This is a genomic window from Photobacterium sp. Hal280 (genome assembly GCF_037162255.1).
Taxonomy (GTDB): Bacteria; Pseudomonadota; Gammaproteobacteria; order Enterobacterales; family Vibrionaceae; genus Photobacterium.
The window spans coordinates 1,382,581-1,440,251 of record NZ_JARLUO010000001.1; the positions used below are offsets into that span (position 1 = coordinate 1,382,581).

Sequence of the window (57,671 nt, forward strand, 5' to 3'; positions counted from 1 at the left end):
ATATTTATTGATGCTTCTGTGGTCATTGAGAACATATGCAGATAATTTATTCAGCTTTGAGTGCCAAATCGACTATACGCAAGACATTGTGAGTGAGCAAGGTCAATATATTAGACTTGCACCTTATCAAACCAATTATGATTTTCAAGAGCTAGGTATTACGGTCGCACCTAAAAATCACCCAGAATATCCAGAAAACTATTTAATTATCAATGAACCTTTGGTTAGAAATTATCATGTCGAAGTTGAAGGTGATAATTTTATTCTGAAAAGCAATGATAAAGTACTCATAAATACGAGTCTTAAAAAGCCTTCAGAGGGTATTGTGATCAATGCAATTGTTCAGCATTTTTCAGAGTCTTACGTGTTAATTAACTTTTCATTTTATAACCCAGATAGCATGTTAAGACAGCTTGATTGGGAAATCATTTTTGATAATTATGATGATAAAATTAACACTAACAATGTCACTAGGGGGATGGATTTTGAACATTCATATAGTATTTACAAATGTATGAATGACCTGGAAGAAACAAATTTTGAAGCCTATCAGAAGTATTGGGGGACACTACTAGAAGCAATACTTCAAAAGAAAATTGAAATAACCCCAGAAAATCCTTATTGATATTTACGTGTAGCCAAATAAATGGGTTCCAGTGTGTGTTTTAGAAAAGCCACTGGAATTCAATTGATAAGCGACCGAAGGTCGATGGATGATAATAAAGTTGAGGTTTAAAGATATAAAATCATGAAAACGAAATTTATTCCAATTTTGTTATTCATCGGATTTTCTGTTGAGGCTTATGCAGATGATATCAATCAATATCGTTATTACCAAATATGGCAAGGGCGACCAAGCGGTGCGGATAAAGGGAGTGTATATATCAAAAAAGATGACCCTTGTATCACTGTTTATAACAAGAAAAATCAGAGTCGAAAGCGATATTGTCAGATGGGAGACAGTCAACTGAATTTAGAGAAAAACTATCCAGCGATTTACCCTATAAGGTTAAGTTTTGATGGTGCTAATCTTTCTTTCCTTGTTGCCGCGCATTGGGCAGAGCAAAAATGTAGAATTCATTTAGACCGTGAAGAGATCCAATGTACGCCAACAGGAAAATAGTCATCTACGCAGGTTAACCAAAAAATGGATTTTATATTGCATTGAATCGATAGCTTGCATGCATCTAAAATCGATTGAAAATAATCCAGAAACATGAATGCCATTAAAAGTTGGCGATAAAGTTACTAAAGATCAGATTATAGCGAAATCAGGTGTTTCTGGTACTAAATCAAAAGGCACATGTGCACCTCATTTACATTTTGAGGTTTCTACAGCACATCAATACAAAAATTCGTATACAAAAATAAATCCTGGTTATTTTGTTGATTATAAATATCATACGCAGCAATCAGACTCAGAAAAGAAATGGCAGTTAGATGTTAGTAAAACTAAGCATAAAGGGCATATTGGAGATCGTAAATTTTATTGGGATGGTCCAGAAGGTTAAATCTATGGGAAGGTTTTTTTATATATTATTAATGGTTTTTTCAATTGATGCCATATCTGAAGTGGATACTAATTCTTTTGAATATAAAGTAGTTTGCAAAGATTTAGAGCAAGGAAGAATGATTGAAGATAGTGATATCGGAGTTTATCCAGAATACGAAATGGACGATGGATATAGTGGGGAGATTGAATTTAATCTTCTGGACGGTAAAATAACTATTATCCACCAAGGATTGTTCATTGCTTCTAAAAGCTTAACTTCAAATGCAGTCAAAATTGATGGTGAACAGATTACTGTGACAATTTCGCCATATAGTTATTATAATTTCCTTTTTGTGACTAAACTTACAAGTATACAATATGTTAATATTGAAAATGAAGGAAATGAAGAAGAAATGTTCACTTGCAATAACCCTAATTCATCAGAAAAAACAAAAGAAATGATGAGGTATGTTAAAGAGATAAAAAGTAAAATATAAAAAATATGATGTGGATGATTTTTTAAATTATAAACTCTGAGAGTAAGTTGATTACACTAGATTATTCTTTGTGTTCCTGAATTAAGATTTGATAGGAAGGTGCGTGAGTTCTGTGAAAAGTATATTTGTATCAGTTTTGCTGCTCTTCAGCATGAAGTCATTTGGTGAACCTGAATCTGGTTGTCTTGAGGACGATCTGAGTATCATCCATCAATATCAACAGGGAAACGATGCTGAATTCAGAGGCAATATAGAATCGATTCAGTGTAAAACACATCCGCAGCATGAAGATATCGTGTTTGCTTCATATATCAAGAGTGAGCATAAAACTGAGCAACATCAGAATTATTTGTGGCGTGTGTTATTGGTTGACCGGAGGACCAAGCGATCAATCGCTAGCTACAAAAATGTCATCGTTGAAGGAGGTGATACACGCATCGATGAGAATAGTATAGTGCTGGATACAGCAAGATATTATTTGAACGATGAAGTCCGTGCATTAGGTGTGCGTTTACATACAGGAGATAAACCGCGATGCGCAGGTTTTCTGGAGAATGATTTCTTGACTTTGTTTGTCCGGAAAGGAGAGAAACTCGTTCCTGTACTCAAAAACATGCCAACCTATTCTTGGAAATTAATCAAAGGTGATCATTGCAATGGCTATGAAGGTGTTATTCAAGAGAAAACCGTTCACACCATTTTGCATTTACTGAATACGAAAACGAATGGGTACAGAGACATTCGGCTCTCAGATAAAGTAGAGGATTATACGTTTGATCCAAAAAGAGGGTCAGAAGAAAGAATGAAACGCGTCAATCAAGTGATTAAGTTCAACGGTGAAGCATATGAAACGCCGTCTGGGCTATTTTTATTGAATGATGTTTCAGAGAGCCAATCTGGTTCAACCCTTTTGGATGAAGTGAACGAAGAATCAGCCGGTGAATATCAACCGCGTGTTAACATTGATGCCTATGGTCTCTATCTTGATCAGATCATGATGAATGAAAATATCATCAAAGCCAGTACATATGCATATCGGGTTGTAGAAGAGAAAGCAGATGGACATCTGAAAGTTGTAAGATTTACTTTTCTTTCCAGTACCAATCAGGAATGTCTCTTCAATATGAACATCGTGAATCACAGTATTCTGTTGAATGATGTCATTTGTATGAATTCATTGTACGACAGAGAAAAAGAACAATTTAATCACTATCTGTATCAGTACGAATATAATGGACTGAATCTGAAAAAATTTGATGAACTGCCGTCAGAAGAAATGTTTTCTTCAATGTTTAACCGTCTGGATCAGTCATTTTCGAATGTGCCTGTCATGGATCAACATGGAAGCTACAAAAGCATGACTAAAAAATGCAAAATAAAAACTGAAGTCAGGAAAAGTGGTTTTGATTCTTTTGATATCAGCAGTGTTTACTGTGATATTGAATCAAAGTTGTGACTTTTATCTTCAATGAGTGCTCTGTGTGTCAAACGGCAAATGGGAAACTGATCTCAATTTGTGGTCCTAACTAGCAGTTGATGTATCAATCTGGTCGCCCTGGTCATGTTGAGCTGGCCTTGACACCCATGATTCATTGTACTCAGAGTTCAATCGGGATGGTGCCGGATGATCGTGAAACGGAAGCACTGTTGTCACAGTATCGAAACCTTGTATCGACTCAATTTGATTTTGAAACCTGCGTGAATAAAGACCAAGATGTGGATGAGTATAGAGAATAATGCAATGAGTAGATTGATCTTTTCAGCAATGCTGCTGTTTTCTCATGTCGCTCAAGCCAGCAGTAGTGACAGTCTGTTTGAGTTTGAATTGAGTTGTGATGATTTGCACAGAGGCGAATATATTACCAACGAGTACGGGACCTATCCAGTCTATGAGATGGAAGATGGTTATAGCGGGAAAGTGGAAATAATTGTCTCCGGTGAGGATGTCTCGATTTACAGAAATGATCTATTGGCCGTCGAAAAGAAGGTGACTTCCGAATCAGTCACCATGGATCCCTTAGGTTTTCTGAAAATAGCAACTGCAGAATATAACTATTATACATTCAGCTTTATCGATGATGAGGCGCTTTTGGTGAATCACGTGTTTACAGAAGGTGATACCGTGAAGGATGCATTTCTGGAGTGCGAGTATGTGCCGGATACCAAGCGGGTGACTGCGCTCTACCAGCATATTCAATCTTTGAAGGTAAATGAATCATGAAACGATTGAAATTGATGGTGTCTGCCCCCTCTTTCTTTCGGTGTGGGCGGGGTCGGCACAGGCCGCGCAAACCCAGTTATGCAGTAATGCCATGATGTCGGTATTGAAGTCTGATGCCCGCAATCAGAATGTTTCTGAATGGAATGAGGATAATTTCAGCTCGGTTGCGTGTAAGCGCTTACCGGGAGAGCCAGACATCATGTTGGGGTCATATTTTCAGCGCCGTTTTATGGATCCGCTCGATGACTCATCTGAGTACCTCTGGCGCGTTGTCTTGGTTGATACAACAACGCATCAGGTGGTTTCTGCTTATACCGGATCAGTTGGCGATGAAGGGGGAATTCGGATTGATAATGATCAGATCTGGCTGGATACCGCGCGTTATTACCTGAACGATGACACCAGAGCCTTCGGGGTCCGGTTAGATATTGGCCATGCTTCCCGGTTTGCAGAGGGTGGCGCGTCTGGCTATATGACGCTCTTTGTGCGCGAGCAGGAAAAGTTACAGCCTGTACTGAAAAGTTTGCCGATGAATTACTGGACGAATCAGGAAGGCCATTTTTCAGTGACCGGTGAGCCTGTCCCGATTCATCAGGCCAAAGTCTATATCAATATCGGAAATAAAATCTCCCATGGATACCGTGATTTAAAACTGACGACCAAAGTCAAAGATAAGATGAGCGATCAATATTTTTCAGATGTTTATCAAAAGGCCTGGAGTTTTGATCAGACGCTGAAATTTGACGGAAAAGCCTATCAGGGATTTAAAGCATGGCCGTGATTTGCGGGACAGAAGGCGAACAGGATTACCTGTTGCCTGTCTTGTTTGATGCCTGTGAATTCGGGGACGAAGGATGATCTTACGTATCTTCTGGCTGGTCATTGTGTTGTTGTCAGGACCGGCGGCAGCCCTTGACGTACACACAGAGAACCGCCGCGACAATGGCGAACCCTATTGTGCGATACAACTCAGTTCACAAGGACAAGTGCTCGAAACGCAATTATGGGGAACCTGGTGTGGCGGTGTTCAAACAGAAGCGGTGTATCGTGACAGTGAGGAACTGCAACAGCTGACCGTGATAGATGACCGGGGCAAGCATTCAACCCGCTATTACATCAATACGGCCGGTCCGCTTGCTATTGCTGCACAAGTGTCTTTCACCCGGCATCCATTCCTGCCAGATTTCCGAATGCATGAACAGCAGGTCTGGCAACCTCTGGCTGTGGAGCTGGACCGGATTCGTTCCTCAGTGGATGTGAATCTTTTATCCACGCTGTACAACTTGCCTCTGGATATCAGCCGCTATTCTCCGGCCCAACTCTTTGACGAGCAAAATTTTTCTTTATTGAATCGTATTGGGCATGTCACCAACGCAGGTTGTCTTGATGGGGAAACTTATGTCTATCTGTGTGAGATCGGGCGTGAGCGTGTGGCCAGTGTTTGTTTCCGCGAGCAAGAAGATCAGGCGTTGATTTACAGGTTTTCTAAAACGGGCACGCAGGAACTCACATTGGCAAAGACGTTGACCAGTCTCGGTGCTATCGACTTATCTTTCCAGCACGGTCATTACAAGTACCAGATTGATTCGCAGGCGCACCAGCTTCGGGTCAGTCTGCAATCACAATTGCTTTTCGAAGCGACATGCAGGTAGTTCACCATGAACCAAATGAAGTCTTTACTTACTGTGCTGAGCTTGATGCTCAGTGCTTCTGTCTGGTCTGAAACCACAGCCGGGGAAAATCCGGTGGCTTTGGTGAGGTCGGTCGAGATTGGTGATCATGCGGTCAGCGTTCAGTTTGCTGATGGGCGAATGCAATCCATCCCGGTGCCCCACGAAATTGAGTCTCTGGATTACAGTGCCCGCTTTTTGGATATCAACTTTGACGGGCATCCTGATTTGGTGATTGACGATAACCTGGGAGAAAATCAGTTATCTGAAGTGTTTTTATATCATCCGAAAGCGCGGTTGTTTTCTCAGGAAGCGGACTGGAAAATGAATGGATTACACTTGAACCCGCGGCGAAAACTGGTGTGCGGTCTGCACCGTATCAGCAATACTCAGTATGAAATTCAGATTCTGACGAAAAATGGCAGCTTCCAACATGTGACATTTGATTACGAGCGAAATGCAGGTACTTCCGAGATGACCCGGCAAAGTTTAAGTCGGGAATTTTTTGAAGCGCTTGAACAGCGTTGCCTGAACTGAGCAGTGAACAATGTATTGCATTACTTGATGAAATCCTAAGTGTCTGCATGCTTGTTTTTTACTCCGAATTCTCTACAAAGCATATGTGTTGATATTCAAGAACGAAAGTGATTGAAGGTTAGTGTTTATGTTTGTGAGATGTATTAAAAATAAGTGTTCTGTCGGATATATATTCATCGTGGTAGTTGATGTTTTATTGCTGTAAGGAAAACTATGTTTTTAATAGTAGTTGTTATGAAATAAATTTTTTCCGCCTATCTTCCCAATAATTTTATCTGTCATCATGTATTAAACAAACCAAAGCTGCCTGCTGATTTATCAAGTAATCCCTTAAATATCATCAACGAAATGTCGCCTTTAGGGTTGAAATCAACGGAAGGTAATAATAATGATGTTTCAACGTTCTTGGCTAAAAGTGTCATGTTTTACAGCTTGTATCGGCTTCATCTCTTCAGTGGCAACTGCTGGGGAAGTACAGGTACTCAGCGCCGTCGTGAAAGGTCAGTCAATCCAGGACGCCGACGTGACCTGGCAGCGTGCCGGTGAAAACTCTGTCAGAGTGAAAACCAACGCACAGGGCAAAGCGGATACCGCTCAGCTGGTTGATGACCTGAATACGACCATGCTGATTGAAAAAGAAGGCTATTCAACGCTGGTTGTAAAATGCCCTTGTGAAGGATTTACCTATGCGTTATCCCCAGAGATGCCAAATCTGGATGGTTTACGTGTTGTCTTAACCTGGGGTAGTTCGCCATCGGATCTGGATTCTCACCTGGTTTTTCCGGGCAACCATGTGTATTTCTCCCAAAAGCAAGGTGATCAGACTCATCTGGATGTTGATGACACCTCATCTTACGGTCCTGAAACCATCACTGTGGTGAAAAAGAAACAGGGCGAGCGATATGTCTATATGGTGCGCGACTTCTCAAATGGCGGCCGCAATGATTCGACGGCTTTGTCTGCCAGTAACGCGCGTGTCGATGTGTATATCGGTAAGACGCATATCAGAAATTACAAAGTGCGTCATGATGTCCGCGCCAATAGCTGGGTCGTCTTCGGCATCGATGGAGAGGGCGCTTTTCACGACATCAATCAGTACCTGTCTTTAGTTAACAACAAAGACATCAACAGCCATCTGGCTGGTGTACTGGCTGCCGACTCCTTTGAATCACACAGTTTGGTGACAGCGGCCATGATCGCTCAGGCAAAACGCCTGAACACGTCTGGCGAAAAAGCCTACCAGGAAAAAGATTATCTGGCTGCCATGTATTACTTCCAGGATGCCATCAACCTCTATCCAGATTTCAGCCAGGCATACAGTAATCTGGGGGTGACCTATCCTAAATTAGACAGACGTGCTGAAGCATTATGGGCCAACCGGAAAGCCATTGAACTGGCTTCCGGTAACCGTGCTGATCGCATTAAAGCCGGGTCTTACTACAATATTGGCCGCATCTATGAAGCTTCTTCTGAGTGGCAAAGTGCTTTGGATAATTTCGAATCGGCATCACGGCTTCGTGAGCATTCTGCTTACCAGAGCGGTATGGAGCGGATGAAAGAGAAACTACACATTCAATAAGTATCTTGCCTGAAAACGCCTGCTGTGCCGGGCGTTTTTCTCATTTTGGATGACGTCATGAAATTTACGTATTTTGTTCTTGTCCTCAGCTTGTGGTCTGGCTGGGCACAGGCTGCCGGGCCGCATAAGATTGCCACAACAGACAGAAACTTATGGCCTGAAGCAATCCACTCACAAGCAGCTTTTGATCGGGCTTCTGCCGCAGAAATACTGCAGTTTGTTCATGTGATGGCGAAAGTACCGCTGGCAAATGAAGAGGATATCTCTCGTTTTACTGGTGTGAAGCAGGTGAGTGTTGACTCTGTTGTGACATGGCGTAGCAAAACGCAGCAGCGAATGCTGGAAGGGTATCGTTTGGCTTCTCACAATCAGTCTGTGAAGCATTGGGACGATCTGGTCAGGATCGCGCGTGAACGCCTGCCTGCTTTTGACAGCCAATGGCGTGAATCCAGTGAACAGTTTTACCACTATTACTTGTTTGAGCAGGTCCGTTTAGCGGCGCTGTTTCCCCGCATCAGCAGTGAGATTCTGACTTTTAACGACACTGAGGTGACAGGGGAGCGCTTTGAAGACGGCGAGTTTTTGCTGACCTACGATGACGGCCCGCACCCCACGCGCACTCAGACACTGATTCATCAACTGAATTACAGAGGCATCCAGGCATACTTTTTTGTGCTGGGGAGTAAGCTGGTTCCGGCTGAACATAAGCACTGGTATCAGTCTCAGTGTCTTGGCTCCCACGGATGGCGACACCATGCACACAAGGTGCTCGATAAATCGAAAGACTCCATTCACAGTACCGATCAGGCAATGGCGCAACTGGCTGCCCTGCCGTCAGATGCCGTCTTCCGCCCGCCTTATGGTATGCGAAGCCCGGCGCTGTCACAGTGGTTACAACGTCAGGGCAAACCTGTTTATCTGTGGACGATTGACAGCCAGGACTGGAATGCCCGTTTGTCATCCCGCCAGGTTGCGGATCGTGTCATGACATTAATGTTGCTCTGGCGAAAGGGGATCGTGCTTTTCCATGACATTCACCCTCACGCAACGGTTGTGCTGAATGATCTTGATGACCTGGTCCATCAGGCTGGGCTGAAATGGCGGTCGTGTTCATAAACAGTGAAAGACGTTGGTCGCAGTACCAGCGTTTTTTCGATCGTCATGACTGAGTTCTGATGACCGGCTTTGTATTTGCGGGCTAGTGGTCGTTTTTATGATAAATCGCAGCATTGTTGATTCAGCTCGGGATAGAATAACGCGCATAGCGAACATAAAAGCAATATTTTACGACTCACCTTGGTAAGGACAGAATAATATTTTATGGCTAGATCAATTCATTTGACGCAATGGCGGCAATGTCTGCTGCTCTTGTGTCTGTCGCTGTTTTCGTTATTCAGTTTTGCGGAAGCGGATAACGAAACATCACAGCAAACACCGGACGTGTTATTTATCGGCAGCGGACCGCTGGTTCCACAGTCCAGCCAGCAATCAATTCCTGTTAACTTTATCAATCTTGATTATGTGGATATCGAGATATTACAGGTGACTGAACCGGGACAATTGCTGAACCGGCATTATCTTCAGGACCAATTATCCAGTTATGATCTGGACAATATCAAGCATGCTTATCAAAGTGTGTTTTCAGATCGCTATACATTGCCGCCCAGCGAGAAAGACGTCCAGACCCCGGCCCGACTGCCGATCCCGCATTCCCTGGATGCAGGTTGGTACATCGTGGTGATTAAAGCACCTGGTACGTTTTACCGCGTGAAAGCCAAGCATATGTTGCTGACCGATGTTGGTATTCAGGCCAGACTCAATACCCGCCAGGCCGCCTTTAGCCTGGCCAGGCTCTCAACGGGCGACGCGCTGACACAAGGTGTGGTCGAGATTTACCGCAACAACGCCTTACTCGACAGTCAGCCTGTTGACCTGCACGGGGTTGCCCGCTTTGATATCCAGACTCAGCGGCAAGATATTGTGATCGCCCGGGTGACAACCCCCAATGAGAGCGGTGTCGCTAAAGAAGAAATGGCGATTCTGCCATTGCGTGAAGCGCCGCTGGATTTGGCAGACAGTGCTGTTGGCGGACGAAAATATCAGGCGACAGAAGCCTATATCTACAGTAACCGTGATTTGGTGAAACCCGGCGAGCGCCTGCCGGTAAACATTCTGCTGCGTGATCAAGACGGCAAGGCCTTATCTCAGCGACCGGTTTCCCTGTCTGTGGTGAATCCATGGAATGAGGAAATATTAAAGGAGCAATTACAGCCTCAGGCCGAGGGGTATTATTTCCGTCAGCTTGAAACAGAGGCAAATTGGAAAACCGGGCGTTACCGCCTCGAAGTCCGTTTAGATCCAACCTCGCCTGAACCCATCAGTGAATACGCATTTCAGCTCGAAGAATTTGTACCTGAGCGGATGGATCTGACATTCCAAAACGCCGCGTCATTTGTTGTCGCGGGTCAGATAAATAAAGTCGAACTGAAGGGGCGCTATCTTTTTGGCAGCCCGGCGGCTGGCAATACAGTGAAATCGGCCGTGACCTATGCGCCCGTTAATCATATTCCGGGCAAGTTTGAAAATTATGTGGTGGGCGTGCCTTTTACGCTGGATGCCAATTATCAGGAACTGAAAGAAGTCGCCCTGTCGGACGAAGGACGTTTCATCGTGAATCTCCCGACGCCTGATCCGAAACAGATCAAAAGTCCGGTCAAAACCGTGGCCAATTTCAGTTTGCTGGAGTCGGGCGGCGCAGCGGTACAGCGTAAGTTCAGTTACGTGACCTGGAAAAATCAGCCGGTTCCCGGCATTAAACCTGAATTTGTCTCTGTGCCATACAATACTGATGCCTTGTTCAAGCTTGCATTGCTCAGTGCTGATGGACAGTCTCTCACCAGCGGTGAACTGGAAGTCACCATGGATTATGACCAGGGGCCCTATTACTGGGTTTACGAAGAAGGTATTGGCTGGGAACGTAAAAAACAGGAACGCTGGAAGCGTGTATCAAGCCAGAAAATCAAGGTCGGCCAGCAGCCGGAAAGTGTGGCGTTTGCCACCAAGTGGGGCGACTATCTGCTGACCGTGACTGATGTGTCGACCGGTGTGTCGTCCAGCTACAGCTTTTATGCCGGTTGGTATGAGGGCAATGAACAGCTGAAAGCCAAACCGGATCATCTGGTGATCCAAACGGATAAACCCGCTTATGCCGCCGGTGAGCAAGCCGCAGTTACAGTGACTGCACCGCTGTCCGGAAGCCTGCTGGTGACACTGGAAGCGGATCAGCTTGTCTGGTCAGAGAGCTATCCGGTTCAGGCCGGTAAGATGACGGTGACTGTCCCTGTTCCGGCATCGCTGGCCCGCCACGATGTGTTCCTGACCACCACACTGACAGGAAAAGACGGACAGACACCCAAGCGCTACTTCGGTATCACACCGCTCAAGTTGGATCGCAGCAGCAGAAAACTGAATGTTGCGCTGGATCTGCCCGATTTGATTCAACCCTCAGAAACGCTTTCTGTCCCTGTGACTGTCGATAACATTGATGCCCAGCAGGGCGGGGAGACCTGGGTCACCCTGTCGATGGTCGATAAAGGGATCATCAACCTGAGCCGTTTCAAGCCGGTGAATCCGCATGATTACTTCTTTGGTCAGCGCCGATACAGTGCGGATGTCATCGACATGTATTCGCGCCTGTATGATCTGCGGCCCGATCCGTTTGCTCAGTCGCGGTTTGGTAGTGATGCTAACGAAGACACCGATAACAAAAATGACGGCCTGGTTGAAAGCAAGTCCATCATTCTGATGACCAAACCGATCAAACTGATAGACGGCAAAGCTGTGGTCGACATGGCCATCCCGGACTACAACGGCGAGGCGCAGATTGTGGCGACTGTCTTTAACGGTTCGCAAGTCGGGCAAGCTGTGCTGGATAAACCCATCAGTGCTCCTGTGGTGGCTGAATTGAGTGTGCCGCGCTTTCTGGTGCCTGGCGACCAATCAAGTGTGACCGTCGATCTTCACAATGTGAGTGGTCACTCTCAGACACTGTCGCTGGCGATTGCAGGCTCAGAAACACTGAACTTCAACCCGCAGCCGGCGACTGAACTGGTGCTGAAAGATGGCGAACACTGGAGCCAGAGTTATCGTTTTGGTGTGTCAGATACCACAATCACCGACCGCGCTTCGCTGACCCTGAGTGTGAACAACCAGGAGATATCGATTGAGCGCGCCTGGGGGATCCCGGTTCGTCCGGTCATGCCCTGGGTGACACAGGCGCAGTCGGTGCTGCTGGATTCGAAAGAGACCTACAATGTCAGCGAGCAGCTGTGGTCTGGCCTGGATGTGGTGCGTGGCAGCATGGGGCACGCTTATTTCAGCCGGACACCGGTACTCAATACCGAGGAGCATGCTCGCGGGCTGTTCCGGTATCCGTATGGTTGTGCCGAACAAACCACCAGTAAAGCCTGGCCATTTCTGTTGGATGAGCCGGAACTGCAGCGATTCAAAGTGCAGGCCCATCAGACGCCTCATGGCAGCGATGATGACGGAGACGATGCGGCATCGACAGACAGGCTGCTGATCGAAAAAGCCGTGCTGCGGCTGAAAACCATGCAGAAAAATAGTGGCGGTTTCTCATTATGGGACAGCAGCGGGCGGGAAAATCCCTGGCTCAGCGGCTATGTGACCGATTTTCTGCTCGCGGCTGACAAACGTTTCCCGGAGGTGGTTCCGGCTTCCATGCTGAGTAAAGCTTCAAATCGCCTCATGGTGTATGTGCGCAATGAATCTGTAACCCGTAATCTGGCCTATGACACGGAATCTGCCAAAGTGGCGCGCGCTTACGCTGCCTATCTGATGAGCAAGCAGGGCAAGCTGAAGTGGAGTGATCTCGACAGCATGAAACTGACGAGCCTGCCGACCCAGCTCAGTTATCTGCATATGGCGGCCAGCTATGCCAACGTCGGTGCCAGTGATGAGGCGGAAGACATGCTCGATGACATCCGGGATTACAACCGCAGGCACAGATACTTCGGCGATTACGGGTCGAACCTGCGTGATGTTGCGAAATCAGTCACGGTAATGCAGGAAATGGCCAGTGATCACTCACTCAAAGGCATCGCACAGGAACTGCAGACCAAGTATCTGGAGCAGTTGATTGATCTGGCAAACACACCCTGGATGAGTACTCAGGAACGTGCGGCTCTGGTGCAGGCATCCGCCCTGACCAACGCAGCAAACCGCGATCAGATTTTCAATCTGTCTGTCAGCGGTCATGCGGTGAGCCAGACAGGGATGTTTAGTCAGCCACTCGCGAATGATATGACCATTCAGAACCTGGATGACCAGCCTGTGTATGTCAAAGTGCTGGCGCAAGGTTATCAGACGTTAAATCGTGGGATCGCCAATGACGCGAACCGCTTTAATACCCTGGATGCCGAACAGGTAGAGCGTAAACTCTACACCATGAAGGGTGAGCCGCTGGCATCGAACCGTGTGAAAGTGGGGGATCGGGTTGTTGTGGTACTCACTGTCACATTGAACGAGCGCGTGAATGACGCCTTGCTGGTTGATAAGATTCCGGCCGGTTTTGTGCTGGAAAACCCGGCACTGAACCAAGGTTTGCCGATTGAACGGGTCCTGCCGGCAGGGATTGAGCTCAAGACTGCGGATCATCAGGAATACCGCAACGATCGCTTTGTGCTGTCTGATGAAATGCGCAAAGGCCAGCAATCCCGCTATGGCTATATTCTGCGTGCCGAAGTACCGGGCACTTTCGCCGTGCCGCCTGTCTTTATCGAGTCAATGTACCGTCCGGAAAAACATCTGGCGTACTGGCAGACGCCGCAAACGATGACGGTGGAAAAGTAACTGTGATGACTCAGGATAATCATTTCTGATGAAACGATTATTGCCCGACCTGCGAGCCACTCTGCCCGTGAAAATGGCAGGGTGGTTTGTTTTCTTTTGGCTGGCAGTCTGTGTACTGAACAAAGTGTGGCCTTTGCCGACGCTGTACCCGGACGGCCCCGCGACAGTGGTTGTCAGCAAGGATGGCGAGATACTGCGCTCATTCGGGGATCGGCAGGGTGTTCATCGTTACAACGTCACACTGGGTGATGTTGATCCTTTCTATATCCAGGCACTGCTCAATTATGAAGATCGCTGGTTTTACTGGCATCCGGGTTTTAACCCTGTGTCTGTGATCCGGGCCGCCTGGCAATGGGCCAGCAATGGCCATGTTGTGTCTGGCGGCTCTACGCTGACCATGCAAGTGGCCAGACTGATTGATCCGCATGCGCGTTCGATTGCCGGTAAGTTGAAACAGCTCTGGCGGGCTTTGCAGCTTGAATGGTATTACAGCAAAGACGAGATACTGACTTTTTATCTGAATCTGGCGCCTTTTGGCGGCAATATCGCCGGAGTTGAAGCTGCCTCCAGGCGGTATTTCAATACCTCAGCCGGCCACCTGACGAAGAACGAGGCCGCTTTGCTGGTGGTTTTGCCGCAAAAACCGTCGCTGTACCGCCCTGACCGATATCCGCACACAGCACAAGCGATGCGCAATAAAGTGTTGGATCGCCTGAACAACAGCGGGTTGCTGGGTGATCAGGCCACAGCCTATCTCAAGCAGGAAGCGGTTGAGCTGAAGCGGTCGGACAACAAGACGCTGGCTCCTTTGCTCAGTCGCATGCTCAGAGAACAGTATCCGGACAGACATGTGATTCAGACAACGCTGGACGGCGTGATTCAGCAGCGGGTCGCCCGCTTACTGACTAAAGTGAAACGCCAGCTGCCTGTGCATTCCTCTGCGGCGGTATTGGTCGTGGATAATCCGACGGGCAATGTGCTCGCGTATCAGGGCTCGGTGGATTTTCAGGATAACAGCCGCTTTGCCCATGTTGATATGATTCAGGCAGTCCGCTCGCCAGGCTCGACACTCAAACCCTTTATCTATGGCATGGCGATCGATCGCGGCATTATTCATACCGAAAGTCTGCTGAGTGATATCCCGACCCGTTTTTCTGATTACAAGCCGCAGAATTTGAATGCGCGGTTTCAGGGCGCCGTCAGTGCGAGCGATGCGCTGAAGCAATCGCTGAATGTGCCTTTGATTCAGGTGTTTCATGCACTGACACCTGAGGTGTTTGACCAGGGCTTACGTCAGGCAGGGGTGCAGCTGCAACACCAGCAGGCCAATCTGACCGTTGGATTAGGCGGGACGGGAACCAATCTGCTGACGCTGGCTGCAATGTACCGCTCGCTCGTCTCTGAGGGGAAATACAGCGCGCTGAATATGGTAAGCGATCATCAGACAGCGCCAGCGTCTGAGAAAAGGCTCCTGAGTGCTGAAAGCGGCTGGATGGTATTTCACACGCTCAGTGCGATCAGTGCGCCGGACCGGGTGGTGCCGCGGGTGCGTCGTGAAGTCGCCTGGAAAACTGGCACCAGTTATGGATACCGCGATTTCTGGTCGGTTGGTGTCAGCGCCAATTACACAGTGGCAGTTTGGGTCGGCCGACCGGATTCATCACCGGTTGTCGGCTATCTGGGGGCCACACAGGCCGCGCCCATCATGTTTGATGTGTTTGATCAGTTACCCGAAGACAACCGTCGGGTCAATCAACCGGCAACAGTGAAACGTCGGCTGATCTGCTGGCCCGGCGGCAGGGCCAAATCAGTCACAGAGGAGGCCAGCTGTGCGTACCAGAAATATGCCTTTACCCGCAATGGCCTGACGCCGCCGACGCTGGAAAGTCATGGTGATTTTGTGGTATCGGATCGCTGGCCCGAAGCGCTGCGTGTCTGGCAGCAACACAAGGGCAGGGTGACCCCTGAACTTTCTGATCAAGCGCCATCTGATCAGAAGCAGCCTGAAACGGGCATCAGGATCATGTCGGTGAACAATGGTCAGCATTATTACCTGTCACAAATAGACGCGATCATACTGAAAAGTAACAAAAAATCGGCAGAAGTATTCTGGTATGTCAATCACCAGCCGTTTCATGACCGTCAGCTCAATCTGACGCACTATCAGGGAGAGCTGACTCTGACCGCGTGTCAGGGGCTGCAATGCGACAAGAAAGTTATTGTGGTTCACCGCTGAAGCTTGGTGGTTACAGAGCGGTTCAGAAGCTGGTCGTCGGTAAGATCGCCAACCGGCGGCTAGCTGAGCGACTTGCTGGTATTCTCTGAGTCCGGATGTAACCGCATTTTTTGCCTGTCGATCCTCCATTTGGAAATCAGGTCAAAAATCAGATGACTGCTTCGCCAGCGCACCTGATGCAGGGATGCAGACGTACCATGAATGGCGACAGCCGGCATGGCGGAAATCCCTTGCTGTTTGAGATCGCTGACAATACTGAGCTGCTGAAAATAGCGCAGCGAGTAGCGAACCCGGCGTCTGAAATAGAGCTTGTAGTCCTGCCAGCGTAACAAGCTGAGGTGAGCGTAAATGAATACAGCTTTCACGCAAACGCCAATGCGCTGTTTGGGTAAATCCGTACCGCTGCAAAGATTGGTTGCTGAGAGAAATCCCAGCATGCTGTCGTCACCGATTAATCCGACGGGCAATTTCACGTGATGGCTGGTCAATGTCTGAATAAATAAAGGTGAAAGCAGGTATAAACCACCGGCCAGATCATGATTCTGCTGCATTCTGTGTTGCATCTGCTTACTGCTTCTTCCCTGATCACAAGGAAAACCTGAAATGGCATTGTAGTGCGGTTGGGCAAGGTGGCAGTCAACAATATGTTGAAAGGCATTCTGGCCAAATGTCAGATCGCCATCAGCAAAAACGGCCACTGAATGGCCGTCATAATACTGATAGATAAAGGTATTCCAGGCGTTTGATTTGTCACCGATTTCAATTAAAACCGGGTGAATACTGGGACGGGTATCAGCAAGACGAGACACAATATCATAAGTCTGATCGGTACAGCCGTTGATCATGACAAACACTTCATACGGATAACTGCCGCAGTTTTCCATCACGCTTCCAATACAGCTGGCAATGCTTTCCTCCAGGTTGTATGCAAACAGGCAAATCTGAACCTTGATCATCTCACCATTCCCGGCAACCGCTATCCCTTATTGGAATAACTATATACGGGTTTTTGAACACAGCCCAAATTCAAAATAAGCGCGTGAAGGTTGCACTGTTATTCACCGCGCGGAATATTCTGCAAATGGAGAATAAAATCTTCCGCAGCCATTGTTTCGTCATTAAAGAAGCGAAAAATTTCACTGGATGTGGCGCGCTGGGCTATTGGACTGACGGCCATAGAATCAACAATGCTGGGAATTAACTGCCCAGATTTTGACGCTTTCTCCATGTCGGCTTTGGCATTGACTGAGCAGCTGTTGTAGCCCTTCAGGGGGATATCGTTTCGTGCCGGAATGGCACCTTTCAAGGCATTAAACGATTGCTGAAAGTCTGGCGAAGATAATGTTTTGCTGACGATTTGAGCTGTGTCCGCATTGGTGCGCGGGCTGTCGAACAGTGCGAAGCTGTCCATATTATAAATAAAGCCTGTCTGTTTGGATGGGGTCGGGTAGCAGCCAATGGCGGAAGGCACTGCGATGTTATTGGCGAGCAGATCTCCCAGAACCCAGTCACCAGAGATCTGGAATGCCCGCTCGCCCTCTATCAGTAATTGCGTCCCCTCATCCCAGCGCATGTGAGACATGCCGGGTTTGACCAGTTGGCTGATCGCGCGGAAACGCTCAAGGATGTCGTACGTGGTCTGGCTGTTGAGTGCCTGCGGCTCCATATTGATAAAGGCGCGCCGGTAGTAATCCGCTCCGCCATAGCCAAAGGCAAGATTTTCAAACAAGAGTGCCACCTGCCAGGGGTCTTTACCCAGTGCCAGTGGCTCTACACCGTTTTGTTTTAACCGGGTAAATACGTCGATCAAGGCATCCCAGCTGGTAGGCACGGCTAAACCGTACCGGCGCAGGACGCTACGATTGATCCACATCCAGTTCAACCGGTGGACCGTGATGGGGATCGCCACATAGTGGCCCTGATACTGGTTGGTGTCCTGTGCGATCGGCAGCAGATTTTGCTGCCAGTTTTGTTCAGCCGCCACCTGGTCCAGTTTATGAAGAAACCCCAGGGCGGCCCAGGACTGAATTGACGGGCCTTCCAGTTGTACGATATCGGGTGGCGTGCCTGCAATCGCGCGGGCCTGGAGGATCGACATAGCTGTGTCGCCCCCTCCGCCTTGTACGGGCAGATCCAGAATCGACACGCCGGCATCCTGCAGGGCTTTTGTTGCCAGATTGAAAGCGGCAACTTCACCTTTGGCGGTCCACCAATGCAGAAATTCCACTTCCTGAAAGGCAGTGGCGGGTGGTGTCTGGGCGTTTGCTTTTGATCCGGTACCGGAGACAGTGAATACCAGCAGGCTCATGAAAAAGAAAAACTTCATTCGTCTCTCATCAATTGAATATAAACAATCAGTCCCTGTTCAGGGTGGTTTTGCAGGGTGAGATCGCCGCCGTGGCTGCGAGCAATACTGCGGGATATGGTGAGGCCAAGACCGGAACCCAGCTCATCTTGCGGGTTCACCCGGAAATAGGGCTCGAACACTTTTTCTGTCCACTTTTTATCCAGACCCGGGCCGTAATCTCTGAACGTCAGCAGAATACTGTCAGCTGTTGATTTCAGTTTGATATCGACTTTTTCGCCGTATTTCACGGCATTGTCCACGATGTTATACAGGCAACGTTTCACGGCCAGCGGTTTGCCCAGGTAATGCACCGGTTCACCGGGACTGAGCTGAACCTTGTCAGTATTCCGGTTGTAGTAACTGGCACACTGTTCAACCATCTGGGTCACATCGATCCACTCAGGCTCTTCGTGAATGTCTGTGTCCCGAATACATTGCAAGGCACCTTTCAACATCAAATCAAATTCATCGAGTATTTTTTCGAATCTGGCTTTTGCTTGTTCATCATCAAGCATTTCAGTGCGTAATTTCAGACAAGCCAGAGGCGTTTTCAAATCGTGGGAGATTGCGCCAAACAGCATTTCTCTGTCCCGGATATAGGCGCGGACCCGACGATTCATTTTGTTGAATGCGCGAACCGCAGCCCGGGTTTCCTTACTGCCTTCTTCTTCGACTTCCTGTACATAGAGTTGCCCGCTCATCAGCGTCGCCGCTTTTGCCAGCCGGCGAATCGGGCGAATTTCCAGGCGCAATAACCACACGGTACACAGCACCAGTAACAGAGAGGAAATGCCGAGGAACATCAACTGCTTTTGATCGATAAACTGCGGTGACAATGCTGAGAAGGGGACAGGTAATGTCGCAGCCAGATAGAACCATTCCTGTTCCGACATCTGGATTTGCATCACGACAATCGGCAAATCCATATCGCCCAGTGCCAGGCTGTACCCCGCCCATATTTCCGGCAGAGCATCCAGTTTAATGCCTGAGTTAAAAACCCGCAGATCCTGACGGCGACTCAGAGATACACTGGCCTGCTCGGCATGAGGTATTTTTTTGCTCAGGACGTCATGTGCCGCGGACAGCAGAATATCAGTGCGTGAATTATTGGCAGGAGGCACAACAGGTAATTGGTGTTGATTGATCGATATGAAGAAACGGGTGCCGCCCATTTCACGGATCTGGTTCAGAATAAGGTAGCGATAATTGACTGGCAGCGCATGAAAATAATTATACGTGTCGGCCGCATTCGACATCAGGCTGACCATGGTCTTTTGCAGGTTCTCGACTTCCTTTTTGGCGCTGGACTGATACCAGATCAGCCCGGCAATCAGCTCGGCAATCATAATGATGATCAGCAAGGTCGCCCCAATCCGAAACGTAATGGATGAACACAGCGATTGCAGGGTTGTTAGTTTTAGCAAAGGCGGCGTATTCATACACTATGAACATCGCTGGCCAGCATATAGCCTTTGTTTCTGACCGTCAGAATCAGCGAGCGCTCTTCGTCGTGAAGGTGTTTTCTCAGGCGGCTGATTTGTACATCGATACCACGCTCAAAAGGGTCTGCATCCCGGCCCCAGATACAACGTGCGATATCGTCCCGGCTCAGCAACTGGTGGGGTTTTTCCAGCATCAGGCTGATCAGGTTAAAGTCTGCGCCTGAAAGCGCTACCACTTCGCCACTCGGGCTGATGAGTCGTCGTTTGATCAGATCGCACGTCCAGCCCGAAAACTGCAACTGATGCGTCGCTGTTTCACCCTGCGCCGGTTGCGTTCGCCGCAACAAAGCTTTAATGCGGGCGAGCAGTTCCCTGGGGCTAAAGGTTTTGGTGATGTAATCATCCGCCCCGATTTCAAGACCTGCAATGCGATCAATTTCGTCGGTGACGGCGGTGAGCATGATGATAGGCACGTTCGAGCGCTGGCGAATTTGCCGGCATAAGGTGAGTCCATCATCGCCAGGCATCATGATATCGAGGATGATCAGATTTGGTTCGGCACGGTGGAAATGCTCCCACATTTCGTCACCGTCACCGGCGGTCAGCACATGGAATTCTGATCGCCCAAGATATTCTGTGAGTGCATCTCGGAGTTCCTGATTATCGTCAACGACGAGTATGGTTTTCATTTCCCTGAGGTTTTTCATACCTGACCAAGTTGCATAGTTCGATACTGTATCTGATACATCATTTCTTATGGCAAGGCTACCTGTATAGCGCAAATTTCACGCACTGTGCAATCTGGGTATGTAACAGGCTACTTACAAACTCATAGGTTTTTGTAACCTTCAGCACGCTGCTTTTCATTACCTTATGACTGTACCCCTACCAATACATGAAGGATCGAAAAATGATTAGTAGCACCTTTGGGTTATTACAACGGATAGGCAGGTCGCTGATGCTGCCTGTTGCTGTCCTGCCTGTCGCGGGTTTACTGCTGGGGATAGGTTCAGCGAACTTCTCCTGGATGCCGGGCCTGGTCTCAGACATCATGGCGATGTCGGGCGATGCCGTGTTCAGTAATCTGGCACTGATCTTTGCGATTGGCGTGGCGCTGGGCCTGTCAGACAATGACGGCGCTGCAGGTCTGGCAGCGACTGTGGGTTTCGCGACTATGACAGCGACCATGGGCGTGATGGCAAAACTCCATGGCATTGAACCGGCCACCATTATCGGGATCCCAAGCCTGAACACCGGGGTTTTTGGCGGGATCATGATAGGGGCTGTAGCGGCTTCTCTGTTTAATCGTTTTCACAATATCAGACTCCCTGAATACCTGGGTTTTTTTGCCGGCAAACGTTCTGTACCCATTATCACCGGTATCACAGCCATCTTCCTGGGCATCTTCCTGAGCTATGTCTGGCCACCCATCGGGAATGCGATTGACAGTTTCTCGCACTGGGCGGCCTACCAAAGTCCGACGACTGCATTTGGTCTTTATGGCCTGGTGGAGCGCTCGCTGATCCCATTCGGATTGCATCATATCTGGAATGTGCCTTTCTTCTTCGAAGTGGGTGAGTATGTCGATCCTGAAACCGGTAAAGTCATTAAGGGCGAAATCCAGCGTTATCTGGCTGGCGACCCGACTGCGGGCAATCTGGCCGGGGGATATCTGTACTCCATGTGGGCACTGCCTGCGGTTGGTCTGGCGATTTACCACTCGGCACGTCCTGAAAAGCGTGCGCTGGTTGGCGGTATCATGGCATCAGCAGCATTAACCTCCTGGCTGACGGGTATCACTGAGCCGATGGAATTCGCATTTCTGTTCGCCGCGCCGGTACTGTATGTGATTCACTGTATTCTGACCGGCCTGGGTTTTGCGCTGATCACCAGTCTGGATATTCACCACAGTGTGACTTTTGCCCATGGTGCAATCGACTTCCTGATTTACTACCCGCTGTCGCAGAATGCGTGGCTGTTTATTCTTATTGGCCCTGTGTGGGCGCTGATGTACTACACCATTTTCCGTGTGCTGATCGCCAAGCTGAATTTGATGACTCCCGGCCGGGAAAGTGATGAGTCTGAGGTCAGTCATCTGTCTGAAATCGGTAATGAGCTGGCGCATACGCTGGTTCAGGCACTGGGCGGCAAGGACAACATCAAAAATGTAGATGCCTGTATCACCCGGCTGCGTGTCAGCGTGCGCGATATCAGTCGTGCGGATATTCCGAAAATTAAACAACTGGGCGCACGTGAAGTGCTGGTGGTCGGCGATAATCTGCAGGCCATCTTTGGAACCCAGTCAGATAACATTAAAACTGAGATTAATGCCGTTCTCGTTGCTTCAAACTGATACAACTCAGGGCGGTTGATTCCGCCCTTTTTATTTTTGTTCGTTGAAGAAAAGGAATAGAAAATGCGTTTTAAAACTACTTCACTGGTGGCTGGATTACTGGCAACAGCAAGCTGCATGACTCCGGTTGCTCAGGCGGCGCCATTGGATGTCAATCAGGATAATCTGTATTTTCTCAGTCCGCATCCGGATGATATTTTGCTCACTTTTGGCGGTTTGATTAATAAATTGTCAAAAGAAGGGACGCTGGCACAAAAAACAAATGTTACCGAGGTGTACTTTTCACTGTCTAACTACACGACCAACCATTTAAATGAGCTGACGAATAAGCGCGTCTTTGATGTGTCGACCATGCGTTACAAAGAAGATTTTGAAGCGCATATCAAGATGTTCTCCAAATGGGATCATTTCCGCTATAAGACCGCTGGTTTTTATGATGCACCATTGCGCAAATATGAAGGTTCTCCAACTGCTGGAGGCGGCCCTGCCGGTACTTTTTCCGATTTTCGTCAGGATGAAATCGGGATTTATGAACGTATCGCCGCAGACGTGACACCCATTCTGAAACAGGAGAACTGCGCCGCGTTTGTGCTGCTGGCCAATGGCAGCCATATCGACCATTTCATCGTTCGTGAAGCGGTCATGAAAGCGGCGCATGATCTGGGGGCAGAGGCGAAGTGTCAGATTTATTTTGGTGAAGATCAGCCATACACAGGCTCGAATCCAGACAATGCCATGGATGAGGTGAACAGCATTCAGGCGCGTCTGCCGGCGAACGCAATCACGCCAATGACATTCTGGATTGATAAACAACAAAAAATTGATTCGTTTAAAGAGTTTTATCTGAGTCAGTATGATCTGGGTTACATCCCGCCTCTGGAAAGCACCGACTACGAAACCATTTATAAGTGGGATAAAACCACATACAGCGCATTGCAGCCGCATGCACATTGTCAGTCGACCTATTGTAATTTGCAGTAACGGACATGTTCAGTTCCCCCTGACATATCCGCGTGGCAACAAACCGGGCCGATGTTATGTGCCCGGTGTATTGATGACTGATCCGGCGCTTTGATGCTATGCAAGGGGCGCGGTTCAGGATCAGTAGGGTGATAAATCGATACGCTCTTCATCAATTCGGCTGGGTGAGAGAACAATGGGAATCGCCTTGGAGATCGGGGTATCACTCAGATCACCGACACTGTCTAATGCCACCAATGGATTGGTTTCCGGAAAATAGGCGGCAATATTGCCGGCGGGAATGTCATAACTCACCAGTTTAAAACCATAAACCGTGCGCTTGACGCCATCGGCGGACAGGGACGTGACATCAACCCTTTCACCCGGCGCCATGCCGAGCGCTTCAATATCAGTGGGGTTGACCATCAGGACTTTGCGCTCGCCGGAGATCCCGCGGTATCTGTCTTCAAATCCATAAATGGTGGTGTTGTACTGATCGTGCGAGCGGACAGTCTGCAGCACAAAAACAGGATCGTCGCTCAGTTCACGCAGATTGGCCGGCAGTAAGTGAGTCGGCAGCGGATGCGCTTGAAAGGCGGCTTTTTGCGAGTCGGTATGCCAGATTCGCTCTGCCGCACTGTTACCCAGATAAAATCCGCCCGGCTGTTTCAGCTTCTGGTTCATGTCGGTAAAGCCAGGGATCGTTTTGGCGATAAGATCGCGAATCCTGTCATAGTCTTCGATCAGCCAGTCCCAGTTAACCGGATGATTGCCCAGCGTCGCTTTGGCGATACCGGCAATAATTGCTGGTTCTGACCGCATTTCTCCTGTGTCGCTTTCCACTACGCCGCCTGAGGCATGCACCATGCTGAATGAGTCTTCGACGGTCACCGATTGCGGGCCGGAGAGTTGCCGATCGACATCTGTGCGGCCAAAACACGGCAGGATCACACTGTCTTTCCCTGTGATCAAATGGCTGCGGTTCAGCTTGGTCGCGATGTTGACGGTGAGATCGCAGCTCGCTAATGCCTGCTGGGTCAGCCGGGTATCTGGGGTGGCAGAAGCAAAGTTGCCACCCAGCCCGATAAAGACTTTGCTCTCGCCTGCCAGCATGGCCCTGATCGCCTGAACCGTGTTATGGCCGTGCGCCGCCGGTGGCGTGAAACCAAAGGTGTTTTCTATCGTCTGGTTAAACGCAGGAGTGGGCTTTTCATTGATGCCCATGGTCCGGTCACCCTGCACATTGCTGTGGCCGCGCACAGGGCAAAGACCGGCGCCGGGCTTGCCGAGTTGTCCGAACAGAAGCTGTAAATTGGTTATTTCCTGAATGGTATTCACTGAGTGTTTGTGCTGTGTGATCCCCATCGCCCAGGTGATGATCACGCGCTCAGAATGCCGGTACAGGCTTGCTGCGTATTCCAGATCGGGTTGCGTCAGTCCAGATTGTTCAGTGATCACAGACCAGTCCGTCGCGTCCACTTCCGCCAGATACGCCTCTAGCCCCTGGGTGTGAGCCTGAATGAAGTCGTGATCAAAAATGGAGCCCTTGCCCTGTTCAATAGAACTGTGATCCATAGCGATCAGTGCTTTCACCATGCCGCGTATCACCGCCATATCACCACCCAGTTTTGGCGTGAAGTAATGGCTGCTGATTGTCGTGGCACCGCCGGTCAGCATTTCTGCCGGCGACTGCGGGTTGGTAAAGCGCTCTAAGCCGCGTTCTTTCAGGGTATTGAAAGTGACAATAGCGGCGCCGCGTCTGGCGGCTTTTCGCAAGGTATCAAGCATGCGGGGGTGGTTGGTGCCCGGGTTTTGTCCGAACACAAATATCGCATCGGCTTTTTCGAAATCATCAATCCGCACTGTGCCTTTGCCGATCCCGATTGATTGCTTGAGCGCGACCCCGCTTGCTTCGTGACACATGTTGGAGCAATCCGGGAAGTTGTTGGTGCCAAAAGCCCGGACAAATAGCTGATACAGAAAAGCCGCTTCGTTGCTGGCACGGCCAGAGGTGTAGAACTCGGCCTGATTCGGGCTGTCCAGCCCTTTCAGATGCTTCGCAATCAGTGAAAAAGCCTCGTCCCAGCTGATGGGCTCATAATGATCCGTTTGCGGGTTATAACGCACCGGATGGCTGAGGCGGCCTTGATATTCAAGAAAATAATCGCTTTGCTGACGTAACCAGCCAACAGGATATTGGGCAAAGAAATCCGGTGTCACCCGCCGGCTGGTTGCCTCCCAGTTCACGGCTTTGGCCCCGTTCTCACAGAAGCGGAAATGCCCTGGCTCTTCGGTTTCGCCCCAGGCACAGCCCGGGCAGTCGAACCCCTGATCCTGATTGGTTTTCAGCAGATTACGTATGTTGCGGGTGATATTTTCACTTTTCACCAGGTGACGGGTGGTGCTTGCGAGCGCTCCCCAGCCACCGGCTGAGCCTTTATATTTTTTCACTGTCATGGTGATTGACTTCCTGCATGGCCTGGGCGATGGAATAAAACAGAGCAGACCCATAAAGATACTGGTTTCTATAGTATGACGACAGGCCAGACAAAAATGTAACCTTATCCACAAAATATGTATGGGTAGCCTGTTGTTTTATGAATTTTCAGCCATTTACGTCAGAGGGGCATATTCCGTTGGTACAACGCACTGTGATGAGTCGGTCATCCCGATGACTGTTACTTTAGCGTTACATTGAACCCCAAGCGTTTTGGGCCGGAGTCTGGTATCTTACATTTTTGAGTCGTATATGTGCAAAGATGCTGCCTTTATCTGTCATGCGTACCTGTTTACCATGCCGGAAATGGCCGCAGTGAGGAAATCAGAATGGTTGCGGACAAGTCAGTACTGGTCGTGGATGATGATCAGGAGATTCGTGAACTGTTGGGCGAATATTTGGGTAAGCAGGGCTTCCGCGTTGTGACGGCAGAAGACGGTGTGGCCATGAAGCGGGAGCTGACTATCAGTGAGCCGGATTTGATCTTGCTGGATATTATGTTGCCCGGCGAAGATGGGTTCACGTTGTGCCAGCATGTCAGAAAAACGTCTGCGGTTCCGATTATTATGCTGACCGCCGTATCAGACGAGATGGATCAGATTGTCGGGCTGGAGCTCGGCGCGGATGACTATATTGCCAAGCCATTCAGCCCCCGTCAGTTAATGGCGCGAATTAAAGCGCTGCTGCGAAGAGTGCAGCCTACAGCGTCGAACCAGCCGGTAAACCCGACGTTGCCAAAAGCCTTTTTATTCGATCACTGGCGTCTGGATACGGCTGCTCAGTCCCTGCAGGATACCCAGACGCAGCGCACCTATGAAATGACCAACAGTGACTACGCGTTGCTTTTATTGTTTCTCAGCCGTCCCAATGAAGTGCTCGACCGGGATACGATTTTCTTCGCAACCCGCGGGCGTGATGCCCAGCCGTCTGAGCGTGCGGTCGATGTCCAGCTGAGCCGGTTACGCCAGCGTCTGGGTGACAAAGGGCGCCAGCAGCGGTTAATTAAAACCGTGCGGGGAAACGGCTATCTGTTTAATGCCGACGTCACATACGAAACGGATAACTGACCGGAAAGCTGAGCCGATGATCAACTGGAAAAAATGGTGGCCTAAATCACTGATGGCCCGGACCTTGTGGTTTACCTTGCTGGCTGTGTTTCTGGCTCAAATGATTGCCACTTTGATCTGGTACGGGCAATCCAAGCGCCGGGATCTGGCCGGACTGGAATCGGCAGCCACCAGTATGGCCACCATGTTTGCTTCCACGGTCACTTTTTTGAATCTCTGCCATTGCAGTACCGGCACATCGTTTTGGATCAGATCCGGAACATGGGGGGCACCCGTTTTTTTGTGTCATTCAATGAAGAAGAAATACGGATCGACCCGATTCCCGGTTCCAGTATGAAAAACACCGCGGTCAGAGCGATAGAGGAAGTCTTGCATGACAAGCTACCGCGTCTGGACGTGATTCGGGTGGAGTTCTCCCGCCCCGAAACCCTGCATGTCCTGAAAAATGACATTCTGCTAAGCGATTTACCCCGGTCCTGGGCGCATTACACACTGAGCCTGGAACCGCTGAATCCGCCGATTCTGGTGGTGCAGCTGGAACTGGCGGACAATGAGTGGCTGTATATCGCCGCTTTGCTGCCTGCACCATACTCCACGCTGGAAGATGAGATTATCACCAAACAGCAAGTGCTGTTTCTGCTGTTCATCACCGCCTTGCTGCTGTTCTTCACCTATACGATGATCCGGCGTCAGACAAAACCGCTTAAACAGTTAGCGGATGCGGCGAATGCCCTGAGCATGGATATTTATCAGCCACAACTCAAGGAAGAAGGGGCCAGTGAACTGGTTACCGCCACCCGGGCATTTAACCGGATGCAGCAGCGGCTGCGCCGTTATATTGATGACAGGGAACATTTGTTTTCCGCCATTTCCCATGATTTAAAAACTCCGATCACCCGCCTGCGGCTGCGTGCTGAACTGTTGGAAGATGACACGAAAATCGACAAATTTAATAAAGATCTCGATGAACTGGAAATGATGGTCAAAGGCGCGCTGCAGACTGTACGCGATACCGATTTGCATGAAAACCTGGCCCAGGTAGACGTGGCGGAAGTGATGCGCAGCATTGCCGAAGGACATAACAGAAACAGTACGAAAGTGCATCTGCCTGACTCTGTCATTGCACCGCTGATGGGGAAGCCATTGGCCCTGAAACGCTGTTTAAGCAACATCATTGATAACGGGGTCAAATACGGGCACGAAGTCTGGGTACTGGCCGAAGATACCACAGAGAATCTTGTGATTCGGGTGCAGGACAGGGGGCCGGGGATTCCTGAGGATAAAATGGACAGTGTTTATGAACCTTATGTCAGATTGGCGACCGATGACGAAGGTCATGGCCTCGGCATGGGGATAACACGCAACATTTTACATGCCCACGGCGGTGAAATGTCTATCCGCAATCGGGAACAAGGCGGGCTGGAAGTAACAATGATTCTGCCTCGTCTGATGGACTGATAATATTTGCATCTGCTTAGAGCGGGTGCGGCGTAAAGTAAGAGAATTTAAATGAACATGAGTTTTTCAGCGGGACGGTGTCGGGCGCTGTCGCTGGCAGCAGTGTTAATGACTGCCTCTGTATCGGCATTCCTGTCTGCGCCGGTCAGGAGTGCATCTGATGCGGGTCAGCAACCAGAGCAAGAGGTGGAAGTGTTGCACTGGTGGACAGCAAAAGGTGAAATGAAAGCTGCTGAAGTGTTACAGGACAGCCTGGAGCAGCAGCATATTGGCTGGAAGAATTTTGCCATTGCTGGTGGCGGTGGCGAAAGTGCCATGACAGTGCTGAAAAGTCGCGCCGTGTCCGGAAATCCCCCTTCAGCGGCACAGCTGAAAGGCTATGACTTGCAGGAGTGGGGGATGCTGGGGTTTCTGACCCGTCTGGATGAAGTGGCAGATGCTCAGCGCTGGGATCAGCTTTTGCCGCCAGTGATCAGCCAGATCATGAAATATCAGGGCCATTATGTGGCTGTGCCGGTGAACATTCACCGGGTGAACTGGTTGTGGATTAACCCCGACATGCTGGAAAAAGCAGGTGCGGCGGTGCCGGATTCGCTCGAGTCGTTTTTTGCGGCGGCAGAGAAACTCAAGCAGGCTAATATTGTGCCTGTGGCCTTGGGCAGTGACCCCTGGCAGGAAGTAACCTTGTTTGAATCTGTGGCGCTGGCAGTGCTGGGCCCTCAGGGTTATCGTCGTGCCTTTGTCGACTTAGATTCAGACATGCTGGCCGGTGAGCAGATGGTGGACGTTTTCCGTCAGTTTGAGCATATGCGCCAATACATTGATGTGAAAACCAAGGCAATGGAATGGAGCGATGCCAGTGCCATGCTGGTGGAAGGGAAAGCCGCGATGCAGTTCATGGGGGACTGGGCGAAGGGGGAGTTTTCTGCATTGGGTAAAACACCGGGTCAAGACATTCTGTGTGTGCCTGCGCCGGGTACCCAGGGTTTATTTACCTATAACATCGACAGTTTTGCTTTTTTAAGCACAACGATGATCAGAGTATCCAGGCGCAGGAAACGATGGCGCATACGATTTTGACCCCCGCTTTCCAGCGACAATTTAATTTAGCGAAAGGCTCGATACCTGTGCGTACCGATGTGGATATGACAGGTTTTGACAGCTGTTCGCTAGCCTCAGCCGCCGCATTTCAATTAAACCAGCAGAACAATACGTTAGTCCCCAGTATTTCTCAGGGGCTGGCCAGCACCAGCTATGTGCAGGCGGCGATTTTTGATGTGGTGACTGACTTTTTCCACAGCAAGCAGGCTGATCCGGAAAAAGCCGCGAATCAGCTGGCCCGGGCCGTTAAATCAGCACGCTAAAGTGCTTTCCCAAGCCTGTGTTGCGCTAGGATTAGTACAAACAGGATTGGTGCAAAAGACTAACGGGGAGTTTGCGGCTATGAAATTGCTATATATTGTTCGTCATGCCAAGTCATCCTGGGATGACCCGGAATTGGATGATCATGATCGCCCGCTCAATGAACGGGGTCTGAAAAATGCCGCTGAGATGGCAGGCCGGTTTGCCGCCTGGCAGGCACTGCCTCAGCGAATTTTATGCAGTACTGCTGAGCGGGCATTCCAAACCGCACAATTTTTTGAACAGGCGCTGCATCCGCATCCGACTGAGCTGGCCACCACTGTGGGCTTGTATACCGATTCAGCCCATGAAGTCGTCAGTATCATTCAGTCGGTGCCCGACGAGGTCGAACGGCTGATGGTGGTTTGCCATAATCCCGCTATCAATGAGCTGGTGGTCCGGCTTGGATTAAAGACAGACAATGTCCCGACCTGCGGCCTGGTGGTGTTTGCGATTGAGGCAGAAAAATGGGAAGCGTTCGGACCGGAAAATAGCCAGTTGCTGTATTTTGATTTTCCGAAACGTTTGGCTCATTAAGGCGCTGCGCTAACAGGGATTGGCTTTTTGTCACAGAGAATGTCTCTTGAGCATCGAAAGATGCTCAAGAGACAGGTTATCGGCGAGCAGGCGTTAACTGACTTCCGACATTTTTTGCACGGCCATAACAACATCGTTAATACTGTCTTCAATGTCTTGAATGGATGTACTCGCTTCTTTGACTTTTTCCATACTGCTTTCTGCGCGAGCAATAATCTCCGTCATTGACGATACAGCCTGAGTCGTAAATTGGCTGTTTTGTTTAACCACATTATCAATTTTTACTGTCGACTCATTGGTGCGCGAAGCTAACTGGCGAACTTCATCGGCAACAACGGCGAAGCCGCGACCCTGATCGCCTGCTCTGGCTGCTTCAATGGCGGCATTGAGCGCCAGCAGATTGGTTTGATCAGCAATCGCGGAAATGGTGTCTACCATGCTAGTGATGGTTTTGGACTGTTCTTCCAGTTGGGATATTACATTTGAGGTTGAATTTAACGCCTCAACCATTTGCGTCATCTGATCGATAGCCTGATTACCCGAACTGCTTCCCTCGGCGGATAACTGCCGGGTTTTGACTGATAAATCATAAGCCAGTTGACTGTTTTCCTGGCCGAGAATGACGGCCTGCGTAATGTCTGTGGCAAATTTAATGACTTTATATAATTTACCATTGGTATCAAAAATGGGGTTATAGGTGGCTTCCAGCCACAAAGGCTGGCCAGCTTTGTTCACACGCTCAAACTTACCGCCCATAAATTGCCCCTGATTCAGCTGGTACCAAAAGTGCTGATATTCAGTGGATTGAGCATAGGCGGGCGTGACGAACAGCCGATGGTGCTTGCCTTTGATTTCTTCAAAAGTGTATCCGACCGTCGCTAAAAAGTTGTCATTGGCGTGCAGGATATTTCCATTGAGATCAAACTCAATCACTGCCATAGAGCGGGAAACCGCCTGTGTCTGGCTGGCGAGTTCATGGTGGTCAGCGACTCTGGCTGAGGTGTCAGAAGCCATTTTAATGACTTTGTAAACGCTCCCTTCATCGTCGAAAACCGGACAATAACTGGCTTCCAGCCAAATCTCTTTCCCGTTCTTAGTCATGCGCTGGAACAGACCTTTAATCTGCTTGCCCTGGCCAAGTTGAGACCAGAATTCTTGGTATTCCTGGCTTTTTTTGGTTTCATCGGTACAAAACATCCGGTGATGCTTACCCTGAATCTCATTCAGGCTATATCCCATGGTATTGAGAAAATGCTGGTTGGCAGTGATGATTTCCCCGGACGGTGTAAATTCAACCGATGCAAAAGCATCACTGATGGCTGCTAAAGTATGTTTGGCTTCCTGTAGTTGTTGTTGAAGTGTGTTGTACGCATCTTGAGTTACGTTATTCTTGTTAGATAACCCGAACATGTCACAGTCCTTGTCGATATATGCCCTCTAGCTGAATATAGAACAGAGAAATATGTTTAAAAGAGATATTTTTCGAGCCTTTGAAAAATCAGTAAAAGCTAAATAGTGCACCTATTATTCTGTAAATCTGTAACTTCAATGACTTATCTGCTATTAACAAGTTCATTTATTATAAAAAATGTCGTCTGAATTGAAATCAGCAAGGAAAAATGGCTAATTTATTGTCTGAAATGAAGTGTGACAGCCTCTGATATTTTCAATTCTTGTGATCCCACTTCAATTAATATCATTCATTATTGTTTTCTGATTTCTCTGAGTAATTAGGGTGTTGAATGTATAGGTTGTTTTTTAGTCACAATTCACTTTTTCATTCAGGCTGGCGATAAATAAAAGGTTGGGTTACACGAGGTTAGTCTTGCCGATTCCGCTGTAATGCTCGGGTAGGGTATTTTCAGCCGGGAAAGAATGACGGCTCTCCTGTAATGGCCGGAACTCAGGCTGTCACAGTTCCGGCAAGTTTTTGAGTGAAATGGCAAATTGGCTCAGAAGTAATATTCCAGTGCCAGCTCGATGAAGTCGTCTTTACGGACAAAATACAGTGGACTGTCAAGCTGGCTGGCGCTGAACCACCAGGCGTTCGCCCGCCATTTCCAGTTGTTGTTGATCCGCGCGGAGGCTTCAATTCTGCCGGTAGACTCCTGACTGCTGTCCAGATCCTGATTAATCCCGAATAAAATTTCTGTGCCGTCTATGTCATTGAGCGCAAATCGTGTGCCCAGAAACAGGTCATTCTGATTCAGACTCAGTGAGCGGGAATCGTACTGGTACTCGGCAATCAGGCCAAGATCCCAATAGGTATCGAAGACACCGACCAGGGTGTATTCAAATCCGGTCACGACAGCGGAGTGATTTTCCAAGCTGTCACGGTAAAGTGCTTCAAGTTTTAATAGCCAGCTGCCGAAAATGCCCTGAATATCCACGCTGGTCTGGTCCATCTGGGCGTAGAATGGCGTCAGGCTGGTACGCCCCGGCAGAAAGTAGGGATCTCTGTTGGTGCCCTGAAAAAAGCTGGCGCCGACATCCCAGTCGCCAAAATAGTGGCTGTAGCGTAATGACCAGTCGAGATGTTCCTGTTCAGCTGAAGATTCATACAATGCATCGTCATTCACCGGCAGTGGCGGCCGCAGGCGCCCGTCTTTACCGGCGAACGTACGTTCACGGAAGTAGGGGAGGATAAATGCATTCACTGTGCCCCAGTCTTTGACGGCGGCAACATTGATCATCGGCTGCCCGAGTTTTTGTTCGCCGTCGACAGATTCGACGTTATCGGTCTGGTTGATCACATCCACCAGGTGAATGGACTCTGTCACGCCCCAGAAAACTTTCCCGACGCCTATTCTGAGCTCATAGTCATCGATCAACTGCAGATACATGAATTCGCGAAGATCGAAATGGGTCCGTTCATCGTCCATGCTGTCCCAGCGGTAGAATGGCTGAATGGTCAGTCTGGCGTCACCGTCCTGCCACTCTGTGTACCATTCGGGTTCTATCACCAAAGAGGTCTGGCTTTTGTCCTGGCCTTCAAGACCAGGGTGCAGAAACTGACGTTGTTCAAGGTTTATCTGGCCACTGATACCAGCTGCCTCTACCGAGGCAGCCAGAAGCAAGGGCAATGCAGAAAATCGGTATATCATGCTTGCACCTGCCTGAGATTATTTGACGCGTTTGAGGCTGGACTTATTGAAATCGCTCTCATCAAGGCCATTGTTAAACGTCAGTTCATGGGTAGTCAGAACCGTTGTCTTGCCGGTCTGGCTGTTATTCATCGTCATCTTATGTGCGCGCCAGTATTTACCCAGGTACTGCTTGTAATCGTTAAAGGTCAGTGTCTTCAACAGGCTGTATTTACGGTCATAAAACTCTACCTTCAAAGGACGGTAATGGTCTTTATCCAACCAGACCAGCTGTTTGGTATATCCGGAGTACTCATCGGTCGGTATTTGCTGAACTTTGAAAACGGCTTGGTCTTGCATGGTTTCATCACCCAGGTAGGTGAAGTCGTATTTCTCCAGCTCAAAAGAACTTAAATCTTCATAGGCGAACTCGCTGCCCATGAAAGGGCCCGATTTATTGCGCGAGGCAATCCGTTTTACCCGTTTCAATGCTGGCAGATACAGCCATTGATCGTCAGGCTTGGTGGTGTGGGCGAAATTCAGAAAGGCTGTGCCTTGTACATCACGGGGCTGATCGAAAATCGTCAGGCCTTTATCGCCATCGTCAGCCACTTCCAGCGTCTTGATACGCATTTTTCGGGTACTGCTTTCACCTTGTGCGTTGGATAGCAGCATGGTCATTTCTGCAACGCTGTCTCCCCAACCGGTATCACGCAGTTTTCGCTCCTTGGCTATCTCTAACCCTTGTTCGTTACCTGCATGGCATACCGCCGGTATGATAGCCATACCCAGTGCGGTAATCATGCCGATAGATGCCAGCCATTGTGTGATCCGGGCCGTTTTATCTGTCATGAGCTTTCTCCTTCATCTTTGGCTAAAAGGTTATTGGGCCAATGGTTTTGGGTTCATCGGGTTCTTGGTATCCAGTCTGGCGGTCTCGGTGTCAGCCTGTTCCACCGGTTTACGGTCAAACAGCATCAGCATGCAGGGCAGCAGTAAGAAGTCCACGACCAGCGCAATGAAAATGATCAAAGCACTGAGCTGACCCATATCGCTGTTGAGGCGAAAACTGGAGCTGGCCAGTACAGAGAAGCCGGCAACCAGAACGACTGTGGTAATCCATAACGCGCGACCCACGGTGCTGAAGGCATAACGAACGGCTTCTTCGGCATTTCGGCCTTCTTTGCGTGCGATTTGATACTTGCTGAGGAAATGCACGGCGTCATCGACCACGATACCGAGTGTGAGCGTGACCACCACTGACAGCCCAAGGTTGATTTCACCTGACCAGAGTGTCCAGAGTCCGAATCCGAGAATCGCCGGGGCGATGTTGGGAATCAGGCTGATCACACCCAGTCGCAGTGAACGCAGAGCGAAAATCATCAGTGCGGAGATCAGCACCAGAGTCACCGGCAGTGTGGATAACATACTGGCCATGTTGGTTTCGCCAATATGGGCGAACATCAGGTTCGGGCTGGACGCCATAATGGCGTAACCCGGTGCATTGGCATCAAACCAGTCATTAATCCGAGCTTCCAAAGCCACCAGTTCTTTACTGCCGACATTCTTGGTGGTCAGCGTCAGTTTGACGGATGATTTATCTACGTTGAGCTGGTTGTTCAGATCCAGACCGTAAGGTAAGGACATCTCATACAGCAACAGATATTGTGCGGCCAGTTCTCGCTCGTTCGGCAGGCGATACCAGCGGTCATCATCACCATGCATGTTTTTGTTCAGGCGTTTGTAAACATCACTCAGGCTGGCGACATGGTCGGTTTCCGGTTGTTCCCGCAGCCAGCCGGTAAACTGATTCAGGATGTTCAGGAAGCCAGGATCCGCGATCCCCTGCGGCTGGCCTGAGTCAATCGCAATGCTGATGGTGGTCATCCCGCTGATATTGTCAGCCATAAAGTCGGCGGCCTGGCGAAATTGGCTGTCTGTGGCGAAGTATTTGACCGGCTCGTCGTTGACCACATTGCGGGGAAGCAGCAGAGTAGCGCCGATCAGCACGATTACCGACACAGGCAGAAGGATGTTGCGGTGATTCACCACCAGATTGCCTAGTTTGTCGGTCCAGTTGGACTGACCGGCCGGTGTGACCGCCGGAGCACGGACGGGCAGCACAGCCAGCAATGCCGGTAGCAGGGAAACTGACAGGAAGCAGGCGATCATGATCCCCAGCGCGGCCAGATTGCCCAAATCACGCAGAATCGGTGAATCTGACGCATTCATCATCAAAAAGCCAAGCGCTGTTGTGACTGAGGTAATCAGGACCGGCATGGCATTGAGCCTGATGCTGTAGCCTATGGCTTCGTTTTTGAGCATGCCCCGCTGCATACCCTGGCGCATCGTGGCAATCACATGGACGCAGTCAGCCACGGCGAGTGTAAGCACCAGGGTGGGCACATTGACTGTGGCTGTGCTGAGGAACATGCCCGCCCAGCCGGACAAACCCATAGTGGCTGCCACTGAACCGATAATCACAATAAGCGTGGCAAGAACACCGGTCACAGTGCGCAGCATTAACACAAGGAAAACCAGCACAATCAGCAGCATGGTTGGCACGAGTGTGCTGCTGTCTTTCATCGCCATGTCCATGAAAGTCCGGTTCATCGCGACGATGCCGGCCTGATAGAAATCAACGTCAGGAAATTCGGCCCGGTATTTCGCCAGTAAGGCTTGGGAATAATCGGTCACTGTCGTAATTTCTGTCGTTTCGTCAACTTTAGGCATCTGTAAAGTGACATTCACCACAGCAACATCACCGCGAGATGAAATCAGTGAATCCCGCAGCAAAGGTTCTTGTAACGCGACTGACTTCACTTTCGCGATACGTGCCGCATCCAGCGGGTATTCATCTAACAGCAAATCTTCCACCAGCAGGTCATCTTCAATCGCCTCTGTGTGCTGGTAGTTCGCTAACGAGTCGACGCGGCTGGAAAAGGGAATTTGCCAGCTGTCATGGGTCAGATCCCGGATAAGAGATAAAGTATCAGGCGTAAAGACATTGCCGTTTTTGGGGGCAACGACAAAGCTGATGTTGTCCGTTTTACTGAATGTGTTCTGAATGGTGTTAAAGGCTTGCAACTGCGGGTTATTTCCGTCAAAGAAGATGTTGTAATCTCCCCGGAAATAGAGATTTTTGGCGCCGAGAGTCGCGGCGATCAGCAGTGCGGTCACTGTCGCCAGAACGACATAAGCACGTTTGATCGGTAAAGCGTAGATACTGTCTTTCATCACAATCTCCATGAGTGACGTTTCGTCAATATTTGGTGCTTTAAAGCCAGCGTGTAGGCTGGCCGGGCATGAGTAAGCTGCTTTTTCATAGCCAAGGTTCATGATTCAGCTACTTATGAGCGTTAATCTCTGCGTATTCACTGCAGAGAAAAATCAAATTGTGACAAATCGTCAAGTATGGTGTGAAAACAACCCGCCTGAAGCGGGTTATTACAGGAACTAACGACCCAATTGCGACAGAAGTTCTATTTCTTCTGCAAAAAAGGTCTGTTCAATGTGTTTCCACAACCTTTTGTAATCCCTTTCGCTAGACAGTGGTTTCCAGTTCATTCCGTCCAGTAACATGTTGATGTTATTCAGAATAGTGAACGGATCCTGCAGACGATGAATACAGCGACTATTGGTTGCATTCGTAATCAACGCATTTGATCCCACTGCCAGTGACCAGTTTGCAAAAACCACTGCATCGGTACTGACGGCCGCCGACATCGCCAGACTGCCTTCTTCCAGAGCACGATTGACGATTGCATCCGCATTATCAATCATTTGCTCCTCAAGTTGATTCAACATTTCCACGCGTGTATTGGATGCTTTATCGATCACCCAGGGGGTTTTCGCGGTCAGCAGACAGGTCGACAGTATGGGTTCGAGTCGGGCAAAGATATGGTACGCAACATGGACACCCATCAGAATATCCCGGCTGCTGCCTTCCATGTCTAACACCCGGTTGAACAGAGTCATTTCAACCTTAATCGCGTGGCTGCAAAGTGCCACGATGACGTCTTCTTTACTGCAGAAATGGTTATACACCGTTCCTTTAGAGTAAGGACTGATTGACGCCAGCCTGTCCATAGTCAGGTTCGCAAAGCCTTCTTTGTTCACCAGATCTTTGGCAAGCATGATCAGCTCGTGATCGCGTTCTGCAATCGCTAGCTGTTTTTTGGTTTTGGGTGCACGCTCTCCGGAGAAGAGGGCACATCTCTCTTTATTACAGTTCAACCCGAACATAACTTCCGACTTTTAAGTTGTCAGTTGCGTGAATACATTGCAACTCCTTCTGTGAGATGCTGGTGCTTCTGTAAGTTTCTGCTTTACAAGAAGCAAGCATCCCTTAATCAGTTTAACACGAATACGAAAAGGGTAAATCTTCATAAAAATGACGATTAGTCAAAGTTGACTTATCGTCATAATAGCCACTTATGCACAGAGATCAATACCATTGCTGAGAATTATTTATTCGGTCACATTAATAGCGTTTGTGGCAGGCAATAAAAAACCGCCAGAGCTGGCGGTTTCAGTGTGTGTTTGCATAATTGACTCAAAGCACTCAAAGCACTCAAAGCACTCAAAGCACTCAAAGCGCAGTGCGAAGGATAGCTTCACTGTCGGCAATACCAATCTTGCCATGTTCGCCCAGCGCCGTCATGCCGTGCTTTTCCAGGCCGCTGAGCAGGACACGAATATCGCTTTCATCCAGTTCGACATCTTTCAAACGCGTAGGCACCTGCATGGCTTGAAAGAAAGCTTCGGTTTTGGCAATGGCGGCATAGATACGCTCGTCGGTGCTGCCTTCCGTGATACCAAAAATGCGTTCTGCATACTGAAGAAGCTTGCCTTCTTTCTCCTGGCGGCGTTCTTTCATGACGGCCGGAAGCACGATACTCAGAGTGCGGGCATGATCAATGCCGTAGTTACCGGTCAGCTCGTGACCAATCATGTGCGTGGCCCAGTCTTGCGGGACACCGACACCAATGAGTCCGTTCAGTGCCTGTGTGGCTGACCACATAATATTGGCACGAACCGCCAGATCTTTAGGATTGGTCAGTGCTTTCGGGCCTTCTTCAATCAGGGTGAGCAGCAAACCTTCAGCGAATCGATCCTGCACTTTGGCATTCACCGGAAACGTCAGATATTGCTCCATCACATGGACGTATGCGTCAACCACACCATTACTGATCTGGCGAGGAGACAGGCTCAGCGTGGTTGCCGGATCCAAGACAGCGAAAGCAGGCTGGATCTTAGAGGACATATAGCCAATTTTGTCGTTACCGCGTGAGACCACAGAGGCTTTATTGCTTTCGGAACCCGTTGCCGGCAGTGTCAGAATACAGCCGATCGGCAGCGCCTGTTGAACGCTGAGTCCTTTGGCCCACATATCCCATGGGTCTTGTCCTTCATAGCAGGCGGCGGCTGCGACAAATTTAGTGCCGTCAACTACAGAACCACCACCGACAGCAAGCAGGTAGTCGACACCTTCGGCTTTTATCTGTTCGACCGCTTTCATCAGCGTGTCGTATTGCGGGTTAGGTTCAATACCAGAAAATTCAATCCATTGGTGTTCACTCAGTGCTTGAACGACCTGGTCGTACACACCATTCGCTTTGATAGAGCCGCCACCGTAGAGCACCAGTACCTTGCTGTTTTTAGGAATTTCGTTTGTGATTGCAGCAATCTGGCCTTCACCAAAATGAATGCGGGTCGGGTTGTGATAGCTAAATGGGTTCATCATTGCTCTCCAGGTTTGCCTGTAAGATATTGTGTGCTGCAAAGTGTAGGCGACAACCTGTCTCGCTGTAATACACGATTCTGCTTAATTCTTGCCTGATTCTGCTTTACACTTTTATTCGTACGGTTATTCAACAACACTAAGCCCTCTTGAACAACTGAGTTTCGATTATGAATACTACCCTCGAACGGGCCAATTCTTTATGCTGCCAACTGGGTTTGGAAAGCAGACAAGGCAAGGTACATACGGTGCTATCGGGTGTCAGCTTGTTTAAAATTACCCAATATCATCATGTTACCCCGCAGATGTACCAACAAGGTGTGGTCGTTATTTTTCAGGGTAATAAAATTGGCCATTTGAATGACTACCACTTTGAGTACGACACAGAACATTGCCTGATTGTGTCAGCACCATACCCCATTGCCTGTGAAACCTTTGCGTCGGAACAGGCGCCGCTGATCGGGATTGATATTGGATTTGACCACAGCGTGATTCGCCAGTTGGTTGATGATATGGAAGCGGAACTGGGCGCCGATTATTTTGCCTCACAGCAGCAGCACAAAGGTGTAGCTGCCTCACCGGTCACACCCGAGATAAATGACTGTATGCAGCGGCTATTATCCGTGTTGCACAGCCCGATGGATGCAAAATTACTGGGGCCGCAGATACTCAGAGAGTTCTTTTACCGCCTGCTGCAAAGTGATCAGCGATCCCTGCTTGCCCAGTATGTGAAGCAAGATAGCGCGTTAGCTCGTGTGTCGGGCGTGATAGAGCATGTGCAGTTGCACTATGCCGACAAGCTGGCGGTGGATGATCTCGCAGAGATGGCAGGCATGAGCATCTCAGCTTTTCACCGTGCTTTTAAGCAAGTTGTCACCGACCCGCCTTTGCAATACATCAAAAAAATCCGGCTCAATAATGCCAAACAACTCATGGTGCAGGATGGGGTGTCGGCCAGCGTGGCAGCAAGCAAAGTCGGGTATGAAAGTGCCGCGCAGTTCAGCCGCGAGTTTAAACGTTATTTTGGGTTACCACCCAGCAAGGCCGGGTAAGTGGTGTGCGCTTACTGACCTGCCTGCTGCACAGCTTGACGGGTAAAACCTTGCGAGTTGTTTAGCAGCGCACGCGCTTCTTCAGCCGTTGTGCCGGTCAGAATCATCACAATGGCTGTTTTGCAGTGTCCGCCACAAGCTGTCAGTGCTGATTCGGCTTGTTCACGTGTTGCGCCGGTCGCAGCGGTGACAATGTTTTTCTGGCGCTCGACCAGCTTGGCATTGGTTGCCTCAACGTCCACCATCAGGTTCCCGTACACTTTGCCGGTCCGTATCATGGCGCCTGTTGTCAGCATATTGAGGATCATTTTCTGCGCTGTACCGGCTTTCATGCGGGAAGAGCCGGTCACCACCTCGGGCCCGACGATGGGCGTCATGGCAATATCGGCTAGCCGGGTCATGGCACTGTCCGGGTTGCAGCTGATGCTGGCGACGGTGGCACCGACTGATTTGGCGTATGCCATTGCGCCCAAGACATAAGGCGTACGACCACTGGCAGCAATGCCGACTAACACATCTTTATCAGAAAAATTCAGGGCTTTCAGATCTTCTGCACCGAGTTCGCGATTGTCTTCGGCATTTTCTACGGCACGGAAAATCGCTTCCCGGCCACCGGCAATCAAGCCAATGACCTGAGACGGATCACTGCCATAAGTGGGCGGGCACTCACTGGCATCCAGAATGCCTAAGCGGCCTGATGTCCCTGCACCTGAATAAATTAAGCGGCCACCTCGCTGAAAAGCCGCGGCGATAGCATCAACAGCTTGAGCCACTTGCGGTAATGTCTGCTCAACCGCCAGCGCCACTTGCTTGTCTTCGTCATTGATGACCTTCAGCATCTCGATGGTCGACAGGGTGTCTATCACCTGGCTGGCAGGGTTGCGGCTTTCAGTGATCAGCGTATTTAAATCAATTTTCATCAGAGATGACCTTAGGGTTCGTTATCTGATGAGAATTGTAGGGAATAACATATTGCGTAGCAAACGGCGCCATCTGAGTGGCCCCTTCTTGCCGGCGCTGATTCAAAAACGCGATAAACAGGCAAATCATTGGATTCAGACGATGTCGGAGCTTATCCGCGGCCTGAGTGTCTGAATCAGCGTGCTACACTCATACCGACACTGACTTCGTGGAAATGGGTTCGTCGCGGAGGCAAGTATGGTCAGTTGGTTGTGGAAATGCTCTGTTGCTCTATTTCTGCTTACTTCGCTGTGGGCAGGCTACACCTTGCCTGCTCTGGCCGACATTGTTGATGCCCGTTGCGACATCTACCCCAAAGGTGCCGATAAACCCTCTGGCCGTTACTTGTGCGTGCTGTCGCAGCATCATGGTTACATCACCATCGACAGAGCAGATGGCGTTTATTACGATTTTCATCCGACGCAGGGAGTGCCGGGGCAATATCGAGATGACCGTAATCAGCCTGTTTACCGACGAAGCGGCCTGGGCGCAAAAGGGATGATTTTTGAAATGAGCGACAAATCAATCTATGTCCTGTGGGACACCTCCGTATTAGCGGAGCAATAATTTTGAGATCTCATTTTCAGGGATTATGGGTTGATTTTTTACGCCACGCTAACCACTATCAGCCCAACTGACCTAAGAGACGCAATGCATGTCAACGCATACCCACTTAACCATTGATATCGTATCTGATGTCGTCTGTCCCTGGTGCTACATAGGTTACAAACGACTGGAGCAGGCTATGGCGGCCTATAAAGATCAGGTACAGTTTACTGTGCGCTGGCATCCTTTCGAACTGAATCCGGCGATGCAGGAAGACGGCCAGCTGCTGAGTGAGCATCTGGCCGAGAAATATCAGATCACCCCCGAACAAAGTGAACAGAACCGGGCCAGGATTATCGCTTTAGGTGAAGAATCCGGTATCCGATTCCATTTCACACCACTTTCCCGTATCTACAATACCTTCAAAGCCCATCAGCTGTTGCATTGGGCCGCGAGTTATGGCCGTCAGACAGAGCTGAAGCTGGCGCTTTTTGAAGCTTATTTCACTGAGCAGGATGATCCGGGCCAATTGTCTGTGCTGCTGGATGCTGCTGAGACCGCCGGTCTGGATCGCAATGAAGCGGAGCTGGTACTGAAACAGGGCAATTTTGCCGAAGCCGTCAGAGCTGAAGAACAAACCTGGACCGGGCAGGGGATCAGTGCCGTGCCTGCTTTTGTCTTTCATGAAAAGTATCTGCTTTCCGGTGCGCAGGATACAGATACGTTCATAGATGCTATTAAAATGGCTTTAAAGCAATTGAATGACGAATGACATATATTGCCCGCATGATTGCGGGCAATGTATATTTATCCATTGCATGAAATGAAAGAGTTTATGGCATCCCGGAAGGATATAAATCATTAATTTGATTCAAACAGAGTGAGGGGATGCTCGCTAAAGTTATCGTGATGAATAAATAATCTTTTTTGCTTGTTTCTATAGTTTACTTGATTGTTTTTTGCTATTAGAGTCACTGAAATATCGCAGCTTCGATAATTTACCTTAAGGCTTTCGATATTTTTTCCATACAGCGCCTGTAAGGTCGCTTGATAAGGTGGTCTTTGATTGTCTAAAATTCCGGTGCTCGGCGAAAACATTTCGCTTTCATAGTTTAAGTTGGTGCACCATAAACTTGGTGTGTGAATTTGATATGTATAGTCAGGGTTATTTAACCAATCTGTAGTAATAGTATTAGAACCATCATGTTGGCTTGTTGATAAAATAACACTTGGCTCTGTGATACCATCGATTGAATTATATTCAACTAACTGACTGTTTCTATACCAGAAAAATTCATAGATTTGCGCGTTATCAGGAATGTTCTCATATCTTAAACTATCTGCGCCGTTATTGGTGGGTAAGAATACCTCACCATCAGCATGAATTTCCAGTACATCACTTCCGGTAAAATATATATCCTGTTTGGGGCCAGATACCGATGCAGTTACATTTAGAACTCCGGTATCATTCTTACGGAACATAATATTAAGAGCTAATTGATTGATATCATAATAACATGAGTCTAACCTTGAATTCGAACACTTGGCTTTATCGTTAGATTTCACCTTATTCAGACTTATGCCGTCTCCACTATCAGAACCACCACATGCTGATAGAAATAATACAGTAGATAATATAACCTTTTTATTCATGTTTTAATTCTCTTTAATCCCAGCTTTTATTTCAGAATGATAATATAAAACCTCTGATTAATATTATTATTTTTACGTGATTCAGGTAGCACATATTTATGTAATTTAAAGATAACAATTCGAATAAGGAATGGTGTGTTGAGCAGGTGTCTTTATGATTCCCTATTGGGATAATGATAGTTTGGTCAATTTATATGGGCTGTTCAGCTATGAAGAGTGTATGAAACGCACTTAACCGCAATTAACAATGCCCGTAACCAGCACGGTTATATAACTCAGCATGTTGGCATTAACACTAACATCAGGTAAGTTAGCGTTTAGTTATCACAACTGAAACGTAGAGAACTGACCTGGCACCAGTACTAATATAAATCACGGAGATAACAAGATGAAAGGAATCTGGATGAAGCTGATTCTGACCGTTGTGATATTCGCTGCCTTATTTGGCTATGTTTTTTACACGGTTCAAAGTGGTGTGCAGTAAGGATATTGTTGAGCGGGATAAGGCCAGCGACGGGCAAAAAATCAACTGGGATATCACAAGGAGTGTGCGTTGGAAAAATACGCTGTGTTGTCGGACATTCACAGTAATGTCTTTGCGCTGGAAGCTGTGGTTGAGGATGCGTTCAGCAAGGGGGTGACCCGGCTGGTGAACTTGGGTGATATTTTATACGGCCCGATAGCCCCACGTGCCACCTTCGATTTCTTGCAGCAGCAAGAGATGCTGACCATTTCTGGTAATCAGGATCGGCAAATTTACCAGGCGACAACAGCAGAGGTGGCTGCCAATCCCACGCTGAAATTTATCCTCGACGACTTAGGGCAGGCCCCGCTGGACTGGATGCAGCAATTGCCATTTGATGCCCGGATATCCGATGAGATTTACGCTTGCCACGGCACGCCGGACGATGATCTGGTGTATTTGCTGGAAGAGATCAGCTCGGGCCATCCGCGGGTCAAAGCAGATGCTGAGATAGCTGCGCATCTCAAAGATATTCATTCGTCCATTATTCTCTGTGGTCATACCCATATTCCCCGCTGTGTCCGGTTGTCGACGGGCCAGACCGTGATCAATCCAGGCAGTGTGGGCCTTCAGGCGTATGCCGATGAACTGCCATCGCCCCATGCCATGCAAAATTACACCCCGCAAGCGTCGTATGCTGTGTTAACGCGGCAAGACAAGCACCACTGGGAAATGACTTTTCACCGTGTTGATTACGATGTACAGGCGGCGGTGCGAGCAGCAACAGCCAACGGTCGCGCAGACTGGGCACAGTCCCTGATGACAGGCAGATGTTAACGCAGTGAGAATCAGCTCATAACACCACTTCTTCATCTACACTTGGTCGATACAGCATGCCGCTTTTCTTTGTGTTTCTGTCCAGTTTCCCGGAGGTTTTATGGCATCGTTTCAGCAGGCGAAAATCTCTCCTCACTTGTGGTTTGATCAAGAAGCGGTTGAGGCCGCCGAGTTTTATACGCAAGTCTTTGACAACTAAAAAATTGTCAATCTCACCCAGATAGAAGATACCCCTTCAGGCCGTGTTGATGTGGTGAACTTTGAATTGTTCGGCCAGCCATTCACCGCGATCAGTGCCGGGCCATTTTTCACTTTCAACGAATCGATCTCTTTTGTCATTCATTGTGACGATCAGGCTGAAATCGACCGTTACTGGACAGCCTTGTCGCAGGATGGCGGTGAGGAAGGGCAGTGCGGCTGGCTGAAGGATAAATACGGCTTGTCCTGGCAGATCGTGCCGAGATCGATGGAGGCGATGATGCGAAGTCAAGATCCCGCCAAGCTGGCACGGTTAACGCAGTGCTTTCTGACCATGACCAAACTGGAGATCACCGCATTGGAGCGGGCGTTCAATGATGAGTTGCAGGGTGAGTAGAAGGCCGAAAAAAGGTGAATGACAAAAAAGCGACAGGGCAGGCAGGAGTACCCGAACTGTCGCACAACGGATAATAACCGGTCAGGCTTTGGTTTCTTCTGCGGCCTCTGTGACAAGCGCCGTTTCAGTTGGTTTGAGCCCCGCAGCTTTTTTGGCACGCTTTTCTTTTTGGGCCAGCCAGATCAAAGGAACAATAATCATCATGGTGCCAAGAATCATGGGTAAGTCAGGCACTTCGTCGAACCACAGCATGCCGATGATCACAGCACCAATCAGTCCGCTGTATTCGGCGCTCGCAATTTTGTTCGATTCCGCCGAGCGGTAAGCCAGTACACAGGCGCCGGCATAAATCATAATGAAAGTGCTTGAACCGGCAGCGGTCAGCAGCGGAGACCAGTCCCAGGGCTGTCCTTCCCAAATCGCCAGACCCAGTGCCGCCGGCATACCGGCAAGATTGGTCAGCATCAGGGTTTGCGCAACCGTCTGGTGTTTTGGCAATTTACGGACCAGCAGGTTATTCCAGGCCAGCGTAAAGGCAACAATCAGCGCCGCAATGGCAGCCCAGTTGATTTCAGTCGGGCGGATAATCACCAGCACACCAATGAAACCAATCACCGCTACGCCGACAGAATATTTGGTCAGCTTTTCCTGAAACAGCATCATGGCCATCGGCAGCATGATCAGCGGCGCGGCATAAAAAATGGCATTGGCAGTTGCCAGGGGCAGGCTGGTGATTGAAATGATCATAAAGACCATGCCCAGCAACCAAATGTGACCACGTAAAGCGTGCCACTTAAACCCGGCAAAAAAATCGGCTTTTTTGGTACCGATACAAAACGGCGCCAGAATGGCGACGGCGGTTAATTGACGGAAAAAGACAAATTGAAAAATGGCCGTTTCATCACCCAGTGATTTGATCATGGCATCGGAGCACACAGCAATTAAGTTGCCGACAATCAGCAATATCATGGCTAAACCGACAGACATTTGAGGCATGGGCTGCTCCTTCTTTTTTGAGTGAGTGATCAGTCGACGAGACGACAAACTGTGATCCAAAGCATAAACCAGCGATAGTGATGAAGTATAATGATATAAATTTTTTTGGTATGAGTTTTTTAGATAATGAAGCTGCCACCCCTTCGCGCCGTTCATTACTTTGAGGCTGTCGCCCGTTTGAACAGTTTTTCCCGCGCCGCAGAATTTCTGAGTGTGACGCAAAGTGCGGTCAGCCATCAGGTTCGTCTTTTAGAAGATTATCTGGGTGAAGAACTGTTCCAGCGCCAGGGACGCCAGTTGTCCATGACACCTGTTGGTGAAAAATATTACGAGCAGATCAGCCATGCGCTGGCGGATATCTCGGAAGCCAGCCAGCAGATCCGGGAAGGCGAAGGGGAAAGATTCGCCTGGCGCTTTACAGTTCCTTGGCGGTGAAATGGTTGATCCCACGGCTGGAAAATCTGCGTCAGCTGCACCCTGAAATTGAACTCACGTTAAATATGGTGAGTAATGATCCGAATTTCAGTGATGAACTGGCCGATTGCTTTATTACCGTCTCTCCTCCCAAGCGCAACAACTTCATTTCAGAGCTGTTGTATCATGAGCAGCTCTATCCGGTATGCAGCCATAAACTCTGGCAGCAAATGCGGGATAAACCACTGCCCGATGCCCTGTGGGAGCATCCGTTGCTGACCACGCGATCTATTTTTAAAGATGCCAAACACGGTGAAGACTGGCACCGCTGGTGTATGCTGGGTGGTTTTGAGATGCCTGAACAGGCGAGATTTCAGTTGTTCAGCCATATGTTGCTGGCGGCAGAAGCGGCCCGCTATGATCAGGGCATTACTTTTCTGAATGACTATCTGATGAATGACATCGACAGGCAACAGCACTTTGTGCGGATCCCCATGCACGAGCTGCCGACCGGCGACAGTTTTTACTTTGTGTATAAAAAATCCCGCGCCACGCAAACGGCCATTATCACTCTGGGGCGCTGGTTGAAACAGCAGTGTGATGAACTGGACAGACGAGGCAGTCAGAGCTGATCCAGGTGATTGAGGCAGAATTCGGCTCGGCTGAGTACTGCCTGTCGTTCGTTGTCTGTTAAGTTATCCCAGCTGCGATAAATCATCCCGATCCTTGGGTTAACGGCCAGACGGTGCTGGTGTTTATCCATGAATCGCCAGTACAGGCTGTTGATGGGACAGGCATCCGCGCCGGTTTTCTTTTTTACAGAGTATTGGCAGGACTGACAGTAGTCACTCATCTTATTGATATAATTGCCGCTTGCCGCATAGGGTTTGGTGGCAATGATGCCGTTATCTGCAAACTGAGACATGCCCCGGGTGTTGGGCATTTCAACCCATTCAATGGCATCGACATAGATCCCCAGATACCAGGCATCGACCTGATCGGGATCGGTGTCAGTCAGCAGACAAAAGTTACCGGTGACCATCAGTCTTTGGATATGGTGCGCATAGGCGTAATCCAACGATTGCGAGACGGCAGCCTTGAGGCAGGCCATGCCTGTTGTTCCGGTCCAGAAAAAATCCGGTAACTTCCGGTGAGCGCCAAGGGTGTTGTAGCTGGCATAATCCGGCATATTGGCCCAGTAAATCCCCCGCACGTATTCGCGCCAGCCCAGTATCTGACGGATGAAGCCTTCCACTTGAGCCAGAGATATCCTGCCATCGGCTTGCTCATAGTGGGTCAGTACGGTTTGAATGACCTGCATCGGGTGCAGCATTTTCGTGTTTAGGGCAAAAGATAACCGCGAATGATAGAGGCTCCACTGGTGCTCGGTCTGATCTGTCATGGCATCTTGAAAATAGCCGAAGCTCTGAAGTTGATGCTGGCAAAAATAATTCAGTAATTCAATGGCCTGTCGGCGCGTCACCGGCCATAGCAGTGAATCTGAGGCTGTGCCAAAATGCGGAATCTGGTGTTTGTCCAGCCGGTCCAGGATATCACCGACCGGATTGTTGAAACGCAGCGGTGCCGGAACCGCCGGAAGATCCATAGCCTTGAGTTTATGCCGGTTTTCTTTGTCGAAGTTCCATTTGCCACCCTCAGGTTTTTCGCCCGCCATCAAGATAGCAAAGCGACGTCTCATCATCCGGTAAAAATGCTCCATCAGGACATGTTTGCCCCGGGCAAAGTGGCGCGGAATCTCGTCAAACGGTAACAGGAAATGTTCGGTATCCACTTCTTTGCACGAGACGCTGGCGGGCAGGTTTAAGGTTCGCAGCTGTTGCAGCAGGCGGTGTTCATCAGGGCGCTGGTATTCAAACGCCTCGATTTGATGATCGGATATCAGTGTGTTCAGCAGTTCGGGCAGGTTTTTGTATGTTGCGGTGTCGTCCAGCGTCAGGTGGCAGACATGGAAACCGGCTTGGCTCAGTGCGCTGGCAAAGGCTTTCATGGCGGCAAAAAAGGCGCAGATTTTCTGCACATGATGCTTGGTGTAAGTCGCTTCCTGATGCAATTCGGCAATCAGGTATAAGGTCGTGTGATCTTTTGACTGAAACCAGGCATGTTTTGCATTGAGCTGATCGCCCAGAATCAGCCTTAAGGTTTTATATCGAGTGGCTGCCATTGTGTAACCAGCGATGAATGAAGTCGCCATCAGGATCGTACATTTTTGTCTGTTTCTCCAGATCAAAATAGCGCCAGCCCCGCGGGTCGGCACCGACTCCGGCGAGATACTGCCAATTGCCCCAGTTGGATGCGACATCATAATCGATCAACTGCTGCTCAAAGTAAGCGGCGCCATAGCGCCAGTCGAGGGTCAGCTCGTGGACAAAACAGCTGGCGACCAGCTGTCGGCCACGGTTAGACATGTAGCCGGTTTGATTGAGCTGCCGCATGCAGGCATCGACAATCGGATAGCCGGTCTTGCCGTTGCACCATTGCTGAAAACGGCCCTCATCATGGCGATTGGTCGGCCCCTGATTTTTAATGCCACGATAATAGAACAGCTTTTGCTGGTAGGCATGGGCATACCATTGAAAGTATTCACGCCATAGCAGTTCGAATCGAATCCATTCGGTTGAGTCATTTCTGATGACCTTGTTCTGATAGTCGTCCAGATAGCGCAGCACAGTGACCGGGGACAGACACCCCAGCGCCAGCCAGGGGAAAACTTGGTCGAATGGTCCCAGCCATCCAGTGCATTTCGCGTCTCTTTGTAACGGGCAGGCAAATCACCGGAGAAATAGTTCTGAATATGCTCAAAGGCTGCCGTTTCACCGCCAGTGAAGCCGCGGGAGACGGAAGGTCGTTCCGTCATTCTGTCCAGTTGGGTGCGCGCCAGATTGATCGGGTGAAGCGGAGCGGTTTGCGGTAACGCAGGTGGCGGCGGGAGATCGAGATCAACCACAGATTCTGCGCGGCAATCCAGCTTTTCTGTCAACAGCCGGAACTGGGTGAAACTGGCGGGCAGTTCATTGAGGGTGAAAGGCAGCAGTGCGCGCGTGAACAGGGTATGTGTTGGAATGGTCAGAAAAGTGACGTCCGGGTATTGAGCTTCAATATAAGCCCAGCTCTGGTTTTCATAATAGCCCGCCTGTTCACTGCGGCCGATGAGGGAAATCGGGTATTGATCCAGCAGCTCGTCTATCGTGGCTTCCAGCGGCGTGTCGCGGATCAGCAGTCCCTGATGTGGATGCTGCTCGGCAAGCTGGTGATTCAGGTCGGCCAGCGAAGCAAGCAAAAACGCTTGGCGCTGTTTTCCCCATGGCATGCGATGCCCCGGATATGGCACCGGACTTTGCTGCGGCAGGCAGTAGAGACACAGCAGATGATCCACCTGCTCAGCCGTTTGCCTTAACGCCGGGTTATCGTGCAGGCGCAGATCGTAACTGAAAACGAACAATCCCGTTGTCATGGCGCACCCTTTCGGCAAAGGAGTTACCACAAGTGTAGGCTGCAAAACTGTGTTACGAAGGAGCTGGTCATGATTTCTGCTCGAGCGCCTCTCCCATTGCAGAAAGGGGCGCCCGGCAGGAATGGCGATATCAGGCTTTGCGGGAAGTTTGCTTGTAACGGTCGAAGATGACGGCCGCCAGCAGAATGGACCCGCGCACCACGTATTGCGCAAAAGGAGACATATTGAGCAGGTTCATGGCGTTTTCGACTGTGCCCAGAATCAGCACACCGGCAATCACATAAGACACTTTGCCTATCCCGCCTTTCAGGGACACACCGCCTAAAACACACGCTGAAATCACCACCAGTTCGAACCCGACTGAAGTCATGGGCTGGCCACTGGTCATGCGTGCTGCCAGGATCACACCGGCGAGTGCGGAGATGAAGCCGGAGACCGTGAAAATGATCATCTTGGTTTTGACGACATTGACCCCTGCCAGCCGGGCGGCTTCTTCATTGCCGCCGATGGCCAGCGTATTGCGGCCATAAACAGTGCGGTTCAGCAGAAAAGCAAACACCGCAAAGGTTATCAGGGTCAGCCAGACAGGGGTCGGGATCCCGAACAGCGATGAATTACCTAAGGCAAAGAAGCTTTCCTCTGTGATACCCACGGCTTTACCGTCCGAGATGATATAGCCTAACCCCCGCGCAATCTGCATGGTCGCCAGTGTGGTGATCAGGGCGTTCACCTGTAGTTTGGCAATGACAAAACCGTTCAGTAAGCCAAACAATACGCCGGACAGCAAGCCAGCACCGACGCCCAGCACCACACTGCCGGTGGCATTGATGGCGACCGCGGTGACCACCCCGGAGCAGGCAATCACTGAAGCAACGGACAGATCAAGATCGCCACAGGCCAGGCAGAACAACATGGCACAGGCCACCATGCCACTCATCGAAATGGCCAGTCCCAGCCCTTTTATATTCACCAGTGTCGCAAAATAAGGGACAAAAAACGCACACAGTAAAAACAGGCCGGCGAACACCATCAGCATCCCGTATTTATCCCAGACCGCGGACATGTTCAGGGCGGTGGACGTATTGTCAGATTCCATCAGTTTCGTTGTACTACTCGTAGCCATGAGAAGGTTCCTTTTCATCAAGCGGCAATCGGGGCGTCGCCAAGCATGGCCAGGCGAAGCGCGGTTTGTTCATCAAAGGCATCACGGACCAGTTCACCGGTGATTCTGCCTTCTTTCATGACCAGAAGACGGTCAGAGATCCCCAGCACTTCGGGTAAGTCACTGGAGACAACCAGCACAGTGACCCCGTTTTCAGCCAGCTTGAAAATCAGCTCATAGATTTCCGATTTCGCGCCAACGTCAATACCGCGTGTGGGTTCATCAAGTAAAATCACGCTCATGTCGGTCGACAGCCAGCGGCCAAGGATCACTTTCTGCTGATTGCCCCCGGAGAGTTGGCCAATGGCCTGCGCCAGATTAGCGGCTTTGACATTGAGTGCCTGACTTTGCGTCTCGGCGTTCTTGCGTTCCCACACACGGTTGATGACCCCACCCAGTTTCAGATGCCAGGGACGGGCGCTGATGTTGGTATTTTCTTCGACAGACAAAATCGGCACGATGCCGTGCGCTTTGCGATCTTCAGGACACAGGGTAATGCCCGCTTTAATCGCGTCTTTAGGGCTTCGGATCACGATTTTCTGGTTGTGCAGGTAAATGTCGCCGGAATCCGGTTTCTCGGCGCCAAAGATCAGCCGTGTCAGTTCAGTGCGACCCGCGCCAACCAGACCAAACAGCCCCAGAATTTCACCCTGGCGAATGTCCATCGAAGCAGGGGCACTCAGCCCGGTGCCTGTCAGCTTATCCAGCTTGAGGCCGCTTTCACCCAGCGGTCGGGAACGGTAGTTGTAGATGTCGTTGATCTCGCGTCCCACCATCAGCTCGACGAGCTTATCGTGGGTCAGGTGGGTTATGTCATCACAGGTCTGAACATGGGTGCCGTCTTTAAAAACCGTAATGGCATCACAGAGCGAGAAGATTTCCTCCATCCGGTGGGAGACGTACAAAATGATTTTGCCGTCATCGCGCAGCTCGCGGATCACTTTGAACAGGTTATCGATTTCACGCTGTGACAGGCTGCTGGTCGGCTCGTCAAAGGCAATGATTGTGGCGTTACGGCTCAGGGCTTTGGCAATTTCGACCATTTGCCACTGACCGATGGAAAAGGTTTTCAAAGGCAGCGACGGGTCAAAATCTTCGCCCAGCCGTGCCAGCTGTTCACTGGCATTGCGATTTAAGGTCTCGGTATCCACTTTGCCGTTTTTGGTGGGCAGCTGACCGAGATAAATGTTTTCCGCGACACTGAGCTCCGGAACCAGATTCAATTCCTGATAGATAATGGCGATGCCCTTCTCCAGTGCATCAACAGTGGAGGAAAGGCGAACGGGCTTATCATTGATCACCAATTCGCCGCTGGTCGGCTGATACAGGCCGCTCAGGGTTTTCAGCAAGGTTGATTTACCGGCACCGTTCTCGCCCATCAGCGCATGAACACTGCCGCTGTTGACCCGGAAACTGATATCAGACAGGGCTTTGACACCGGGAAAGTGCTTCGAAATCTGGCGAAACTCCAGAGAAAAAGGGGACGTAGCCATCATGCGTACTCCTGTAGAATCATGGGGCGGCAATGAGGCACTGCCGCCCGGTTCGTGCTTACAGACCTTTCTTCTGCAGTTCGGCTTTGTAGTTGTCGCGCGTGATCAGGACCACGTCGGTGACTTCGACAAATTGCTGTGGCTGAACGTCTTCTTTCACCCATTGGTACAGGGACTCAATGCTTTTATAGCCGTGGACATCCGGGCTGGGCAGTAGTGAGCCATAAAAGCCGGTGGCCTGAGATTTTGCCAGTTCGTTGACGGCATCGACCCCGTTGATCCCGATGCCAATCACTGCTGAAGCGGCAAAACCTTGACCTTCAGTGGCACGGATCCCCCCAGCACCGTATTGTCATTCATGCCGACCACCAGCCAGTGTTTGACATCCGGGTACTGCACCAGCAAAGAGTTCGCCGCATCAAGGGCGCCCGGAATGTCATTGGATTTGGTGGGCACGCGGTAAATCTGAGCTGCCGGGAAACCGGACTCCGTCAGTGCTTTGACTGCGCCATCCACCCGGCGGCGCGCTGTATCCAGCTCATCAGCCGTAATGGCCATAACGCCCGTTGCTTTGGCATCCCAGCCCCGTTTTGTCATTTCTTGATACAACTCGCTGCCCTGACGATAGCCAATTTCGCTGGCGGCCATCATCACCAGAGGCACCTTGGTCATTGGCTGGCCTTTGGCGTTCAGGAACTGATCATCAACCGTAATGACTTTCATGTCGTAGCTGTTGGCTTTTGCCATGATGGCCGGCCCGAGTTTGGGATCCGGAGTGCAGATGACAAAACCTTTCGCGCCGCTGGCAGCCAGAGTATCAATGGCATTGAGGGTTTTCTCGCCGTCGGGAACTGCCATTTTGATCACTTCAAAGCCATAGTCTTTGCCGGCTTTCTCAGCAAAATTCCACTCGGTCTGGAACCAGGGTTCTTCCGGTTGTTTCACCAGATAGCCCAGCTTGAGGGTGCCATCGTCACTTCCCCAGAATGCATTCGCGGAAGCACTGAGTAATGTCGCACCTGTCAGTGCGGCGGCAGCAAGTGTTTGTGTGATTTTTTTCATATTGTAATTCCGTCTACGTGTAGGATTTTTTGTTTCACCGGAAATCATTATTTGAGTAAGAAACGGAGAATTGGCGTGATGGAAATCACAGCAGGAAAAGGCAGCGTTTTTGTCCATGTATATAGCGTGAATGGCTATGATGTGATTCGCATTTTTGCATGATATAAAACTGGTTTCGCATAATTTCTCAGCGATTGTGAGTCTGTAAACGTTTAATCTGCTTGCTCTGTGCATCATCTGGTCATTTTTGTTCCTCACACACAAACTGACGCGCCTGACGAATTTATCCATATTTATAGCGGTTCAATTCATGGCTGAAACCCTGTGTCCTCGTTATAAAAGAAAAAGAACAGGACGACGAGTGGAGCAGTCATGGACATGGACAGGACAGAACAGCGGTGTGTGATCGGTCTCGATTTCGGATCAGATTCGGTCAGGGCATTGCTGGTGGATAGCCGGAACGGCAAAGAGATTGCCTCCGGGGTGGCGTATTACGCCCGTTGGATGGCCGGAGACTACTGTGAGCCAGGTCAGTCGCAGTTTCGCCATCATCCGCTGGATTACATCGAGTCGATGACTCAGGCCATTGCCGAGACACTCAGTCAGGTGCCGCCAGCGGTGGCTCAATCTGTGGTGGGGATTGGTGTGGACAGCACAGGTTCAACCCCGGCGCCTATGGATGCGGAGGGCAATGTGCTTGCGCTGCGGCCAGAATTTGCGCACAACCCCAACGCCATGTTCATTTTGTGGAAAGACCACACGTCTGTCAGTAAGGCTGAACGGATCAATGCACTGGCGCACTCCCATGACTTCCCCGATTACACCCGCTATGTCGGCGGTATTTACTCTTCGGAATGGTTCTGGGCAAAAGCGGCCTGGGTAGCGGAACAGGCCCCGGAACTTGTTGAACATATCCATAGCTGGGTGGAACTTTGCGATTGGGTACCTGCGTTGCTGTCGGGCAATCAGCATCCTGATCGCTTGCGCCGCAGTGTTTGTGCTGCCGGTCATAAAGCCATGTGGCATGACAGCTGGGGCGGTCTGCCTGATCAGGCTTTTCTGTCGGCGATTTCCCCGACATTAGACGGTATGCGAGAGCGGCTGTTCACTGAGGTGTTCACATCGGACCAACAGGCTGGACGACTGTCTGCGACCTGGGCCGGCAAACTGGGATTGCCGGAGGGGATTGCCGTTGCCGTCGGGGGATTCGACTGCCACATGGGGGCCGTCGGGGCCGGCGCAGGTGAGCATGATCTGGTCAAGGTGATTGGTACATCGACCTGCGACATCCTGATGGTCAATCACCAGACGCTGGGTGAAAAAACCGTCCACGGGATTTGTGGTCAGGTGAAAGGCAGCGCCATGCCTGAGCTGGTGGCACTGGAAGCCGGCCAGTCTGCCTTCGGGGATATTTACGCCTGGTATAAGCGGCTGCTGATGTGGCCGTTACAGGCTTACGCCCGGCAACATCCGCAAGCCAGCCTGCCGCTTGAGGACATCGAAAAACAGCTGATCCCAGCGTTAAGTCAGGCCGCACTGGGTACAGAGCGCGATCTCAACCTGCCTGTGGCCATGGACTGGCACAACGGGCGTCGCACGCCCAATGCCAATCAGCGTCTGAAAGGGGCGTTCACCGGCATGAATCTGGGCTCAGATGCACCGGCGTTGTTTCTGTCGCTGGTGGAATCAACCGCGCACGGCGCCAAAGCCATCATGGATTGTTTTACCGGGCAGGGGATTGAGGTGAAGCGTGTGATTGCCATTGGCGGTATCTCGCAGAAATCTCCGCTGGTGATGCAAACCTGCGCCGACGTACTGGGGCGGGACATCGCTGTGGTTGAGTCAGAACAGTGCTGTGCGTTGGGGGCGGCAATTTTTGCGGCAGTCGCCGCAGGTGTGTACCCGTCAGCCAGTGTTGCGCAGTCGCACATGGCCAGCCCGATCAGCCGGGTTTACTCACCGGTCACAGGGACAGAACGAATGAATCAACAACGTTATCAGGGCTATCAACAACTCGGGCAGCAACTGGAAGCCCTGTCCGAATTCCAACGGTCACAGGAGCGCAATCATGACCACTGATGTTTCGTTACAGCTTGCTGCGCAGGGCAGTGATGCGGGAGCACGACGACAGGCACTGCGCCACCAGGTCTGGCAGGCGAACATGGACTTGCAGCGCCATCAACTGGTGACGTTTACCTGGGGCAATGTCTCCGGTATTGATCGCCAGCAGGGCATCGTGGTGATCAAACCCAGTGGGGTTGCCTATGAGGCTTTAAGTGCTGACAACATGGTGGTGCTGGATCTGGAAGGCAATGTGCTGGAAGGTGAGCTGAAACCGTCTTCTGATACGGCAACACACCTGGCCTTGTACCGGGCCTTTCCGGACATCGGAGGAATCGTGCATACACACTCACCGCAAGCCACGGCCTGGGCGCAGGCCGGTAAAGCGATTCCGGCGTTAGGAACGACGCACGCTGATTATTTCTACGGCCACATCCCCTGCACCAGAGCCCTGACCGATGAAGAGATCGCCACGGACTACGAACACAATACCGGCCTGGTGATCGTGGAAACCATCGGCTGCCAGGATGCCATGGCGATCCCGGGCATTATCGTCAAAGAACACGCGCCTTTCAGCTGGGGCAGCGATGCCGATCAGGCGGTCCATAACGCTGTGGTGCTGGAAATCGTTGCCGCGATGGCGACACAGACGCTGCAGATTAATCCGTCTGTTTCCGCCGTCAATCCGGCATTACTGGACAAACATTACCTGCGTAAGCATGGCAAGAATGCCTATTACGGACAGGGTAAATCGGATAAGAAATAAGGAATCACAATGAAAGCTTTCAGCGATAAATATGTCTGGTTTGTGACCGGGTCACAGCACCTTTACGGGCCGGCAGTTTTAGACAGCGTGGCACAGAACAGCCAGCAGATTGTTCACAACCTCAACCAGTCGCCGGCTATTTCTGTCCCTGTGGTGAACAAAGGAACCGTCAAAACACCGGATGAAATTCTGACGGTTTGCCGTCAGGCCAATAACGATCCGGATTGTGTCGGACTGGTGTTGTGGATGCACACTTTCTCGCCCGCCAAAATGTGGATTGCAGGTCTGAGCCAGCTGAGTAAACCTTTCCTGCATTTGCACACTCAGTTCAATGCGGCATTGCCGTGGGATGAGATTGACATGCATTTTATGAACCTGAACCAGAGTGCTCACGGGTGCCGCGAGTTCGGTTTTATCGGCACGCGTCTGAATATGGATCGCAAAGTCGTGGTCGGCCACTGGGAAAACCCGGTTGTGCACCAACAGATTGATGACTGGTGCCGGGCGGCGATGGGGATTCATGCCGGGCAGCAACTCAAAGTGGCCCGCTTTGGCGATAACATGCGTCAGGTCGCGGTGACTGAAGGGAACAAGGTGTCTGCCCAGATCCAGTTTGGCTACGAGGTACATGGCTATGGACTGGGTGAGCTGAGTGACAGTGTGAATGCCGTCAGCGAGGGGGATATTTCTGCCTTACTGGATGAGTACGCCTCACGCTATACCCTGGATCCGGCATTGCTGTCCCATTCCGATACCTTGGCGATTCTGCGCCAGGAAGCGCGTCTGGAACTGGGCATGGAGCGTTTTCTGGTGTCAGTCGGCGCAACGGCATTTACCAATACCTTTGAAAATCTGAGTGGCCTGAGCAATCTGCCGGGTTTAGCGACGCAGCGGTTGATGGAAAAAGGCTACGGTTATGGCGGTGAGGGCGACTGGAAAACTGCCGCGATGACCCGAATCATGAAAGTCATGGGTCATGGGTCAGGGGCGCAGTGGCGGGACGTCTTTCATGGAAGATTACACTTATAACTTTGGTGTGAAGGATCAGGTACTGGGCGCACACATGCTGGAAGTCTGCCCGTCCATTGCCGATGCAAAGCCAGCGATTGAAATTCACCGCCATACCATTGGCTGCCGCTGTGATATTG

General features: G+C 50.0%; 40 protein-coding genes and 7 pseudogenes (1 of these 47 running past the window's edge). 28 read left to right on the forward strand and 19 right to left on the reverse strand.

Features of this window, described 5'->3' with window-relative positions:
* Positions 1-88 precede the first annotated feature (88 nt).
* The 13 genes from P4S53_RS06505 (at position 89) to pbpC (ending at position 16,103) form a co-directional block, all read left to right on the forward strand.
* Entirely contained in the window at positions 89-625 is a 537-nt protein-coding gene (locus P4S53_RS06505) for a hypothetical protein (protein WP_337111958.1), read from the forward strand.
* A gap of 123 nt (positions 626-748) precedes the next feature.
* Positions 749-1,123 (forward strand): hypothetical protein, encoded by a 375-nt coding sequence (locus tag P4S53_RS06510; protein ID WP_337111959.1) that lies wholly within the window; start codon positions 749-751, stop codon positions 1,121-1,123.
* 97 nt (positions 1,124-1,220) lie between these two features.
* Positions 1,221-1,511, forward strand: coding sequence for a hypothetical protein (locus P4S53_RS06515; protein ID WP_337111960.1), 291 nt, complete (start codon positions 1,221-1,223; stop codon positions 1,509-1,511).
* Positions 1,512-1,515: 4 nt separating this feature from the next.
* The gene (locus tag P4S53_RS06520; protein ID WP_337111961.1) at positions 1,516-1,989 is read left to right on the forward strand and encodes a hypothetical protein; all 474 of its coding nucleotides are present in this window, start codon (positions 1,516-1,518) and stop codon (positions 1,987-1,989) included.
* A 103-nt stretch (positions 1,990-2,092) separates the two neighbouring features.
* Positions 2,093-3,445, forward strand: coding sequence for a hypothetical protein (locus P4S53_RS06525; RefSeq protein ID WP_337111962.1), 1,353 nt, complete (start codon positions 2,093-2,095; stop codon positions 3,443-3,445).
* Between the two features lie 285 nt (positions 3,446-3,730).
* The gene (locus P4S53_RS06530; RefSeq protein WP_337111963.1) at positions 3,731-4,210 is read left to right on the forward strand and encodes a hypothetical protein; all 480 of its coding nucleotides are present in this window, start codon (positions 3,731-3,733) and stop codon (positions 4,208-4,210) included.
* Entirely contained in the window at positions 4,200-4,991 is a 792-nt protein-coding gene (locus P4S53_RS06535) for a hypothetical protein (RefSeq protein ID WP_337111964.1), read from the forward strand. Before P4S53_RS06530 ends, P4S53_RS06535 begins: the two co-directional genes overlap by 11 nt.
* A gap of 73 nt (positions 4,992-5,064) precedes the next feature.
* Positions 5,065-5,862, forward strand: a complete 798-nt coding sequence (locus tag P4S53_RS06540; protein WP_337111965.1) for a hypothetical protein — start codon at positions 5,065-5,067, stop codon at positions 5,860-5,862.
* Positions 5,863-5,877: 15 nt separating this feature from the next.
* Positions 5,878-6,417: a hypothetical protein gene (locus tag P4S53_RS06545; RefSeq protein WP_337111966.1), complete on the forward strand. Its 540-nt coding sequence runs from the start codon at positions 5,878-5,880 to the stop codon at positions 6,415-6,417.
* Positions 6,418-6,805: 388 nt separating this feature from the next.
* On the forward strand, positions 6,806-7,996 hold the full coding sequence (locus P4S53_RS06550; protein ID WP_337111967.1) for a tetratricopeptide repeat protein: 1,191 nt from the start codon (positions 6,806-6,808) through the stop codon (positions 7,994-7,996).
* A 57-nt stretch (positions 7,997-8,053) separates the two neighbouring features.
* Positions 8,054-9,112: a polysaccharide deacetylase family protein gene (locus P4S53_RS06555; protein ID WP_337111968.1), complete on the forward strand. Its 1,059-nt coding sequence runs from the start codon at positions 8,054-8,056 to the stop codon at positions 9,110-9,112.
* 204 nt (positions 9,113-9,316) lie between these two features.
* Complete coding sequence (locus P4S53_RS06560; protein WP_337111969.1) at positions 9,317-13,867, forward strand: alpha-2-macroglobulin family protein; 4,551 nt, start codon at positions 9,317-9,319, stop codon at positions 13,865-13,867.
* A gap of 28 nt (positions 13,868-13,895) precedes the next feature.
* Positions 13,896-16,103 carry a penicillin-binding protein 1C gene (gene pbpC, locus P4S53_RS06565; RefSeq protein WP_337111970.1) on the forward strand — a complete coding sequence of 736 codons (2,208 nt, stop codon included), beginning with the start codon at positions 13,896-13,898 and terminating at the stop codon, positions 16,101-16,103.
* Between the two features lie 59 nt (positions 16,104-16,162).
* Here pbpC and P4S53_RS06570 read toward each other — a convergent pair whose 3' ends face one another.
* From P4S53_RS06570 to P4S53_RS06585, 4 genes are all read right to left on the reverse strand, one after another.
* Positions 16,163-17,059, reverse strand: a complete 897-nt coding sequence (locus P4S53_RS06570; protein ID WP_337111971.1) for a glycosyltransferase family A protein — start codon at positions 17,057-17,059, stop codon at positions 16,163-16,165.
* Between the two features lie 98 nt (positions 17,060-17,157).
* Positions 17,158-18,429 (reverse strand): ABC transporter substrate-binding protein, encoded by a 1,272-nt coding sequence (locus P4S53_RS06575; RefSeq protein ID WP_337111972.1) that lies wholly within the window; start codon positions 18,427-18,429, stop codon positions 17,158-17,160.
* Entirely contained in the window at positions 18,426-19,874 is a 1,449-nt protein-coding gene (locus P4S53_RS06580; RefSeq protein WP_337111973.1) for an ATP-binding protein, read from the reverse strand. The genes P4S53_RS06575 and P4S53_RS06580 overlap by 4 nt, the downstream gene beginning before the upstream one ends.
* 11 nt (positions 19,875-19,885) lie before the next feature.
* Positions 19,886-20,581: a response regulator transcription factor gene (locus tag P4S53_RS06585; protein ID WP_337111974.1), complete on the reverse strand. Its 696-nt coding sequence runs from the start codon at positions 20,579-20,581 to the stop codon at positions 19,886-19,888.
* Between the two features lie 221 nt (positions 20,582-20,802).
* Between P4S53_RS06585 and ptsG the strand changes: the two genes are divergently transcribed.
* Positions 20,803-22,245 carry a glucose-specific PTS transporter subunit IIBC gene (ptsG, locus tag P4S53_RS06590; RefSeq protein ID WP_337111975.1) on the forward strand — a complete coding sequence of 481 codons (1,443 nt, stop codon included), beginning with the start codon at positions 20,803-20,805 and terminating at the stop codon, positions 22,243-22,245.
* A gap of 63 nt (positions 22,246-22,308) precedes the next feature.
* Positions 22,309-23,226, forward strand: a complete 918-nt coding sequence (locus tag P4S53_RS06595) for a PIG-L family deacetylase (protein WP_337111977.1) — start codon at positions 22,309-22,311, stop codon at positions 23,224-23,226.
* A 120-nt stretch (positions 23,227-23,346) separates the two neighbouring features.
* On the opposite strand, the gene P4S53_RS06600 is transcribed toward P4S53_RS06595, so the two are convergent.
* Positions 23,347-25,662 carry an FdhF/YdeP family oxidoreductase gene (locus P4S53_RS06600; RefSeq protein WP_337111978.1) on the reverse strand — a complete coding sequence of 772 codons (2,316 nt, stop codon included), beginning with the start codon at positions 25,660-25,662 and terminating at the stop codon, positions 23,347-23,349.
* 369 nt (positions 25,663-26,031) lie between these two features.
* Between P4S53_RS06600 and P4S53_RS06605 the strand changes: the two genes are divergently transcribed.
* The 4 genes and pseudogenes from P4S53_RS06605 (at position 26,032) to P4S53_RS06620 (ending at position 30,165) form a co-directional block, all read left to right on the forward strand.
* The gene (locus P4S53_RS06605) at positions 26,032-26,769 is read left to right on the forward strand and encodes a response regulator (RefSeq protein WP_218385275.1); all 738 of its coding nucleotides are present in this window, start codon (positions 26,032-26,034) and stop codon (positions 26,767-26,769) included.
* A gap of 19 nt (positions 26,770-26,788) precedes the next feature.
* Positions 26,789-28,227: pseudogene (locus P4S53_RS06610) on the forward strand (ATP-binding protein).
* A gap of 87 nt (positions 28,228-28,314) precedes the next feature.
* A pseudogene (locus tag P4S53_RS06615) lies at positions 28,315-29,591 on the forward strand (ABC transporter substrate-binding protein).
* A 79-nt stretch (positions 29,592-29,670) separates the two neighbouring features.
* Complete coding sequence (locus P4S53_RS06620; protein ID WP_337111979.1) at positions 29,671-30,165, forward strand: SixA phosphatase family protein; 495 nt, start codon at positions 29,671-29,673, stop codon at positions 30,163-30,165.
* Positions 30,166-30,258: 93 nt separating this feature from the next.
* Here the strand turns inward: P4S53_RS06620 and P4S53_RS06625 are convergent, their stop codons facing one another.
* From P4S53_RS06625 to P4S53_RS06650, 6 genes are all read right to left on the reverse strand, one after another.
* Positions 30,259-31,575, reverse strand: a complete 1,317-nt coding sequence (locus tag P4S53_RS06625) for a methyl-accepting chemotaxis protein (protein WP_337111980.1) — start codon at positions 31,573-31,575, stop codon at positions 30,259-30,261.
* Positions 31,576-32,117: 542 nt separating this feature from the next.
* Complete coding sequence (locus P4S53_RS06630) at positions 32,118-33,269, reverse strand: hypothetical protein (protein WP_337111981.1); 1,152 nt, start codon at positions 33,267-33,269, stop codon at positions 32,118-32,120.
* Positions 33,270-33,287: 18 nt separating this feature from the next.
* Complete coding sequence (locus tag P4S53_RS06635; protein WP_337112076.1) at positions 33,288-34,052, reverse strand: outer membrane lipoprotein-sorting protein; 765 nt, start codon at positions 34,050-34,052, stop codon at positions 33,288-33,290.
* A gap of 78 nt (positions 34,053-34,130) precedes the next feature.
* The gene (locus P4S53_RS06640; protein ID WP_442958644.1) at positions 34,131-36,497 is read right to left on the reverse strand and encodes an efflux RND transporter permease subunit; all 2,367 of its coding nucleotides are present in this window, start codon (positions 36,495-36,497) and stop codon (positions 34,131-34,133) included.
* A 207-nt stretch (positions 36,498-36,704) separates the two neighbouring features.
* Positions 36,705-37,493: a TetR/AcrR family transcriptional regulator gene (locus tag P4S53_RS06645; RefSeq protein ID WP_337111983.1), complete on the reverse strand. Its 789-nt coding sequence runs from the start codon at positions 37,491-37,493 to the stop codon at positions 36,705-36,707.
* Between the two features lie 346 nt (positions 37,494-37,839).
* Positions 37,840-38,991: an iron-containing alcohol dehydrogenase gene (locus P4S53_RS06650; protein WP_337112077.1), complete on the reverse strand. Its 1,152-nt coding sequence runs from the start codon at positions 38,989-38,991 to the stop codon at positions 37,840-37,842.
* A 170-nt stretch (positions 38,992-39,161) separates the two neighbouring features.
* Between P4S53_RS06650 and P4S53_RS06655 the strand changes: the two genes are divergently transcribed.
* Positions 39,162-40,043, forward strand: coding sequence for an AraC family transcriptional regulator (locus tag P4S53_RS06655; RefSeq protein WP_337111984.1), 882 nt, complete (start codon positions 39,162-39,164; stop codon positions 40,041-40,043).
* A gap of 11 nt (positions 40,044-40,054) precedes the next feature.
* Here the strand turns inward: P4S53_RS06655 and murQ are convergent, their stop codons facing one another.
* Entirely contained in the window at positions 40,055-40,963 is a 909-nt protein-coding gene (murQ, locus tag P4S53_RS06660) for an N-acetylmuramic acid 6-phosphate etherase (RefSeq protein ID WP_337111985.1), read from the reverse strand.
* 238 nt (positions 40,964-41,201) lie between these two features.
* Between murQ and P4S53_RS06665 the strand changes: the two genes are divergently transcribed.
* The gene (locus P4S53_RS06665; protein ID WP_337111986.1) at positions 41,202-41,570 is read left to right on the forward strand and encodes a hypothetical protein; all 369 of its coding nucleotides are present in this window, start codon (positions 41,202-41,204) and stop codon (positions 41,568-41,570) included.
* A gap of 88 nt (positions 41,571-41,658) precedes the next feature.
* A complete protein-coding gene (locus tag P4S53_RS06670; RefSeq protein WP_337111988.1) occupies positions 41,659-42,321 on the forward strand; it encodes a DsbA family oxidoreductase in 663 nt (220 codons plus the stop codon).
* An 89-nt stretch (positions 42,322-42,410) separates the two neighbouring features.
* Here the strand turns inward: P4S53_RS06670 and P4S53_RS06675 are convergent, their stop codons facing one another.
* Positions 42,411-43,202 (reverse strand): hypothetical protein, encoded by a 792-nt coding sequence (locus P4S53_RS06675; protein WP_337111989.1) that lies wholly within the window; start codon positions 43,200-43,202, stop codon positions 42,411-42,413.
* Between the two features lie 553 nt (positions 43,203-43,755).
* Between P4S53_RS06675 and P4S53_RS06680 the strand changes: the two genes are divergently transcribed.
* Together P4S53_RS06680 and P4S53_RS06685 are read left to right on the forward strand one after the other, a co-directional pair.
* Positions 43,756-44,502, forward strand: coding sequence for a metallophosphoesterase family protein (locus P4S53_RS06680; protein ID WP_337111990.1), 747 nt, complete (start codon positions 43,756-43,758; stop codon positions 44,500-44,502).
* Positions 44,503-44,602: 100 nt separating this feature from the next.
* Positions 44,603-45,097 (forward strand): annotated as a pseudogene (locus P4S53_RS06685) (VOC family protein).
* Between the two features lie 81 nt (positions 45,098-45,178).
* On the opposite strand, the gene P4S53_RS06690 reads toward P4S53_RS06685, so the two are convergent.
* On the reverse strand, positions 45,179-46,093 hold the full coding sequence (locus P4S53_RS06690; protein WP_337111991.1) for a DMT family transporter: 915 nt from the start codon (positions 46,091-46,093) through the stop codon (positions 45,179-45,181).
* A gap of 126 nt (positions 46,094-46,219) precedes the next feature.
* Between P4S53_RS06690 and P4S53_RS06695 the strand changes: the two are divergent.
* Positions 46,220-47,139: pseudogene (locus P4S53_RS06695) on the forward strand (LysR substrate-binding domain-containing protein).
* On the opposite strand, the gene P4S53_RS06700 reads toward P4S53_RS06695, so the two are convergent.
* From P4S53_RS06700 to P4S53_RS06725, 5 genes and pseudogenes are all read right to left on the reverse strand, one after another.
* Positions 47,130-48,689, reverse strand: a complete 1,560-nt coding sequence (locus P4S53_RS06700; protein WP_337111992.1) for a cryptochrome/photolyase family protein — start codon at positions 48,687-48,689, stop codon at positions 47,130-47,132. The pseudogene P4S53_RS06695 and the gene P4S53_RS06700 sit on opposite strands and share 10 nt — an antisense overlap.
* Positions 48,670-49,979 (reverse strand): annotated as a pseudogene (locus P4S53_RS22610) (DASH family cryptochrome). The gene P4S53_RS06700 and the pseudogene P4S53_RS22610 overlap by 20 nt, the downstream one beginning before the upstream one ends.
* Positions 49,980-50,109: 130 nt before the next feature.
* Positions 50,110-51,102, reverse strand: a complete 993-nt coding sequence (gene araH / locus P4S53_RS06715) for an L-arabinose ABC transporter permease AraH (protein ID WP_337111994.1) — start codon at positions 51,100-51,102, stop codon at positions 50,110-50,112.
* Positions 51,103-51,119: 17 nt separating this feature from the next.
* Complete coding sequence (araG, locus tag P4S53_RS06720; RefSeq protein WP_337112078.1) at positions 51,120-52,634, reverse strand: L-arabinose ABC transporter ATP-binding protein AraG; 1,515 nt, start codon at positions 52,632-52,634, stop codon at positions 51,120-51,122.
* A 58-nt stretch (positions 52,635-52,692) separates the two neighbouring features.
* A pseudogene (locus P4S53_RS06725) lies at positions 52,693-53,696 on the reverse strand (arabinose ABC transporter substrate-binding protein).
* Between the two features lie 372 nt (positions 53,697-54,068).
* On the opposite strand from P4S53_RS06725, the gene P4S53_RS06730 reads away from it, so the two are divergent.
* The 3 genes and pseudogenes from P4S53_RS06730 to araA all read left to right on the forward strand — a co-directional run.
* The gene (locus P4S53_RS06730) at positions 54,069-55,775 is read left to right on the forward strand and encodes a ribulokinase (protein WP_337111995.1); all 1,707 of its coding nucleotides are present in this window, start codon (positions 54,069-54,071) and stop codon (positions 55,773-55,775) included.
* Positions 55,765-56,523: an L-ribulose-5-phosphate 4-epimerase gene (locus tag P4S53_RS06735; RefSeq protein ID WP_337111996.1), complete on the forward strand. Its 759-nt coding sequence runs from the start codon at positions 55,765-55,767 to the stop codon at positions 56,521-56,523. The genes P4S53_RS06730 and P4S53_RS06735 overlap by 11 nt, the downstream gene beginning before the upstream one ends.
* A 9-nt stretch (positions 56,524-56,532) precedes the next feature.
* Positions 56,533-57,671 (forward strand): annotated as a pseudogene (gene araA / locus P4S53_RS06740) (L-arabinose isomerase); it runs 371 nt beyond the window's last position.

Coding starts and splice junctions, on each gene's coding strand:
- P4S53_RS06510 (WP_337111959.1), top strand. CDS start 749: ATGAAAACGAAATTTATTCCAATTTTGTTATTCATCGGATTTTCTGTT.
- P4S53_RS06515 (WP_337111960.1), top strand. CDS start 1,221: ATGCCATTAAAAGTTGGCGATAAAGTTACTAAAGATCAGATTATAGCG.
- P4S53_RS06520 (WP_337111961.1), top strand. CDS start 1,516: ATGGGAAGGTTTTTTTATATATTATTAATGGTTTTTTCAATTGATGCC.
- P4S53_RS06530 (WP_337111963.1), top strand. CDS start 3,731: ATGAGTAGATTGATCTTTTCAGCAATGCTGCTGTTTTCTCATGTCGCT.
- P4S53_RS06535 (WP_337111964.1), top strand. CDS start 4,200: ATGAATCATGAAACGATTGAAATTGATGGTGTCTGCCCCCTCTTTCTT.
- P4S53_RS06540 (WP_337111965.1), top strand. CDS start 5,065: ATGATCTTACGTATCTTCTGGCTGGTCATTGTGTTGTTGTCAGGACCG.
- P4S53_RS06545 (WP_337111966.1), top strand. CDS start 5,878: ATGAAGTCTTTACTTACTGTGCTGAGCTTGATGCTCAGTGCTTCTGTC.
- P4S53_RS06550 (WP_337111967.1), top strand. CDS start 6,806: ATGATGTTTCAACGTTCTTGGCTAAAAGTGTCATGTTTTACAGCTTGT.
- P4S53_RS06555 (WP_337111968.1), top strand. CDS start 8,054: ATGAAATTTACGTATTTTGTTCTTGTCCTCAGCTTGTGGTCTGGCTGG.
- P4S53_RS06560 (WP_337111969.1), top strand. CDS start 9,317: ATGGCTAGATCAATTCATTTGACGCAATGGCGGCAATGTCTGCTGCTC.
- pbpC (WP_337111970.1), top strand. CDS start 13,896: ATGAAACGATTATTGCCCGACCTGCGAGCCACTCTGCCCGTGAAAATG.
- P4S53_RS06570 (WP_337111971.1), bottom strand. CDS start 17,059: ATGATCAAGGTTCAGATTTGCCTGTTTGCATACAACCTGGAGGAAAGC.
- P4S53_RS06575 (WP_337111972.1), bottom strand. CDS start 18,429: ATGAAGTTTTTCTTTTTCATGAGCCTGCTGGTATTCACTGTCTCCGGT.
- P4S53_RS06585 (WP_337111974.1), bottom strand. CDS start 20,581: ATGAAAACCATACTCGTCGTTGACGATAATCAGGAACTCCGAGATGCA.
- ptsG (WP_337111975.1), top strand. CDS start 20,803: ATGATTAGTAGCACCTTTGGGTTATTACAACGGATAGGCAGGTCGCTG.
- P4S53_RS06595 (WP_337111977.1), top strand. CDS start 22,309: ATGCGTTTTAAAACTACTTCACTGGTGGCTGGATTACTGGCAACAGCA.
- P4S53_RS06600 (WP_337111978.1), bottom strand. CDS start 25,662: ATGACAGTGAAAAAATATAAAGGCTCAGCCGGTGGCTGGGGAGCGCTC.
- P4S53_RS06605 (WP_218385275.1), top strand. CDS start 26,032: ATGGTTGCGGACAAGTCAGTACTGGTCGTGGATGATGATCAGGAGATT.
- P4S53_RS06620 (WP_337111979.1), top strand. CDS start 29,671: ATGAAATTGCTATATATTGTTCGTCATGCCAAGTCATCCTGGGATGAC.
- P4S53_RS06625 (WP_337111980.1), bottom strand. CDS start 31,575: ATGTTCGGGTTATCTAACAAGAATAACGTAACTCAAGATGCGTACAAC.
- P4S53_RS06630 (WP_337111981.1), bottom strand. CDS start 33,269: ATGATATACCGATTTTCTGCATTGCCCTTGCTTCTGGCTGCCTCGGTA.
- P4S53_RS06635 (WP_337112076.1), bottom strand. CDS start 34,052: ATGATTACCGCACTGGGTATGGCTATCATACCGGCGGTATGCCATGCA.
- P4S53_RS06640 (WP_442958644.1), bottom strand. CDS start 36,497: ATGGAGATTGTGATGAAAGACAGTATCTACGCTTTACCGATCAAACGT.
- P4S53_RS06645 (WP_337111983.1), bottom strand. CDS start 37,493: ATGTTCGGGTTGAACTGTAATAAAGAGAGATGTGCCCTCTTCTCCGGA.
- P4S53_RS06650 (WP_337112077.1), bottom strand. CDS start 38,991: ATGAACCCATTTAGCTATCACAACCCGACCCGCATTCATTTTGGTGAA.
- P4S53_RS06655 (WP_337111984.1), top strand. CDS start 39,162: ATGAATACTACCCTCGAACGGGCCAATTCTTTATGCTGCCAACTGGGT.
- murQ (WP_337111985.1), bottom strand. CDS start 40,963: ATGAAAATTGATTTAAATACGCTGATCACTGAAAGCCGCAACCCTGCC.
- P4S53_RS06665 (WP_337111986.1), top strand. CDS start 41,202: ATGGTCAGTTGGTTGTGGAAATGCTCTGTTGCTCTATTTCTGCTTACT.
- P4S53_RS06670 (WP_337111988.1), top strand. CDS start 41,659: ATGTCAACGCATACCCACTTAACCATTGATATCGTATCTGATGTCGTC.
- P4S53_RS06675 (WP_337111989.1), bottom strand. CDS start 43,202: ATGAATAAAAAGGTTATATTATCTACTGTATTATTTCTATCAGCATGT.
- P4S53_RS06690 (WP_337111991.1), bottom strand. CDS start 46,093: ATGCCTCAAATGTCTGTCGGTTTAGCCATGATATTGCTGATTGTCGGC.
- P4S53_RS06700 (WP_337111992.1), bottom strand. CDS start 48,689: ATGGCAGCCACTCGATATAAAACCTTAAGGCTGATTCTGGGCGATCAG.
- araH (WP_337111994.1), bottom strand. CDS start 51,102: ATGGCTACGAGTAGTACAACGAAACTGATGGAATCTGACAATACGTCC.
- araG (WP_337112078.1), bottom strand. CDS start 52,634: ATGGCTACGTCCCCTTTTTCTCTGGAGTTTCGCCAGATTTCGAAGCAC.
- P4S53_RS06730 (WP_337111995.1), top strand. CDS start 54,069: ATGGACATGGACAGGACAGAACAGCGGTGTGTGATCGGTCTCGATTTC.
- P4S53_RS06735 (WP_337111996.1), top strand. CDS start 55,765: ATGACCACTGATGTTTCGTTACAGCTTGCTGCGCAGGGCAGTGATGCG.